We start from the raw sequence: 55526 nt of genomic DNA on the forward strand, positions 1-55526 counted from the left end.
AAGCCACCGGATGGCTCGCCGAAGCGCGGCGCAGGCATCCGGCGGCCCGCCACGCCGAAGGTTATGCCGCACAGGCCCGTTCAGCGCTGCGCGGTGACCGTCGCCTGCGCGACCTGCTCCCGTCGCGCCGCCGCACCCCGCTGTCCCGCATCGACCAATGGCCCGCCCCTGTCGATGATCACGCCCCTCGCTGACGTGTCCACGGTCCGCCTCCAGCCCGGCCGATGGGGTCTCGGCGTCGGAATCGGACTCGGCAGGTCCGCCGCCGGTGAAGCTTGTGCCGTCGTCCGTGAGCGAGCCCCCGCAGCGCCTGTGCGAGACTAGGCGACCATGCCGGAGCTTCGCGTCGCGGTGATCGCCTCCCACAACGGGTCGAATCTGCGTGCGCTGCACCAGGCTTCCCTCGAAGCGGACGCCCGGTTCCGGATCGTGCTGGTCATCAGCAACAACAGCGACTCCGGCGCGCTGCGCTATGCCCGGGACACCCGGATCCCCGCCCGGCACCTGTCCGGGCGCACCCATGACGACCCGGACGAAGCAATGCGCGCCGCGCTTGTCGAGCACGCGGTCGATCTGGTGGTGACCGCCGGATATTTGAAGAAGATCGGGCCGCGGACCACGAGCGAATTCGCCACCCGGATCATCAACGTCCACCCCGCGTTGCTTCCCCGCCACGGCGGGCCCGGCATGTACGGCAGGCACGTGCACCGAGCCGTGCTGGACGCCGGAGACCTCGTCACCGGCGTATCCGTCCATCACGTCTCCGGCGAATACGACGCCGGTGAGGTCATCGCCCAGGTCGAAGTGCCGGTGCGGTCGGGCGATACCGCCGAGACGCTCGGTGCGCGGGTCCTGGAAGCCGAACACACCTTGCTCCCCGACGTGGTACGGCAGATCGCCCACGACTCGGCCGCGCGCCCGCCCATTCGAACTCACCTATGAACGATGACCCCGCCGACATGCACTCGGCCCGTCGCACCGACGGCATGCAACGCGCCTGCCGAACCATCACACAGCGGCAGGCGCCCGCCGCTGCCCCGGCGGCGAACGTCGATAACGCGGAGCGGTGATCATGCGATCCACCATCCTTCTGGTTCGTCACGCGCAGCCTTTCATCCCGCACCCAGGCGGCCCCGATGACTATGAGCGCTCGCTGACCGAGGAAGGCGAACACCAAGCCCAGCGACTGGTCACCGAGCTGGCCGCCGCGGATCCCGCCGCGATCTACTCCAGTCCCTTCCTGCGCGCCGTCCGAACGGTCGCGCCGCTGGGTCGTTTCACCGGCCTTCCGATCGAGACCGACAACGAATTGCGCGAATGGGACTCCGGTATCGGTCCGACACCCGAATACGCCCGGCACTACTCCGCGAGCTGGGCCGAGCCCTCGTCCGCCAGACCGGGCGGCGAGAGTCTGCGACAGCTTTCCGACCGCGCCACCGCGGTCCTGAGGACGTTGGCTCGGCGGCACCGCGGGCGCACCATCGTGATCGGCAGCCACGGGACCTTCATCTCCCGCGCGCTGGTCGGATTCGGTCGCCGCGACGTGGGCTGGGCCTTCCAGCGGGAGATGCCGATGCCCGCGGTCTACCGGCTGGACTTCGAGGACGACCGTTTTCGAGCCAGTGGGCCGGGCCTCTCACCAGGGGCGCCGGGAACGAGCAGTGGCTTGTAGAAGTCACTGCGAAGGAGGCACTTTCGCTTCGTGCGGGGACTTGTCCAGGCGCAGACCTCGCCAGCTGGGGTGGCGCAGCCCCTCGGAGGTCGCTTCGCGATATTCGATGTCGGCCACGAGAACGGGCTCCACCCAATGGGCGGCCGCGGCGACCGCACGGGGCGGGGGAACGTCGAAGGGGGTGTCCGGACGCGACAGCTCGTTCAGGCGGGTTTGCAGGGAGCGGCGGTCGTGCATGGTCCAGCCGGTACCGACATTGCCCACGTGCACCAACTGGTCACGGTCGTCGTAAGCGCCGAGCGCGAGCGAACCGAACGTCGCGGAGAAACGCCCCGAGCCGGGCAGCCAGCCCGCGACGACGGCCTCCGTTGTCTTACGCAGCGGTGTCTTGATCCACAACGGGGAGCGGCGGCCGGGGTAGTAGGCCGAATCGAGGCGCTTGGCGACGATTCCCTCCAGACCGTGCTCGCGGGCGACGTCCATCAGGGTGTCGGGATCGACATCCGAGTAGTACGGCGGAGTGCGGGCAAGCGGCCGGTCCAGCGCGAGTTCCGCCAAACGCTCGCGGCGCTCGGTATAGGGCAGATTCATGATGGACCCACCGTGCACCGCCAGCAGATCGAAGGCGAGATATTGCGCCGGGAATCCGCGCAGCAACTCCGCGCTGGGCGAGACCACATGCATACGCCGCTGCAAGCGACCGAACGACGGCACCCCCGTCGCCGGATCGGGCGCGACGATCTCACCGTCGAGAAATATCTCACCACGCTCGCCCAGATCTTCCAGTACGGCCGTGAGCTCGGGAAACGAGCCACTGAGATCGCGATTGTTGCGACTGTAGAACCGGCAGTCCTCGTCCCGGCACCGCGCGATGGCACGGATGCCGTCCCACTTCATCTCGAACGCCCACCGTCCGCGCTCCTGCGGTGGCCGTCCGGAGACGGCCAGCATCGGCGCCGGCACTGACAGCACGGTTTCAGCATATCTTCAGCATCGCTGCGCTTCGTCCCGCCGACGCGCCGTCCGGAGTTCTCGAGAGCGATCTTCTTGTCCTGATGGCAAAGGTGGACCGCGTCTGCCGACCTGCGCCTCCGCGCGACAAGTGTCGACTGGTTCACCGTCGATGGCCACACCATAGCTACTTGTGAGCAATCTCTTGTCGGCGAACGCGAGCGTCCTTGCTGCGCTCGGCGGGACCCGTGAAAATCGGCCTCGTCGGCAGCGGTGGGCAGGCGTGCGAAGCAGTTCCCGGGTGGCGCAACAGACAGTCGGCGCACCGTATGTCAGCGGCCCGGCGCATCACCGCATACCGCCGACTGTCGTGGGGCGCGTGATACGGGCGCTTTGACCGATTTGTCGGGAACTCTTGTACTACAGAACGTAGTAAGTAAGAATGCTGTTGTGACCGTAGGCATGTAGCTCCGCTACAAGCCGTCACGACATCACCTTGGGAGGGCATATGACGGTCAGCGTGGACCGCCGCCCGATCATCGTCGCCGCCGGAGTGGGAATCATGGTTCTCGCAGCGGCCGGGGCGCTGGATCGGCTGCTGATGGGCGTATTCGCCTGCATCGGAATGATATTGGGCTATGGCAACGCGTGGCTGGCCAGAGTTTCCGTCACGCGGATCTCGTCCGGCGCCGAATCGGGCACACACTTCTTGGCGGCGACGAACGGGTTGCGATTGTTCGGCGTCACGGCGCTCGCGCTGGCCGTCGGCGTCCTGGCGCGGCCCGATGGATCGGGCATTCTGCTCGGGCTGGTGACCTTCCAGATCGTCTGGCTGCTCAGCACGGCAGCGCCTGTCCCGCGCGGTGTCCGATGACGAAAGTCCAAGTGGGACATCATGAAACGGCGCACTTCCTCGGGATGGCGTTTCATGTCGACACCATCCTCGCGACCGCGATCGCGGCCGTCGTCGTGCTGGGGCTCGCGTTCTCGCTGCGCGTCAAGCTGACCTCCGGGGTTCCCAACGGCGTGCAGTTGTTCTTCGAGACCGTGACAGTGCAACTGCGCGGCCAGGTGGAAAGCGCGGTCGGCCTCCGAATCGCGCCTTTCGTCCTGCCGCTGGCGGTGACGCTGTTCGTCTTCGTTCTGCTGTCGAACTGGTTGTCGGTATTGCCGGTGCAGTACGGCGACGGCGAATTGATCAAACCGCCCGCCGCGGATGTCAACTTCACCTATGCGCTCGCCTTGTTCGTATTCCTCTGCTACCAGGCGGCGGGAGTGGCGCGACGGGGACCGATCGGGCATGTGAAGCAGGTGCTGAAGGGGCACACCGGGTGGGGCCCGATGGTCTTCATCAACATCATCGAGGAACTGGCGAAACCGTTGTCGCTGGCTCTGCGCTTGTTCGGCAACATGTTCGCGGGCGGGGTGATGATCTCGGTGATCGCGCTGCTCCCCGCCTGGCTCAGCTGGGGGCCCAACGCCGTGTGGAAACTGTTCGACCTGTTCGTCGGGCTGATCCAGGCCTTCATCTTCGCCTTGCTGACCATCCTCTACTTCGGCCAGGCCACCGCGCGCGAGCACGAGAACCACTGAACTGCGCCGGCACACACCGGCCACCACATTCCTCTTTCGACGGGGAAAGGAAAGGAACAGAAATGGCAGACGTGACCCACGAGACGATCGTCCAGGCGGCGGCCCTGCTGGCGGGCGGACTGATGATGGTCGGCGGCGCGATCGGCGCGGGCTACGGCAACGGGATGGCGGGCTCGGCGCTGATCAACGGCATTTCCCGGCAACCGGAGGCCGAGGGAAGGCTGCGCGGCAACTACCTGATGGCGGTCAGCCTGGTCGACGCCGTCTACTTCATCAACCTGACGTTCATGGCGCTGTTCGCTTTCGCGGCGCCAGGAAAGTAGCGCCATGGCGACCGAACACCGAGCGGAACAGAACTTCCTGATCCCCAACGGCACCTTCTTCGCCGAATTGGCGATATTTCTGCTCGTGCTCGCCGTCATCTGGCTGTTCGTCGTACCGCCGATTCGCGACGTGCTCGCCGAACGGGAAGCCCGCGTCACCAAGACCGCCACAGATGAGCAGCGCGCACGTGAGCTCTTCGGGGCAGCCGAGCACCGGTACCGGTCCTCTGTGGCACAGGCACGCGGCGAGGCCGCGCGGTTGCGTGCACAAGCCCGGCTCGACGGCCGGGCGACCCTGATCTCGACGCGCGAGCGCGCACAGGAACAGTCCGACGAGATGGTGGCCGCAGCCACCATCCAGCTGCGAACCCACGCCGACGCGGTGGCGGCAGGGTTGCGCGAACACATCGACCCGCTTGCCGGGCAACTGGCCGACCGAGTGATCGGAGGAGACGGTGAACGAACGTGACGGCATCTACGACATCACCTGGAACTGGCCGGTATTCCTCAGTCAACTGTTCGGCTTCGCCGTGATCGTGGGCGCACTGGTCAGATGGGTGGTCCCGCAGGTGCGGGCGATGATGTTGCGCGCGCAGCAGACGATTCAACGACAGCTGGAGGAGAGCTCGCAGGCCACGACGCGATTGGCCGCGGCCGAACAGGCTTTCGCCGAAGCGGCCGTGACGGCCCGCGCCGAGATGGCCGGAATTCACGAGCAAGCGAGCGCCGACGCGGAGCGGATCGTCGCGGAACTGCGGGCAGCCGCCGCCGCTGAGATCGAGCGGGTGCGCAGACACGGCATGGACCGCGTCGAGCAGGTACGCAGGCAGGTGCGCGAGGAACTCGGGCACGACCTCACCGTCGCGGTGCTCGACCGTGCCGAGTTCGTGGTGCGCGAACGCCTCCAGCTGCCCCGAGCCAGATCGGACAGCATCGACCGATTCCTGGACGATCTGGCGGTGCGGGCGGAACTCGCCGATGAACTGCGCGGCTAGCCGCACAACCCGAGGCACCTCTCTTTCGGCATGGCGGCGGCCGGGGCGCCGACGCCGACGCCGACGCACTGGTCTGATTCGGTGCGCGCGCTAGGGTGCCTGGAAGCCGCCGATCTTCTGCTCGAGCAGTTCGGCCAGCCGCAGCGGGGTGCGGTCCTCGAACATCGGACCGATGAGCTGCACTCCCACCGGCAGACCCTCGGGTGAGCGGCCCGCCGGTATGGCGGTGGCGGGCAGGCCGGGCATGGTCGCCAGACCGGCCCAGACGAGCTGATCGAAGTACTGGTACTCGGCACCGTCGATGTCGATCCGGCGTTCCAGCAGATCGGGGTTGTGGTCGTGCGGGAACGCGGGAGTCGGCGTGATCGGACACACCACGGCATCGAACTCGGCGAACAGCTGCCGCCAGCCGTGGCGGTGCAGCTCGCGACGGTTGTTCGCCGCCAGCCAGTCGCGGTGACCGAACACCATCGCGCGCAAACGGGCCGCGTCCAAACTCTGGTCGTCCGCGCTCAGTTCGGCTGCGCGGCTGCGCAGTTGCTCGTACTCGTCGACGGGAAAGTATGCGACGGAGCCCGAAAACAGCAACTGCATGTAGAGCGTCGCGGCTTCGGTCACATCGGGCAGCAGCGGACTGTGCCGTTCGACGCGCGCGCCGCCGTCGGCGAGCGCGTCGGCCACCCGGTTCACCCCCGCCCGCACAGCGGACCCGGTCGGAATGAGCGGATGCTCGTCGAAGACCAGGACTCGGAAGTCGCAGAGCCGTTCGTGGCGGGCGGGCGGCAGAGCCAGATCGAACGCGACGCCGAGGGTCAGTGGGTCCGGTCCGGCCATGACGTCGAGCAGGAGCGTGAGGTCGCGGGCGGTGCGCGCCATCGGACCGACGACGGCGAGGTCGAGGTCGACCGGCCATGCGGGCGCGGACGGCGGGACCATCCCGCGGGGCGCCGCCAGCCCGAGTGTCGGCTTGTGCGCGTAGACACCGCAGAAATGCGCGGGGGTGCGCAGCGAACCGGCCATGTCGGAGCCGATGGACAGCGCGCCGAATCCAGACGCCAATGCCGCCGCCGATCCGCCGGAGGAACCACCCGACGTGCGACCGTGATCCCACGGGTTGTTGGTGGTGCCGTAGACCTCGTTGAAGCTCTGTATATCTTGCAGCCCGAGCGGCACATTGGTCTTCCCGAGTACAACGGCGCCGGCGGCCTCGAGCCGTGACACCTGTAGCGCGTCCTCGGCCGGCATATAGTTCCGGTGCATCGGTATGCCCCAGGTCGTGGGCAGCCCGGCAATGTTGTAGCACTCTTTGACCGTCACCGGAATGCCGAGCAGCGGCCGGTCCTCGCCGCGGGCGCGCGCCTGGTCGGCACGGTGTGCGGCGGCCCGCGCACGGTCGAAGGTCCGCACACAGATCGCGTTGATCAACTTGTCGTCCCGCTCGATACGGGCGATCGCTTCGTCGGTCAGTTCCACCGAGGTTACGTCACCGGCACGCAATGCGGCCGCGAGCTCTTCGGCCGACCTAAAATTCCACTCCATGAATTCGACGGTATCGGTCTGCCGCAGCGGACATAAAATGCCGTCTCGCGCAAACGAGAAAGTCGAACGGGTGACCTTCAGTTCAAATCAACGCACTCGTTCTGGCATATCCCAGGTCACGGTGTCGGCATAGCCTACTGCGATCGGTGCAGGCCACGAAATGCCGTTTTGCACAACGGGATAGGTGTCACAATGGGTACCTGTTCCCCTCCGGCCGCAGACTGTGCGGCCGGCCGCTGGTCATGGCGCCGTGCGGCGAGATCGGTGCGGGCCCGGAAATGCCCACGAGGGAGGTGGCCCCCGTGCGCGGCCGGAAAATGCAATTCAATTCCCAAAAAACTGGTGAAGTAGCGGTATTGCATCCGTGCGTTATTCGTCGTTCGAAGGGGCACCGGCATTCGAGGCACCGCGTCCGCTGCTGGCGCTCCCAACCGAACAGCATCGCATCGAACGCCGCGCGTTCGGGGTCCAGGTGCACGACACCATCGGCCGGCACCACGTGCGCCGCACTCGCAGATCGACCCTCCACGGTGTTGCATCAAACACGACATTGTTGCGTCTTGTTCGCAGAACGCTGGAATCATCCAGGCAGGGCGCTAATTTCGCGGCGATACGCTAGGGTGGCAATTGCTCTCAACCTGCGTCGCAGTCTTCATCGCGAGAATGTGCAGTGTTGCATTCAATGCAATTCGTCCTAGTTCATCGCTCACAGTCCGAGTTTGGTGACCGCGTTGTCTTCCAGCGGGTTGGCGGTGCGAATGTATCCATGGACGGTGCGCGGATTGGACCAGCGGCCTTGGCGCATGATCTCGCGGTCGCTGGCGCCCCCGAGGGCAGCCTGCGTGGCGAACCCGGCGCGCAGCGAATGACCGGAGAACAGAGCGGGATCGAGTCCGGCTCGGGCGGCATAACGTTTGACCAACTCGGCGACCGCTCGCCCGGACATGGCGTGGTCGCCGATCACGCCGTGGCGGTTGATGGTGGGGCAGAGAGGAAGATCCGCGTCGGCGAGCGTGGTGCCGGTGAAGCCGTGGCAGCGGTGGATCTCGGGTGCCGCCGGGTGCGCGTCGGCCAGCCAGGCCCGGACTCCGGAAGTACCGGCCGTGGCGTGGATTTCGCGCAACCGCAGCCAGTCGGCGAAAGCGCAGACGGGGCAGGTGGCGGGTCGGCGGCCGCGGGGGAGAGCCACCCGCTGTTCCGCCGCACCGGTCGGGTCGGTTTTCGTCGCGGGCAGCCGGATCAACAGGATCGGTTCTCCGGTGGTGTGGTCGAGGCCGACTTCGACATCGCCGACCCGCAATCCGGCCAATTCGCTGCGACGCAACGCACCGGCGAAACCGATGAGCAGCACGAGCGCGTCCCTGCGGCGAGCGGGTTCGGTGGGCCAGCCCGGTCCGGGAAGCCCGCTCAAGAGCTGATCGAGGGTGTGCAGCAGGACGGGGCGTTTGCGTTTGGGCTGGCTGCGCCGGGTGCGGCGGATACCGCGCAACGTCAGGCGCACCACGTCCGACCGCGTCGGCGACGGCAGGCCGTTCGCCGCGTGCACCGCCGCGATGGCGGCCGACTTGCGCTCCAACGTCGCTGGGCTGAATGCCCATCCGCCGGTGTCGCGGCGTGCGTCGGCGGCCGCGGCGAGGTAGACCGCGACATCGAGCGCGTCGGCGGGAAGCGCCTGCCTGCCTTCGGTGCCGCACCACGCCGACCAGGCCACCCAGTCGGCCCGGTAGGCGCGCAGCGTGTTCGCCGATTGGGACGCTTCGAGATACCGCCGCAGCGAACCGGCTTGGTCGTCGTCGAACCGGTCCCGCACCAGCCGCAAGGCCGCGGCATCGACCAGCACGCTGCGCACACCACGACGCAACTCGGTGCGCACCGACTCCGGGACCACCACCACGCTGGATCGATCATCCATGGCTCGGGCTCCCGCGTTCACCTCGGCGACTGACTGACCGCGCCGGATCACTCGGCGCGAGAATCCAGCCTACGGCACCGCGGACGCGCGCCTGCGATCAGAAGGGGCGATGCAGTGCCGAGGCCGACGATCCTCCCCGGACACCGCATCATTCGTCTTCGAACCACGCATTCATCCAGCGTCACAGTGACGTTGAGGAAGGGTTCCCCGTGTCTCGGGCAAACCGCTTGGAAAACTTGTCGCGTCGCGTCGCTCGGTTCGCCGGCCGAACTGCGCTGAGATGCGCGGTGCCGCAGCCCTAGGGCCGCTTCGGCAACGCATGGCGTAGCGAAGGCCGCCGCTGCTGCGGTCGACCGAAAGAGCGCGGACGCGACCGACAACCTCCCGGCTGTCCGGGATGTGCTCGATCAGATGCACACCCCGAGTGCCATGCCGATCAGTCCCAGAGTCCGGGCCAGGACGGCTTCCACTCGGCCGGTGCCGGTCCGACGGATGGAGCGAGCCAGGACAAGCGTTCCCGCGGCCATACCGACCAGCGCCACCACGGCGGTCGGCATGGCCCGAATCTCCCGAAGCCCGGACCACAGTCGGCGGCGACCCACACCTGCGCGACCGCCGGAGCGGCGGCCACAGAGTAGACGAACATCGCGAATCTCCTTCGATCTCAGGAATTGCCCTGCAGAGTTGATGCCGACGGGGCATCAGCGGATGCTGTACGCGTCAACCGAATTCCGGCGGTGGCGCGGTGCGCGCGCAGGCCACCGACCAGGCACAGAGCCGCGCCGAGAACGATCCAGGCGAGCAGAACAACGGCGGCGGCGCTGCCGCCACGGCCGTCGAAAAAGGCGGTCGATCGCAGCAACCGGCCGCCTGCTCCGGGTGGCAGAAGCTGGCCGAGCCTGCCGGACCAGCCGGGCAGCATCTCGGGCGCGGTCGCCGTGCCCGAAAGGGGGTTGCCGATGAGCATCATGATCACGGCGCCGATCCCGATCCCGGCAAATCCGAGCACAGAGTCCAACCCGAGCACAGTCAAGGAGGTAGCCGCGACGGTCAGGGCGACGGCGCCCGCGTTGGCCGCGTAGGACCCGTCCAGAGAGCCGAGCCAGAATTGCAGGATCGCTGCCACTGTCAGGCCGCCGATGACCGCGAAGCCCAGCGCGCCGGTGACCCGGCGCACAGAGCCCCGGACCAGTCTGATCAGCAGCACAGCGGCCAGCAGACCGCCCATGACCAGTGGCAACGCACCTGCGGCCAGCCCGGCACCGCGCGGGTCATCGGCGGGCAGAGCCGCGAGGTCGCGAACCGCGACCGGCGTGCCGGGGTTACCCGCCTGTCCGAAGCCGGCCGCCATAGTCTGCAGAGTTTGGGCGACCGCAGTGCTTGCTGCTGTGGCGACGATGACCTGCGGGGCGCCGGAGCGCAGGACAATAGCCCCGTACACCTGCCGGTCGCGGACAAGTTGTTCAGCGGCATCGGTGTCGGCGACTTCGGTGATCTCGAAGCCACCCGGCAGACGCTGCTCGAGCGTCGTACGGATCTGTGCGACCGCAGTGGTCGGCCCGGCGACTGCGATCGGCACATCGTGCACCGACGACCGCACCGCCGGCCAAGCGAACGCGATCAGCAACGTGCTCGTGATCGCCGTGAGCGCGACGACCACTCCGGCCACCCTCGACCATCGTGACGGAAGTGTGTCGGTGGCGAGCGGTGCCCGCAGGGTCATCTCTACTCCTCGAACAGTCGGGCCGTAACTGGTAGTCATCGCAGGGTCAGTGGGGTCGCGGATTCGATATGGGTCAGTTTCTGCGGGTTGCGGACGTAATAGAGGCCGGTGATGCGGGTGTCCTCCACATGCACCACGATGATGCCGTCGAGTTCACCCTCGACGTGCAGAGCCAGTGCCGGGCCTGCGTTGACCACGGTCGCCTCGACGGTGAGCGCGACCTCGTGCTTGGTAAGCCCGCCGACGATGAACCGGGCCACCTTGTCGGCGCCGACGACCGGATGCGGTGTGGCCTGCTTGATACCACCGCCGTCGCTGATCGCGACAACGTCGGGCGCGAGCACGTCGAGCATGCTCTGCAGGTCCCGAGTCTCGAGCGCCCGCTGGAACGCCTCGACAGCCGCCTCGGCCTGGCCCGCGCTGACCGTGCGGCGCGGGCGGCGGGCTTCGACGTGGCGACGGGCGCGGTGGGCGATCTGGTGCACGGCGTCGGGGGTCTTGTCGACCGCAGCCGCGATCTCGTCGTAGCCGAACCCGAATGCTTCTCGCAGCACGAACACCGCCCGCTCGGTCGGGGTCAGTGTCTCGAGCACCAGCATCAACGCCATCGACACGCTCTCGGCGAGTTCGACGTCGGCGGCCACATCCGGTGCGGTGAACAGCGGCTCCGGCAGCCACGAGCCCACGTAGGACTCTCTGCTCCGCTTCATCGACCGCAGCCGGTTGAGTGCTTGGCGGGTGGTGATCCGTACCAGGTAGGCGCGCTGCTCGCGCACCTGGGTCAGGTCGACCTTCACCCATCTCAGCCAGGTTTCCTGCAGGACGTCCTCGGCGTCGGCCGCTGATCCGAGCAGCTCGTAGGCGACGGTGAACAGCAGATTGCGGTGCAAGACGAACGTCGCCGTCGCGTCGACGGTGGCATGGTCGTCGCGGTCGAGGCCCGCTGCCTCGCTGTCGGCCCGCCACTGCCCGTCGGATTCATCTGTTGTGGCCATTGGAGTCCTCTTCTAATGGTTGGTGGCCGTTGGGTCCGCGCCGGTTCGCCGGTGAGACACGATGTGCGGCAGCGTCGGCGATTCGGGCACTGCCGCACATCGTGTCGCCGAGTCACCGGTGGCCGGGCGCGACGACGGCGGTAGCGTTGTCCTACGCGACCGGTGTAGCCACGTCGTCGCGCTGACCCCGCAACAGCTGCGGCCGGTGCTTGCCGTCTTTGGGCCAGTGGTGCGAGCCGGGCTTGCGTGCTTCGGTCACCAGGTGCTTGACGCTGGCTTCGCAGGCGAACTCCTTGAGCTTCTTGCCCGCGAATCCGCTGAAGTAGAGCCGCATGGCGGTGTCGTCCTTGTGGCCGAGCTGGAAGATCCCGGCGTCCCGGCCGAAGCTGAGGCACATGGCCGGGAACGACAGGTCGATCGGCGCAGGCTGCTCACCCGCGATCCGACTCAGCACGGTGTCGGCGGCATGGGCGCCCAGGCATCCCGCGGCGTAGGCACTCATCCGGAACGGCAGATCCGAAGGTGCCGACGAATCGCCCGCCGCGACGATGCGCTCGTCGTCGAGGCTGGTCAGCGTTTCGTCGGTGAGCAGCCGCCCGGCGGCGTCGGTACGCAACCCACTACGCTCGGCCAGATCCGGCACACCGAAGCCCACCGACCAGATGGTGACCCGACTCGGCACCGTCCGTCCATCGCGCAGTTCGACCGCGTCCTTGCGCACCGCGGTCACCGACGTATCGGCGCCTTCGAGCACGCTCACCCCGAGCTCGGCGAGGTACTTGCGGGCGGTGCGCCGAGCCTTCGGGTGCAGATAGGGGCCGAGCAGACCGCCGCAGACCAACGTGACGGTGCGACCTTGCTCCGCCAGCTCCGCGGCGGTCTCGATGCCGGTCGGACCACCCCCGACGACCGTCACCGCCGCAGACATCGGCGTGTCGAACAGCGCCGACCGCAGCCGCTGCGCCGCCTCCAAAGTCGCGATCGGATAGGCGAATTCATCCGCACCGGGCACCTGCGAGTCCGCGCAGCCGCTGCCGACCGCGTAGATCAGGTGGTCGTAGCCGATCGTGCCACCCTCGGCCAGGCACACACTGCGCCCAGCTGCGTCGATCCGTCTCGCGCTGTCGACGACCAGCTGGACACCCGCGGCGAGGACTTCCGTGTAGTCGACGACCGCGTCGTGCGTCCCGCCCACCAGCTGGTGCAACCGCAGCCGCGGGACAAAGACCGGACGCGGATTGATCACGGTCACAGTCACGTCGTCACGCTGTGTCAAACGATTGGCCGCCATCACACCGGCGTACCCGCCGCCGATCACAACCACATCGATGTTCTTGCTCATGATGTCTTCCTTCGCTCCGAGAGGCTCGAACACAAGACACCGCAACGTCGAACATCCTGACATGGTGTGACTCAGATCACTTGATTTGCCGGCTCGGGGCTCGCCCCGCGATCGCGTAGTCGGACCCGCCCCTGTGTTCGGCGATCAAGCTGCTTGCCAGCACTGAGTTGGTACCAACCCACCTTTGACTGCGCCCGTGTGCCTTTGCGCGTCATGGCGAGGGCGGTGAAGGGGGCGAAGATCACCAGCAGGCCGTGGCGTGCATGCACCACGTCACTCTGCTCAGCGCCACCCACGACGTCGAACACGGCCGAGCCGCGGAGCTCGCCGGTCGGTTCGACGGCAATTGATCGTGAATGCGAGATCGAGTGTCGGACGGACGGTTACCACGATTCGATCAGCGGGGCATCATGCTCACGCCGCTGCCATTCCTCGGTGAGGCGCGCGAGTCGGTCCGGGTTGGCGATGCCGCGCACGCCTGCGACTTTGTCGTCACGGATCTCCAGAATCGTGACGCCCAAGACCCGGTCGTCCAGCGTGAAGATCATTGCCGGGCAGCCGTTGACCACGGCGGCATGGATCGAGGGCGAACCACCGACGAGTCTCCGCTTTGCCGGAGACGGTGTGAGACCGGCCCGCACCGCGCTGGCGATCTGCTGCGGGGTCGAGTACCGGATCAGCTTCTCGGCCAGCCCGCCGGCGCCGTCGGAGGTGCCGGTCGCCTCGTTGGTCAGCAGCGCGACGAGGCGTTCGGTCCGGCCCGAGGAGGCGGCATCGATGAAAGCCTCGACGATTCGACGGGCGGAGCCATGGTCGATGTCAGTGTCGTTGCGAGCGGCGGCGATTCGACGCCGCGCTCGGTGGGCGTGTTGCTGACTGGCGGACTCGGTGATGCCGAGAATCTCGGCTACCTCGGCGTGACTGTACGCGAAGGCTTCGCGTAGCACGTACACAGCCCGTTCGACCGGCGACAGACGTTCCATGAGCATCAGCACCGCCAGGGTCACCGATTCGCGCTGCTCGACGGTGTCGGCCGGGCCCAGCATCGGGTCACCGTCGAGGAGCGGTTCGGGCATCCAGGCGCCGACCGCGCGTTCGCGCCGCACCTTCGCCGAACGGAGCCGATCGAGCGCCAGATTGGTGACGATCTTGGTCAGCCATGCCTCGGGGGCCTCGACACGGTCCCGGTCGGCGGCCTGCCACCGCAGGAACGCATCCTGCACCGTGTCCTCGGCGTCGGCAGCCGAGCCGAGCAGACGATAGGCGAGCGAGGCCAGCCGATTCCGGCTGGCCTCGAAACGCGCCACGGTGGCAGTGTCCATGGGCAGGACTTTATCCGGCGACCACGTCGGGCGCGTGCTCTCGGGTGGTGGCCAGGCGGTACTTGTGACTCGGCTTTCCGACGGTGGGATGGCTCACGCTCCAGGCGGCAGTCCCGAGGATCGCAGACTTGACGCGCGCGGCGGTCCGGCCACGGAGGGCCCCCGGCTTCGATCGCGCGTCACCGTCGACCAGCTGGAAGATCCCGTCCTTCCGGCCGAGGCTGATGTGGTTGCCGATATACGACAGCGAGGCCGGTGTGATCTTGCGTCCGGTCCGGTCCCCGACGATCGAGGCGATCGCCTGCTTGCTGGTGGGTCCCGCGGAAGCGCAGGACATCGGATACGGCAGACCGTTATCGCCGATGATGAAGACGCTGTCACCGGCAGCGTAGACATCCGGGTGCGAGACCGACCGCATCTGGCGGTCGACCGTGATCTGGCCGTTGGGTTCTACCGCGAGGCCGCTGGCGGCGGCAATCGGGTGCACGGCGAAGCCGGCGGCCCACACGGTCGCGTCGGAGGCGAAAGCGGTGCCGTCGGCGGCGATCGCCGCCGACGCCTCGACGCGTTCGATGGTGGTGTGCTCGTGGATTGTGATGTCGAATCGATCGAAGGCACGCAGCAGGTGACGGCGGGCCTTCGGGCCCAGCCAGCCGCCCAGTTCGCCGCTGGTGGCGAGGCTGACCCGAAGTCCTGGACGGGATTCGGCGAACTCGGTGGCGGCCTCGATCGCGGTCAGGTTGCCGCCGACTACCAGCAACTTCCCGCCCTCGCCCAGCTCATCCAGGCGCGCGCGCAGGCGCAGCGCGGCCGGCCGCGCTGCCACGTGGAAGGCGTGCTCGTCGACGCCCGGAATGCCGTGGTCGGCGGCGGTGCTGCCGAGCGTGTAGAGGAGGGTGTCGTATTCGAGCCGGTCGATGCCCCGGTTGTCGGCGATGGCGACGGTCCGGTGCTCGACGTCGAGTTCGGTCACCCGAGCCACTCGTAGCCGGATGCCGGTGCCCGCGAACACCTCCGCCAGCGGCCGGTGGCGGAGATCCTGCCCGGCGGCGAGCTGATGCAGGCGCAGCCGCTCGACGAAATCGGCTTCGGCGTTGACGACGGTGATTTCGAAGTCGTCGGAGTGGAGTTGGCGGGCCAGGTATCCGGCGGAGAAGGCTCCGGCGTATCCGGCTCCGAGGACGACGATGCGATGCTTCATGGTTCGCTCCTGTCTTGTTCGCGCACTCCCTGAACGAGACAGCCCCCGAATTCCTGACAGCATCGACCAGCGGCGTGGATCACACTCCAGGCTCGCTCGGCGGAGGCGAACCCACGCTGGGCTACGGGTCGCTCTGTCTCTTGGAACGGCCGCGGCTTCAGCGGCGAGCCGAGGGTCTTGTACTCGGGGTTGCTGAGCGTCCGGGCGGCGATTGGTGCGCGAGCCTCCGGGGTGCGGTGCCTGATCGCCGCGGTCCGGTGAGTGCTGGGATCACGTCGGTGGTCAGTGGCCGCCCGTTAGACATCCGGGGAGTGGCAATAGGAGCTGATCTAGGCCACTCAACTCAGCTCCATTCATCAAGCGTCACAGTGACGTTGGCGGACGTTCGGGTCTCGGACAAACCGCTTGGAGGCTTTTCGCGTCGCTCGGTTCGTCGGCCGAACTGCGCTGAGATGCGCGGTGGCCGCAGCCCTGGGCCGGTTCGGCAACGCGTGGCGTAGCGAGGCCGCCGCTGCTGCGGTCGAGGGGGCGCGTCCAGGGGTACCCAGTTTTCGAGGGATTCCGTTTGTAATTTGTTTCGTCATCACAAACGCTACGAAACGAATTAGTTTCGGAGAACTCGATCTTCGCTGGAACCTCTGACCGCCGATAAGGTTCACTTATCGGCGGTCAGGACATGCGCGACTACTCACCGGCCCTCCGGTCCGGGCGAGTTCGACACGTGGATTTCGTTTCGTAGAGATTCGTCATGAAAAACGAAACAAACGCTACGATTTCGTGGTGTCGAACGTGTGCAACTATCCGGGCTGTTCCCGTCCCATCACGCGAGGAGCGGGGCCCGGCCGTCCCTCGGAGTACTGTGACCGCGCCGATCACACGCGCTGGCGCGCCTGGCGGGAACGGCAACGGCAGCAACAGGAATCGGAAGAGACGACCGCTGCCGTCACTGTGACGCAACCGGGCCCGGTGACCGCCGCCCGCTTGCGCGCCGATGAGTTGCTCACCCAGTTCCGTGGGCTCGCCGAACAGCTGAACACCACGCTGAATGCCGCCGTCGCGGAGTTGTCCACGCTCGCCGATCCCGCCATCGCCGAGGCCCAGGTGCAGGCAGTCCAGGTCGACGCGGCACGGAGGATCGCGGAGGCGGAAGGCGCTACCGTGGCGGCCGAGCAGGCGCGGCGGGAGGCGCAGGAGGCCAGGGACCTGGCCGAATCCGCCGCCGAGGACGCGGCAAGCGCCGCCGAACAGGCCGAAGCGCTGATCGCCGAGGCGAACTCGGCGCGCGACGACGCGCTGCGCGAGGTCGAACGGGTCACCAAACAGGCCGCCGACGAGGTGTTCGCCGCACGCAGCGACGCCGAAGCCGAGGTCCGCGCCGCGCGCCGCGCGTCCGCCGAGCAGACCGAACGCATCGAACAGCAAGCCGCGGAACAAGTCCAGCGCGCCGAGCGCCGCGCGGAAACCGAGATCGCGCACGCCCAGCAGGAAGCGGCGGCGCGGGTCGCGGCCGCGCGGTCCGAACGCGATCTCGCCGCGCAGCGCGCGGCCGACGCCGAACGAGCGACCGAGCGCGCCGAACAAGCCGCCGCCGAGCGCGCCGAAGCCGCCGAGGAGGCACGCGCCGAATGGCGCCGAGTCCGCGCCGAGCTCGACGCCACCCGGGCCGAACTCACCGAAACCCGTCGCGCCGCGGCGGCCGAACTCGCCGCCGCCCGAGCCGAGGCCGCCGCCGCCGTAGAGAAGGCACGCGCCGAAACCGCCGAGCGTCTCCAAGCGCTCGACGAGGCCCGCACCCAGACCCTCGCCCGCGCCGAACGCGCCGAAGCCCAACTCGACGAACTGCTCGCCGAGACTCGCCGCAAATCGGCCGCTACCGAACCGGACGATCGCCACGACGGCTGACCAGCGCAATGCCCGGTCCAGACTCCCGGTACGCAGTGTGCGACTCGGAGGAGGACTCGGGCATGTCGGTCATACGCTCTCCCTCGCACACGGACTCGGATCCCCGCACGACGGAACGTCCTACACCGACATCCCGGTAGGCGAGCGGATCGTGCGGGTCGGCCGACTGTTGGAGCCCACTGCCGCACCGGACGAAGTGGCGACCGCCGGTAAGGTCAGCGCTCCGTGGCATGTCGACGAGGTGACCGCCGCACGCGGCGTATTCCTCTGGACGGCCCGGTGATTCGGGAAAGCCGACTCGCTCCTGGCCCCATCGGCCTACGACGAACAGGCGCCCAGCCGGGGCAAATAGATCGCTAACCCCGGACTCGGTCATACCATGTAGCTATGCCCGAAACCGAAGTCGAAGGGCGTACGGAACCACTGGCCGGCGAAGCGCGGCAGACGGTACTGGTGGCCGGTGCCTGTTCGATGATCATGGGTGTGGCCCTGGCGGTGTGGCCGCACAAGTCGTTGCCGACAGCGGAACTGCTGTCCGGTGGCTATCTGCTACTCAACGGGATTGTTCAGCTGGTCGTCGCGGTCGGCGCTCGTTTCGCCACACCGCTGCGAGTGCTGGTGCTCGTGAGTGGGGTCCTGTCGGCTCTGCTGGGGATGTTGTGCTTCGCCGGTGGGAATTCGACTCTGTTGCTGTCGTTCTGGATCGGGTTGGCGTGGGCGATTCGCGGAATCTGCCATGCCACCGTGGCGGTGTGGTTCGACGACCTGCCCGGTCGCGGGCGGCAGGAGCTGTTCGGCCTGGCCACACTGGCATTCGGCGTGCTGGTCGGTGCGCTGCCGTTCGAGTCCCTGGACGCACTCGGCTGGGTGGCCGGAGCCTGCCTGCTCGCGATCGGTGCCACCGAAGCGTTCTTCGCCGCGGGCAGCGGACGTGATCCGGTCGCGGCACCTGGCGTGGCGCCGTCCGTGCACCTGCACGGCTGAGCCGCACACCGCGCCCGGTGGCGGGCCATCCGCAACCCAGGTTGACTGGAAGCCATGGCATCCCAGCATTCCGAGCTCCGGTCGCCCGCAGAGCTGATCGTGGTCACCCATGGCGCCGACACCGCGATCACACCGACCGCCCTGCGCGACAGCCGCAGCGTGCAAGCACATCTGGGCGAACTGCTTCCCGCCGGAGCCGAACTGGTGCGCGTCTTCGGACCGGCCAACCGCTTGGAGCGCAGGCTCACCGGCACGGCGCACGAGGGCGCCGGTGCGGAGTACCTCCATTACTTCTCCGTCCAGGGCGTCACCGGCGAGCTCGATGAGCTGGCCGCGCGGTTGCGCGCCGCCGACGAGGTGGCGGCGGCGTATGTGAAGCCGCCCGCCGAACCGCCGATCGCGCCGGAAGACGCGGTGGCTGTCATCGAGCGCTCGACCGACGAAGCGCCCCCGGTGACCCCGGATTTCGGTGAACGGCAGGGCTACCTGGACGCTGCCCCGCAGGGAATCGACGCCCGCTGGGCCTGGACGGTGCCCGGTGGCCGCGGGACCGGCGTGCGCGTGGTGGACATCGAGGGCGCGTGGCGGTTCACCCACGAGGACTTGCGGGTCAACCAGGGCGGTGTGATCGGCGGCAGCTCCGCATCGCAGCAGGGCTGGCGCGACCACGGCACGGCCGTCGCCGGTGCGATCAGCGGCGACGTGAACGCCTACGGGATCACCGGCATCGTGCCGGAGGCATACATCCGCGCGGTGTCGATCTTCGGATCGGGGTCGGCGGCCGCCATCCGCTCGGCCGCGGACGTGCTGAACCCCGGCGATGTGATCCTGCTCGAAGTGCACCGTCCCGGACCGCGTTTCGCCTTCGCCAACCGGGCGGATCAACGCGGGTACATCGCGATCGAATGGTGGCCCGACGACGCCGCGGCGATCCGGTACGCGGTCGGCAAAGGCGTCGTCGTGGTGGAGGCCGGTGGGAACGGCGGCGAGGATCTCGACGCCGCGCTCTACGACACCCGGCCCGCGGAGTTCCCCAGCACCTGGCGCAATCCGTTCCGCGGCGGCGAGGCCGACTCGGGAGCGATCATCGTCGGAGCCGGGGCACCCCCGCCCGGATTCCACGGCCGCGACCACGGCCCGGCTCGCTCCCGATTGGAATTCTCCAACTATGGTGAGCGAGTCGACGTGCAGGGATGGGGCCTGGAAGTCACCACCACCGGGTACGGCGACCTACAGGGCGGTCCGGACGAGGACCTCTGGTACACCGATGTGTTCAGCGGAACCTCGAGCGCGTCCCCGATCGTTGCCGGCGCGGTCACGAGTTACCAAGGAATGAGCGCTGCCGCGGCCGGGCGCAAGAAGCCCGCCGAGGTGCGCGCCCGGCTGCGCGAAACCGGCTCGCCGCAAACCGATGCGCCGGAACGGCCCGTCACCCAGCGCATCGGCAACCTCCCCGATCTGAAGTCGATGATCCTGCCGCGGTAGGCCGGAACGAATTTCTGACGAATCGCGGGACGGGAACAGATCGCGACGAGTCGGCCATTCGCGTAGGCCGATTCCGTATGCCTCAATCGGACAGAGGGAAAGTTGCGCATATCGGAATCGGCTCGCTCGATCGCGTGTGCCGTGGTTTTCGGTTTCGCGAACTGGCCGCCGACCCACGAATGGCCGGGGAGGACAGGGATCTTTCGTGCCTGTTGTCGCGCGACGGTCAGCCCACGCGTGCGGCCGGCAGCAGTTCCAGCAGCAGCTGGGCGAATTCGGCGGGCGCGTCGGTGAATCCGCTGTGACCGCCGGGGAACTCGATCAGCGGGATGTGCAGCCGCGCGGCGAGTGCCTCCGCGGGACGGCGGGGAAGCTTGCCCTTGCTGTCGCGGCCCGCGCCCAGCACCAGACGGTCGGTGACCGACGCCAAAGCCGCCACGTTCGGCAGGTAGGACGTGATCGGACGCAGTTCGTGCGCGATGCTGCGCGGGGCGTTGGCGTGCAGCCGTTCGATCATCGCGGCGGTGCGCGGCGCCAGGTCGGCCGGATCCGGCATGTCGACGCCACCACCGATCCGCTCGAGGAAGCGCGCGCCCGCGGCGGCCAGCCCCTCGGTGGCGAACAGGTCGCACACTTCCTCGACGAACGCCTTGTGCTCGGCGGCGTCGGGTAGCACACCGAACGACGGCGGCTCGTGTGCGATCACCAGCCGCAACCGCCGCGGATGCCGGGCGAGCAGGTCCAGCGCGACCACCGCCCCACCGCTGCCGCCGAATACGTACGCCTCTTCGCCTTCGGGCGTGAGGTGTTCCAGCAGCCGGTGGGCGTCCTCGCTCTGCACCTCGACCTCGATGTCGGCCGGCGGTCCGGGGTCGAGCGCACTGCGGGAGTAGCCGCGCGGATCCACCGTCACCACGGTGAAGTGTTCGGCGAGCGGCTCGACGACGGGATCGAAAACCGCCGCGTCGCCTCCGCTGCCGGGCAGCAACAGCAGCACCGGCCCCGCACCGCTCACCTCGTAGTACAGCGTGGCCCCTGGGACCTTCACCGTCTCGGATCTCATGATTTCTCCTTGTCGCCGGTCGGCCACTGCTCGAGCGTGATGTGCAGGGCGTCGATGATGCGTTCCCAGGACTCGGCGGTGGGGCGCGCGTGCCCGAAACCACCGGTCGCCTCCAGCACGCTGTATCCGTGGAAGGTGCTGCGCAGCAGGCGGACCGCGTCGGTCCGGTCGGGTTCGGCCAGACCGTAGGCGCGCAGCATCCCGTAGGTCAGCTCGACGGCGCGCAACGCGCCGGTCGCGGTGCGCGCCACCTCGGGGTCGAACGGGAGCTGGGTCGCGGCGTAACGGCCGGGAAAGCGCAGTGCGAAGTCGCGCCAGGCGTGGGCGTAGGCGGCGAGCGCGTCGCGACCGGCGCGACCGGCGATCGCGGCGGCGATCGACTCGGTCTTCTCCGTGGCGGCCAGCACGGCCACTCGGGTGCGCAGATCGCGGAGATTCTTGACGTGCGAATACAGACTCGCGTCCTGAACGCCGAACTTCTTGGCCACCGCCGACATGGTGACGTTGTCCAGCCCGATCTCGTCGGCGAGATCGGCCGCGGCCCGTGTGATCCGCTCGGCGGTCAGCCCCGCTCGCGCCATCATGTGCCCACCTCCAGGAAACTAGGACAATTAGTTTATAACCTAGAGAACCTAGGTTTCGCAATCGTGGCGAGGCCTGGCGATGAATCCCACTCGTGCGCACCGTCTGCATTCGCGGACGGGAAAACCGATCGCACGAGGAGAATTCATGACCCGGATACCGCTGGCGGTCACCGCCGCAACGCTCGACGTCCCAGGCGCGCACCTGTACTACGAGCTGCGCGGCACGGGTCCGCTGCTGGTGCTGGTCGGCGCGCCGATGGACGCCGCCGCGTTCGCCCCCGCGGCCGAACTGCTCGCCGCCGACCACACCGTGCTCACCACCGACCCGCGCGGACACCGCGGCAGCACACTCGACGATCCCGCCCGGGACTCGACCCCGGAACTGCGCGCCGACGACCTCGCCCGGTTGATCACGCAGGTGAACGCCGGGCCCGCCATGGTCTTCGGTTCCAGCGGTGGCGCGGTGACCGCACTCGCGCTGGCGCAGGCGCGTCCCGATCTGGTCACCACCGTGATCGCGCACGACCCCCCGATCAACGCGCTGCTCGCCGACCGGGACGCGCACCGCGCCGCGACCGAGGACATCGTCGCGACCTATGCCGCAGGCGATGTGCTCGGCGCGTGGCGCAAATTCTTCGCGTCCGCGAACATTCCGATGCCGGAGGAGGCGCTCGCGCAGATGTTCGGCCCGGAGCGCGACCCGCGGCAGCTGGCAAGCGAGCGCTATTGGTTCGCCAACGAGATCCGCGGCACCACCACCTGGGAGCCCGATCTCATCGCCCTGCAGGCTGTGCCTGCCCGCTTGGTCGTGGGCATCGGCGCGGATTCCGCCGGGCAGTTCTGTGATCGCACCTCGCGCGCGCTGGCCGCGGCGCTCGATATGGCGCCCACGATGTTTCCCGGCGGACACACCGGGTTCGCCGACGATCCGGCCACCTTCGCCGTAAGGCTGCGCGAGATCGCGAGCACGCCATGACATCCGGAAGGCGCCGAATCAGCGTGACCGCGCTGCCATTCGGCTCACAAAGTGAATCGCCGCCCCTTCGCGGCCCACTCGCCCCGGCCCCTCGGCGTGATGGCCCAGCGGCCCCGGTGTCGGCAATCCATGATCAAACCGCGCGACTGTAGACGCAGCAACGCGCTGCGCACCGACCATGCGGTCAGTCGCGCCTGCTGAGCCAGTTGCTCGACGGTGAGCAATCCGCCCGGCGCCAGCACACCCAGCACCGCGAAATCAGCGGCAGTCCTGGGTCGTCTCATCATGTCGGAGCCTTTCCTTCGGGGAGAGGACAACCGGGGGAACGACATCGGCGCGGCGGCCCCGAGTTGCCGAATCGACGGTAGAAGGCGCACCGATGCCCCCGCCACGATTTTGCGCGACTTTGCGAACCACATTGACCGGCAACGCCTGCGGTGGGGACGATTGCACGACATCGTCCGCCAGCTCTCGCAAAGGATCAGCTATGAACCTGCGACTTCTCGGATCCGGATCCGACCATGGAGCTTGTCCCGCCGTGTACGCCACCGACACGGGCGTGCTCGTGGTGCAGGGCGATGCCACCGACCGGACCGGGACGGTTCTCGTGCCACACCAGTTGCTGGACTGGCTGGAGCCGGGGATGCGGCTACGGGTCGAGGCGAGCGGGACGTGTGGAGCGGTGCTGGTGGCCGGTGAGCCGGTCACCGATCCCGAACTGCTCGCCCAGTTGACGCTCGACTGTCACGAAACCGCCGTGGTGGTGCGCTGATGCTGCACGTGGTAGGCGACCGCTGTTTCGAGCCGCTCTTCCGGGCGGCTCGATTCCGCGCCTTCCATCTGGAGGTGAGAGACAACTACGTGCTGGAGGACGAGCAGGAAGCATTGCGCCGCTTCGGCGCCGGAGTAGCGTACGAACGAGAGGAACAGCCCGAGTCATGGAAAGCCTGGGATGCTCTGATGGTCGAGTCCGCCGGTCGCGGGGTCGCGCTCGAACGACTAAGGGTCGTGACGGTCCCGCACTCCGACTACACCCGGTGGCTGTTGTCGGCGACCGACGACAACATCGCCACCGGCGAAATAGTGCGCTGGCTGCCGCGGCATCTGGTCGAGCCGGCGGACCTGCCGCACGACGACTACTGGCTTTTCGACACGAACACGATCGCGTTCAACACCTTCGCCGAGAACGGGGCGTTCGTGGGTCTGTCGATCACTACTGACCCGGCGCTGGTCGCCCGCTGCCTGCAGGTGCGGGAACGGCTGTGGCCCAAGGGCATCGATCATCAGCGATATTGCGAGAGCGAGCACGTACCCGATGAACGGAGTGTCGGACGCACGCGAGGTGCTGGGTGCGCGCCTGCGTGAACTGCGTCGCGCCGCCCACCTGACCGGTCTGGAACTGGCCGCGAGATGTGGCTGGCATTCGAGCAAGGTCTCCCGGATCGAGGGCGGCAAGCAGACGCCTTCGGAAGCCGACCTCGCCGCCTGGTGCGAGGCGTGCGGCAATACCGCCGTGCTGGACGACCTGGTCGCCAACGCGCGCAATCTGCAGTCGATGTACCTGGAATGGCAACGCAGCGTCGCCTCCGGACACGCGCACAGGCAACGGCAATCGATCGACCTGGAGGCGCAGACCACGCAGATCCGCTGGTACGCGCCCGACACGCTGCCGGGACTGCTGCAAACCGAGGGTTACGCGCGCGCGATCCTGACCGCCTGCATCGCCGTCACCGGCGGGCGCGACGACCTGGAGGACGCGGTGGCCGCGCGCATGGCCCGCAAGCAGGTGCTCTTCCGGGTGAAACACCGATTCCACTTCGTGGTCAACGAGACCGCGCTGTGGCGCACGGTCGGCGACGCCGCCACCATGGCCGAGCAACTCGCCTACCTGCTCGCGGTGATGGCCAACCCGAGGGTCAGGCTGGGCCTCATCCCGATCTGCGCCGACTACCGCGCCCCCGCGACGAACTTCGTGATCTACGACCGCGCGCAGGTGCTGACCGAAACGGTCTCGGCCGAGCTGACCATCACCCGGCCGTCGGAGATCGCGCTGCACGAGAAGACCTTCGCGATCCTCGCCGACCAAGCCGAGTACGGCGACCGTGCCCGATTGCTGATCGCGAACGCGCTGGAACGCCGGCGCGGTACCTAACCGGTCGGGGCAAGTGGACGCGGCCTGCGCACGTCCCACCATGGGCGGATGTCGCTCGGTACGCACGAGGCCGATCTGTTCGAGAGCTTCCGGGCGCTTGGAGGCGATCGCCTACCGGCTGCTGGGCTCGGCCGGTGAGCCCGACCGGTCGCAAGGTTCCCGAGACCCCGATCGGCTACGTCAGCCTGGGCTGCCGTCGTCACCTCGCTGCACCCGCCGTAGTGGAGACCCACCTCGCCGCATCGTGACGCGGCGCAGCGTTCGGGCGCGGCCGCGTACCGGAACACCGGTCCGCGTGGTGCGGACCGGTTTCCCGGTCGGCACGGAACTCCCGGGTACGGCACGGCGGGGAAAACAGCGGTGCCGCCGCTGTCGCGCAGCGGCGGCACCAGAGCATCCGAGGCTCGGTCAGCGCACGAGTGTCGCCGCCTGGTCGGCCAGATCGAGCAGTGGCTGCGGATAGACGCCGAGCACGAAGGTGAACGCGGCGGTGATCGCCACGATCGTTGTGGTCAGCGGAGGGCTGACCAGCACCGGAGTGTCAGCGGGCGGATCGGTGAAGAACATCAGCACGATGACCCGCAGGTAGAAGAACGCCGCGACGGCACTGCAGATCACGCCGATGATGACCAGCGGTGTCGCGCCACCCGAGGCAGCGGCCTCGAACACCGTGAACTTGCTGACGAAGCCGCTGGTGAGCGGCAACCCGGCGAAGGAAAGCAGGAACAGCGCGAAAACCGTTGCCAGCCAGGGAGAACGGCGGCCGAGGCCGGCCCACCGCGCCAGGCCGGTGGCCTCGTCCCCGTCCGCTTCGCGGACCAGGCTGACCACGGCGAACGCGCCGAGCGTGCCGATGCCGTAGGCCGGCAGATAGAACAGCACCGCCGCGACGCCACGGTCGTTGGCGGCCACCGGGCCGATCAGCAGGAAACCGGCATGGGCCACCGAGGAATACGCGAGCATCCGTTTGACGTCGGTCTGGGTGATCGCCATGACCGCGCCGACGGCCATGGTGGCGATCGCGACGGCCGCGAGGATCGGCCGCCAGTCGTCGCGCAGACCCGGAACGGCGACCTGCAACACGCGCACCAGCGCACCGATCGCGGCGATCTTGGTGGCCGCCGCCATGAAACCGGTGATCGCGGTGGGGGCGCCCTGGTACACATCCGGCACCCAGGACTGGAACGGCACCGCACCGATCTTGAACAGCAGACCGACCGCCAGCATCGCGACGCCGAGCACCGCCAGTGTCGCGTTGTCCGGATGCTGTGCGATCGCGTCCGCGATGCCGCCGAGCCGCACCGTGCCCGCTTGGCCGTACAGCAGCGCGACGCCGTAGAGGAAGAACGCCGAGGAGAACGCGCCGAGCAGGAAGTACTTCAGCGCCGCCTCCTGCGACAGCAACCGCTTGCGCCGGGCCAGCCCGCACAGCAGATACAGCGGCAGCGACAGTACTTCGAGGGCGACGAACATGGTCAGCAGGTCGTTGGACGCCGGGAACAGCAACAGGCCGCCGACGGCGAGCAGCGTCAGGGGGAACACCTCGGTGGTCGCGACGCCCGCGCGCAGCGCCGCCGCTTCGGCCGCGCTTCCGGGCACCGCCGAAGCCTGCGGTGTGAACGCGTCCACACCGCGTTCGAGGGTGGCGGCGGCCCGGCTCCACGTTCCCGGGCCCGATCGGGCCTGCTGACGTGGTTCCGCTCCGCGCTCGGCGATGAACAGGACGCCGAGAATCGACACGACCACGATCGTGCCCTGCAGGAACAACGTGACGCCGTCGATGGCGACGGCCCCCGCGACAGCGGTGGTCTCGGTGCCCGCGAGCGCCACGACGGCGGCCAGTGCGGCGGCCAACCCGGCCAGGCTCAGCACCAGGTGGGTGGCGTAGCGGTAGCGCCGGGCGACGAACGCTTCGGCGAGGACACCGAGCACGGCGACGCCGAACACGATGAGCATGGGGGACAGGGCGCCGTATTCGATGCTCGGCGCGGGAATGCTCGCGGCGAGTGTCGTGGTGGAGGCGAGGTCGTTCACTTGTGGGCACCTCCGGGATGTTGGGCCGGTCCCGCTTCGGGCCGTGGGGGTGTCGCGGGTGCGGGATCGGTCCGGCCGATGGTGGTGAGCGTCTGGCTCACCGCGGGATTGATGAAGTCGGTGAGGACTTTCGGATAGATGCCGAGGAACAGCAGCGCGGCGATCAGCGGGACCACCACGGCGAGCTCGCGCGGCGCCAGATCGTAGATCCGCTCGTTGCCTTCCTTCACCGGCCCGGTCATCATCCGCTGATAGAGCCACAGCACGTACAGCGCGGCGAGCACGAGCGCGACGGCGGCGACCACGGCGGCGAACTGGTAGCGGGCGAATGTCCCGATCAGCACGAGGAATTCGCTCACGAACGGGGCGAGACCGGGCAGCGACAGCGTCGCAAGACCGGCGATGAAGAACGTGCCCGCCAGCACCGGCGCCACCTTCTGAACGCCGCCGTACGCGGCGATGAGCCGGGTTCCCCGCCGCGACACCAGGAATCCGGCCACCAGGAACAGCGCGGCGGTCGAGATGCCGTGATTGACCATGTACAGCGTCGCCCCGGTCTGGCCCTGGCTGGTCATGGCGAAGACGCCGAGGATGATGAACCCGAAGTGGGAGATCGAGGTGTAGGCGATCAGGCGCATCACGTCGGTCTGCCCGATGGCCAGCAGGGCGCCGTACACGATGCCGATCACCGCGAGCGTGATCACCAGCGGCGCATAGGTGTCGGACGCGCCGGGGAACAGCGGCAGGCAGTAACGCAGCATACCGAAGGTGCCCACCTTGTCGACCACCGCCATCATCAGCACCGCGCTGGAGGGAGTGGCGGCGACGGCGGCGTCCGGCAGCCAGGTGTGCAATGGCCACAGTGGCGCTTTGACCGCGAAGGCGAACATGAAGCCGAGGAACAGGGCATTGAGCACCGCGGGCCCGGCGCCGAGCTCGCCTGCGTTGGCCGCCGCGACCACGGTGCGGAGATCGAAGGTGCCCGAGGAACCCTCGCCCAGCCCTTCTCGTGCGGTGAGTACGTACAACCCGATGACCGCGGCCAGCATGATCAGCCCGCCGAACAGGTTGTACAGCAGGAACTTCACCGCCGCGCGCGAGCGCTGCCTGCGCTGCAACGCGTCGCCGGTGCGTGGCCCGAATCCGCCGATGAGGAAGTACATCGGGATGAGCATCGCCTCGAAGAACACGTAGAACAGCAGGATGTCCAGGGCGAGGAAGGAGATCAGCACCATCGCCTCGACGAGCAGGATGAGCGCTACGTAGGTGTGCGCCACCCGCTTTCCACCGCCGACTTCGCGTTCGTCGTGCCAGCCCGCCAGGATCAGCAAGGGAACCAGGGCCGCGGTCAGCAGCACCAGCACCAGCGCGATGCCGTCCAGCCCGAGGGTGTATCCGGCGCCGAACGCCGGAATCCACTGATGGGATTCGACGAACTGGTATTGGGCGCCCGCGGTGTCGAACCGGACGGCGAGCCCGACGCCGATACCCAGCACCAGCACCGAGAAGCCCAGTGCCACGGCACGTGCGAGGGTGCGTCGCGCGGCGGGCAGCACGAGCACGATCGCCGCACCGGCGACCGGAACCAGCCACAGCGTCGTCAACCAGGGGAACTCGTTCACCACAACCTCACCGCCAGCAGGGCGGCGGCCACCAGGGCCGCGCCGGTGAACATGGACAGGGCATAGGACCGCACGAACCCGGACTGCACTCGCCGGGCTCGCGCGGACAACCCGCCGATCAGCGCCGCGGTGCCGTTGACGACGCCGTCGATGCCGCGGTTGTCGAGGAAGACCAGCGCCCGGGTCAGGTGCTGGCCGGGCCGCATGAACGCGGCTTCGTTGACCGTGTCGCCGTAGAGGTCGCGGCGTGCCGCGACGGTCAGCCCGGAGACGGCTTCGGGTGCGGTCTCGGGGATGTCGCGCCGCGCGTACTGCGAGTAGGCCACCGCGACACCGACGGCGACCACGCCGAGCGCGAGTATCGTGACCAGCGCCGCGGGAACGGTTTCGGTGCCGTGGTGGGCGCCGACGACCGGTTCGAGCCAGTTCTGCAGCGAGGAGCCGAAGACGAACACCGCGCCCGCGCCGACCGAGCCGATCGCGAGCAGGATCATGGGACCGGTCATCACCGCGGGGGACTCGTGCGGGTGGGTGTCCGGTTTCCAGCGGCGCTCACCGAAGAACGTCATGAGCATGACGCGCGTCATGTAGAACGCGGTGAGGCCCGCGCCGAGCAGCGCGACCAGCCCCAGCGCGATCCCACCGATGCCGCCTTGGTTGAACGCCGCCTCGATGATCCGGTCCTTGGAGAAGAACCCGGCGAACGGCGGGACGCCGATGATGGCGAGGTAGCCGAGACCGAAGGTGACGTAGGTGATCGGCAGCAGGGTGCGCAGGCCGCCGTAGCGGCGCATGTCGGTTTCGTCGTTCATCGCGTGCATCACCGAACCGGCGCCGAGGAACAGTCCGGCTTTGAAGAACCCGTGGGTGAGCAGATGCATGATGGCGAAGGCGTACCCGGCGGGGCCTAGTCCGGCGGCCAGCACCATGTAGCCGATCTGGCTCATGGTGGAGGCGGCCAGCGCCTTCTTGATGTCGTCCTTGGCGCAGCCGATGATCGCGCCGAACAGCAGGGTGACCGCGCCGACCAGCACCACCCCGAGCCGGGCGTCCGGGGCGAGGTCGAAGATCGCGTTGGAGCGCGCGATCAGGTACACACCGGCGGTGACCATGGTGGCGGCGTGGATGAGCGCCGACACCGGGGTGGGGCCCTCCATGGCGTCACCGAGCCAGGATTGCAGCGGCACCTGTGCGGACTTGCCGCAGGCGGCCAGCAGCAGCAACAGGCCGATCGCGGTGAGCGTGCCTTCGCTCGCGGCGGGTGCGCCACCGAACACGACCGCGAAGTCGACCGACCCGAACGTCGCGAACATGACCATCATCGCGATCGCCAAGCCCATGTCGCCGACCCGGTTCACCACGAACGCCTTCTTGGCGGCCGTTGCGGCCGACGGCTTTTCGTGCCAGAACCCGATCAGCAGGTAGGAAGCCAGGCCGACGCCCTCCCAACCGAGGTAGAGCACGAGGTAGTTGTTCGCCAGGACCAGCAGCAGCATGGCCGCCAGGAACAGGTTGAGGTAGGCGAAGAACCGCCGCCGCGCCGGGTCGTGGCTCATGTAGCCGATCGAGTAGACGTGGATCAGTGAGCCGACGCCGGTGATCAGCAGCGCGAAACACATCGAGAGCTGGTCCAGTTGCAGCGCGAAGTCGACCTGCAGGCCGGCCACGGGCACCCAGCTGAACAGGTCCGCGTGCACCGCGCGTTCGGCGGTGTCGCGCCCGAGCATGTCGGTGAAGGCGAGCACGGCGACGCCGAACGAGGCCAGCGCCGTCACGGTGCCGAGCAGATGACCCCACTTGTCGGCGTAGCGTCCGGTCAGCAGCAGGACGATCGCACCCGCCAGGGGGAGGGCGGGCAGCAGCCAGAGCGTTGCGGTGTCCACGTCAGAACTTCAGCAGGTTGGCGTCGTCGACCGAGGTCGAGCGGCGGGCGCGGAAGATGGTCATGATGATGGCCAGGCCGACGACCACCTCGGCCGCGGCGACCACCATCGTGAAGAACGCGAACACCTGCCCGTCGAGGTTGGCGTGCATCCGGGCGAAGGTGACGAACGCGAGGTTCACCGCGTTGAGCATCAGCTCGATGCACATGAACACCACGATGGCGTTGCGCCGCAGCAGCACGCCGGCCGCGCCGATCGTGAACAGCAGGGCGGACAGGAACAGGTAGTTCTCGGGATTCACCGGTTGCCTTCCTCGTCGCTGGGGGTGTCGGTCCCGTCCGATGCGGGCGTGGTGCCGACCGAGATGACGGCCGCTTCGGTCAGCGCCCTGGTGCGGCGGTGCCGCAGGATGGTGCTGACCGACAGCTCCTCGAACGACCCGTCGGGCAACCGCGCGGGGACGTCCACCGCGTTGTGCCTGGCGTAGACGCCGGGGGTGGGCAGCGGTGTCGCGCGATGCCCCTTCTCGCGGAACCGGCGGCGCGACAGTTCGCGCTGGTCGGTGCGGGGCCCGAACTGCTCGCGATGGGCCAGCACCATGGCGCCGATGGTGGCGGTGATCAGCAGGGCGCCGGTGAGTTCGAAGGCCCACACGTAGCGCAGGAAGATCAGCTCGGCCAGTTCGCCGATCACGTCGCGGCCGGCGAATCCGGATGCGGGGAGAGTGATTCCGGACTCGCGGATGCCGTGGGCGATGCCGCCGCTGAGCAGCAGGCCGAAGCCGAGGCCGACCGCGGCGGCGGCGAGGCGCTGGCCGCGGATGGTTTCCTTCAGCGACTCGGCGGAGTCGACACCGACGAGCATCAGCACGAACAGGAACAGCATCATCACCGCGCCGGTGTAGACCACGATCTGCACGACGCCCAGGAACAGGGCGTCCTCGGCGATGTAGAACGCGGCCAGCGCGATCATGGTGGCCGCCAGGCACAGTGCGGAGTGCACCGCCTTGGGGGCGAACACCATGCCGAGCGCGCCGAGTACGGCCAGCGGGGCGAGGATCCAGAACTGGACGGTCTCGCCGGTGGAGGCGCGGGTCAACGGCTCCGCGGCCAGGATCAAATCGGTCACCGTGGTGCTCCTTCCACGCCGGCGGTGGCGGTTTGCCGGGGTGCATCGGTGGCCGTGGCGCCGCTGGTGGCCGGTGCGTCGCCGGGGACCCGTCCGAGGTAGTAGTCCGCCTCGTCGGCGCCGGGATGCATGGCATGCGGCGGTGCGGTCATCCCTGGCTGCAGCGGGGCGAGCAACCGGTCCTTCTCGTAGATCAGGTCGGCCCGGTTGTCGTCGGCCATCTCGTAGTCGTTGGTCATCGTGAGCGCCCGGGTGGGGCAGGCCTCGATGCACAATCCGCAGCCGATGCAGCGCAGGTAGTTGATCTGGTAGACCTGGCCGTATCGTTCACCGGGGGAATAGCGTTCGGTCTCGGTGTTGTCGGCGCCTTCGACGTAGATCGCGTCGGCGGGGCAGGCCCACGCGCACAGTTCGCAGCCGATGCACTTCTCCAGGCCGTCGGGATGCCGGTTGAGCTGGTGCCTGCCGTGGTAGCGCGGCGCGGTCGGCGTTTTCTGCTCGGGATAGAACTCGGTGTTCGGCTTCTTGAACATGGTCGCGGCGGTGACCGCGAAGCCGGACAGCGGCTCGAACAGGCCGCTCTTGGCGCGGGTGGCGTCGCGGGCGTGCGCGTCGGCGGGCAGTGGCGGCACCGGGAAGCCGAGGAACACCGTCGAATCGGCGGAGTCCGCGTCCACGGGTTCCTCGACCGGTGGCGGTGTGCCCGCCGCCCGGCCCGCCTGCAGGAACCGCAGCACCAGCAGCCCGGTGACCGCCAAGCCGCCGATCACCAGGATCGGGGTCTGTACCGGGTAGCCCTCCGCTTGCAGCACCCGTGCCGCGGCCACCACCATGACCCAGGCCAGCGACGTCGGGATCAGCAGTTTCCAGCCGAGATTCATGAACTGGTCGTAGCGCAGCCGGGGCAGCGTGCCGCGCAGCCAGATGAACACGAACAGGAACGTCCAGACCTTGGCGGTGAACCACAGCACCGGCCACCATCCGGAGTTCGCGCCGTCCCACATGTTCAGCGGCCACGGCGCCCGCCACCCGCCGAGGAACAGCGTGGTGGCCAGCGCGGAAACCGTTGCCATGTTGACGTACTCGGCCAGCATGAACATGGCGAACTTGAGCGAGGAGTACTCGGTGTGGAAGCCGCCGACCAGTTCGCCCTCGGCCTCGGGCAGGTCGAACGGCGCCCGGTTGGTCTCGCCGACCATCGAGACGCAATAGATCAGGAACGACGGCAGCAACAGGAACACATACCAGGTGCCTTCCTGCGCGGACACGATGCCGGAGGTGGCCATGGTGCCGCCGAGCAGGAAGACGGTGGCGAAGCACAGTGCCATCGCGATCTCGTAGGAGATGACCTGCGCGGTCGAGCGCAACCCGCCCAGCAGCGGATAGGTGGAGCCCGACGACCATCCGGCCAGCACGATGCCGTAGACGCCGATGGAGGTGATCGCGAGGATGTACAGCACCGCCACCGGAAGGTCGGTGAGCTGCAGCGGGGTGGTGACACCGAAGACGGAAACCTCCGGCCCGAAGGGGATCACCGCGAACGCCATGAACGCGGGGACCACCGAGATGACCGGGGCCAGAATGTAGATCGGCTTGTCCACGATCGCCGGGACGATGTCCTCCTTGAGGGCCATCTTCACGCCGTCGGCGATGCTCTGCAGCGAGCCGAACGGCCCGGTGCGGTTCGGGCCGATCCGCATCTGCATGCGGGCCACGATCTTGCGCTCCGCGAGCACGGCGACCAGCGGAATCAGCATCAGGTACACGAACACGGCGACGGCTTTGGCGATCACGAGCCACAGCGGGTCGTGTCCGAAGCCTGTCGGGGTGTAGGGGGCGGCGGCGGGGGTCACCGCGGACGCCGTGACGAGCGCGGCGAGATCACTCATGGCGGTGCTCCTTCATCCTCTCGTCGGCGTGCCGCAGATGCACGATCGCGCCGGGCTGGACGGCGAGCTGCTCGGCGATGGAGCAGCCTGGCGAGTGCTGCGGCAGCCACACCACGCGGTCGGGCAGGTCACTGATCATCAGGGGGAGTGTGACGGCGCCGCGGCTGGTGGCGACGGTGACCGGGTCGTCGGGTTGCGCGCCGAGTTCGGCGGCGGTGGCGGCCGACAGGCGCACCACCGGGGGACGGGCGATGCCGGCCAGATTCGGTTCGCCGTCCTGCATGCGGCCCTCGTCCAGCAGCATCCGCCAGCTGGCGAGTACCGCGGTGCCCGGTTCGGGGTGCGGCAGCGGATGCGGCCGGTGCGTGGGCGCGGTGACGGGCGCGCCGTCCCACGCGCCGAGTTCGGCGAGTTCGGCGCGGGCGGATTCGACGTCCGGCAGGTTCAGGCGCACCGACATCTCGCCGGCGATGGCGTGCAGCACCCGCTGGTCCGACAGCGGCGCGGTCTGACGGCGCACCATGTCGTCGCCGAGCGCGGCGGCGAACGGGCGCGGCCTGCCCTCCCAGGTGCGGAAGGTGCCGGGTTTCTCCATGGCCGCGGCCACCGGGAACACGACGTCGGCGCGTTCGGTGACCGGGCTGCGCCGCAGTTCCAGGCTCACCACGAACCTGGCCGCGTCGATGGCGGCCAGCGCGGCGGCCGGGTCGGGCAGGTCGGCCACGTCGACGCCGCCGATGACCAGCGCGCCGAGGCCGGAGGCCGCCTCCAGGATGGCTGTCGTGTCACGGCCCGCGCCGACCGGCAGCTCCGGCACGTTCCAGACCGCCCGAACCTGTTGGCGGGCGCGGGGGTCGGCGACCGGCCTGCCGCCGGGGAGCAGGCAGGGCAGGGCGCCCGCTTCGACCGCCCCGCGTTCACCGGCCCGGCGCGGCACCCAGGCGAGGGCGGCGCCGGTTTCGTCGGCCAGACGTACGGCGGCCGACAGCGTGCCCGCCACGCCCGCCATCCGCTCACCGACCATGATCACCGCGCCGGGTTCGCGCAGCAGTCGGGCCAGATCCGCGAGCTGCGCCGGATCCGCGCCCGGCGTGGTGATCTCGCCGGTGCGGATGGCGTCGAGCAGATGCGGTTCGGCGCCCGGCACGGTCCGCATCAGCCGCCCGGACATGCGGTCGAGCCCGCGCGAGGAGTACGGCGCGAGCGAGTAGATCGGCAGGCGGCGCTTGCGGGCGGCCTTGCGCAGTCGCAGGTAGACGATCGGCGACTCTTCTTCGGGTTCGAATCCGACGAGCAGGACGACCGGCGCGGCCTCCATGCTGTCGTAGGTCACCGTGCCGTCCTGACCCGCGACGCGGGCGGCGAGGAAGTCGGCCTCCTCCGCCGAATGCGCTCGGGAGCGGAAGTCGATGTCGTTGGTACCGAGGGCGACCCGGGCGAACTTGGCGTAGGCGTAGGCGTCCTCCTCGGTGACCCGGCCGCCGACGAGCACGCCCGCGTTGCCGAAGGAGGCGGCCAGTCCCTCCGCGGCGGCGGCGAGCGCCGCCGACCAGGAGGCCGGGGCCAGTTCGCCGTCCCAGCCGCGCACCAGCGGGGTGGTGAGCCGATCGGGTTCGGTGGCGTAGGCGAAGGCCCATCGGCCTTTGTCGCAGTTCCACTCCTCGTTGACCTGCGGGTCGTCACCGGCCAGTCGGCGCAGCACCTTGCCGCGCCGGTGGTCGGTGCGCTGTGCGCAGCCGGAAGCGCAGTGCTCGCAGACATTCGGGCTGGACACCAGGTCGAACGGGCGTGCGCGGAATCGGTAGGCGGTGCCGGTGAGGGCGCCGACCGGACAGATCTGCACGGTGTTGCCGGAGAAGTAGGAGTCCAGCGGTTCGGCCTGCGCGGTGCCGACCTGTTGCAGCGCACCGCGGTCCATCAGCTCGATGAACGGGTCGCCTGCGATCTGCTGAGAGAAACGGGTGCAGCGGGCGCAGAGCACGCAGCGTTCCCGGTCCAGCAGCACCGCTGTGGACAGCGGAATCGGTTTGGGATAGGTGCGTTTGCGTCCGTCGAACCGGGATTCGGCGCGTCCGGTGGACATCGCCTGGTTCTGCAGCGGGCATTCGCCGCCCTTGTCGCAGACCGGGCAGTCGAGCGGATGGTTGATCAGCAGCAGCTCCATCACGCCCTCCTGCGCCTTGTCGGCGGCGGCGGAGGTGAGCTGGGTGCGGACCACCATGCCGTCGGCGACGGCCATGGTGCAGGAGGCGACCGGTTTGCGCTGCCCTTCGACATCGACCAGGCATTGGCGGCAGGCGCCGACCGGGTCGAGCAGCGGATGGTCGCAGAAACGGGGGATCTGGATGCCGATCAGTTCGGCGGCCCGGATCAGCAGGGTGCCGGGCGGCACGCTGACCGTGGTGTCGTCGATGGTCACGGTGACCAGATCGGCGGGAGCAGGCGCGCTGGTCTTGCCGCTCACCGTGGCCCGGCCGCCGCCGGTGATCGAATCGCTGCGCGAGACCGGTTTCATCGGACCTCTTCTCCTGACTCGGCCCATGCGGTGGAGCGCGCCGGGTCGAATGGACATCCGCCGAGCCGCAGGTGTTCGGCGTACTCCTCGCGGAAGTACTTCAGCGAGGAGATGATCGGGCTGGCCGCGCCGTCACCGAGGGCGCAGAACGACTTGCCGTTGATGGTGTCGCTGATGTCGAGCAGCTTGTCCAGGTCGGACGCGGCGCCGGCGCCGGCCTCGATCCGTTCCAGCAGCTGCACCAGCCAGTAGGTGCCCTCCCGGCACGGAGTGCACTTGCCGCAGGACTCGTGCGCGTAGAACTCCGTCCAGCGCAGCACCGCCCGCACCACGCAGGTGGTGTCGTCGAAGATCTGCAGCGCCTTGGTGCCGAGCATGGAGCCCGCCCCCGCGACGCCCTCGTAGTCGAGGGGCACGTCGAGGTGTTCCTCGGTGAACAGCGGCGTGGACGAGCCGCCCGGGGTCCAGAATTTCACCCGATGCCCGGCGCGCACGCCGCCCGCGTAGCCGAGGAGTTCGCGCAGCGTGACACCCAGCGGCGCCTCGTACTGCCCCGGCTTCGCGACGTGACCCGACAGCGAGTAGAGGGTGAAACCGGGGGACTTCTCGCTGCCCATCGAGCGGAACCAGGTGATGCCGTTGCGGATGATGGGGGGCACGCTGGCGATGGATTCCACGTTGTTCACCACGGTCGGGCAGGCGTAGAGGCCTGCGACGGCGGGGAACGGCGGGCGCAGGCGGGGCTGGCCGCGGCGGCCTTCCAGCGAGTCCAGCAGCGCGGTCTCCTCGCCGCAGATGTAGGCGCCCGCGCCCGCGTGCACGACCAGTTCGAGGTCGTAGCCGGAGCCGAGGATGTCGTGACCGAGGAAACCCGCTTCGTAGGCCTGGGCCACCGCGGCTTGGAGCCGCCGCAGCACCGGAACCACCTCGCCGCGCACATAGATGAACGCGTGCGCGGCGCGGATGGCGTAGGCGGCGATGACGACGCCTTCGATCAGCGCGTGCGGCGCGGCGAGCATGAGCGGAATGTCCTTGCAGGTACCGGGTTCCGACTCGTCGGCGTTCACCACCAGGTAGTGCGGTTTGGTGACGCCGTCGGGCCCGGGGCCCTGCGGGATGAAACTCCACTTCATGCCGGTGGGGAAGCCCGCGCCGCCGCGCCCGCGCAGGCCCGCGTCCTTGACGGTCTGGATGACCTGGTCCGGTTCCATCCGCAGGGCGGTGCGCAGCGCCTGGTAGCCGTCGTGGCGCAGGTAGGTGTCCATCGTCCAGGACTGCGGGTCGTCCCAGTAGGTGCTCAACACCGGAGTGAGCGTCATCGCGAGACCTCCGGATCCTGTTGCGGTGCGGGCGCTTGCATGCCCTGCTCGCGGGCGACGCGCAGACCGGCGAGAGTCGCCTCGCCCGCGGCGCCGTCCAGGACGCCGGGGCGCTCGTCCGGGAATCCGGCCAGGATGCGCGCGGTCTGCTTGAACGTGCACAGCGGCGCGCCGCGGGTCGGGGTGACCTGCGCCCCGGCGCGCAGGGCGTCCACCAGTGCCCGCGCGGATTCGGGGGTCTGGTTGTCGAAGAACTCCCAGTTGACCATGACCACCGGCGCGAAGTCGCAGGCCGCGTTGCACTCGACGTGCTCGAGCGTGATCGATCCGTCCGCCGTGGTCTGGCCGTGCCCGATGCCGAGGTGGCGTTCGAGCGCGGCGAGGATGGCGTCGCCGCCCAGCACCGCGCACAGCGTGTTGGTGCAGACGCCGACGTGGTAGTCGCCGGTGGGTGTGCGCCGGAACATCGAATAGAAGGTGGCGACGGCGGTGACTTCGGCGCCGGTCAGGCCCAATTGTTCCGCGCAGAACTCGATTCCGGTGCCGGTGACGTAGCCCTCCTCGGACTGCACCAGGTGCAGCAGCGGCAGGAGCGCCGAGCGCGGGTGCGGATAGCGCGCGATGATCTCCTTGGCGTCGGTTTCCAGGCGTTCGCGCACAAAGGGCTGGTAGGGCTCGGGCCGGGTGCCGAGCTTCAGCAGGACCGGCGTGCCACCGGTCACGCGGCCATCGCCGTCGGTGGATTCGCTGTGCGATGTCGGGTTCATCGGTCCACTCCGCCCATGACCGGGTCGATGCTGGCGACCGAGGCGATGACGTCGGCGACCATGCCGCCCTCGCACATCGCCGCGACCGCTTGCAGATTGGTGAACGAGGGGTCGCGGTAGTGCACCCGGTAGGGCCGGGTGCCGCCGTCGCTGACCATGTGCACCCCCAGCTCGCCGCGCGGCGACTCCACGGCCACGTACACCTGGCCCGCCGGAACGCGGATGCCTTCGGTGACCAGCTTGAAGTGGTGGATCAGCCCCTCCATGGAGGTGCCCATGATCTTGCCGATGTGCCTGGGGGAGTTGCCGAGACCGTCCGGCCCGATCTGCAGGTCGGCGGGCCAGGCGATCTTCTTGTCGTCGACCATGACCGGGCCGGGGCGCAGCCGGTCCAGGCACTGCTCGACGATCTTCAGCGACTCCTTCATCTCCTCCACGCGGATGACGTAGCGGCCGTAGCAGTCGCATCCGGTGGTGGTGGGGACGTCGAATTCGTAGTTCTCGTAGCCGCAGTAGGGCTGGGCTCTGCGCATGTCGTGCGGCAGGCCGGTGGCGCGCAGCACCGGGCCGGTGATGCCGAGCGCCATGCACCCCTGCAGGTCGAGGTAGCCGATGTCCTGCGTGCGGGATTTCCAAATCGGGTTGGCGGTGAGCAGGTGTTCCATGTCGCGCAGCCGTTTGGGCAGCAGGGCGAGCAGTTCCCGGACCTTGGTGACGCCGTCGTCGGGCAGATCCTGGGCCAGGCCGCCGGGGCGGATGAACGCGTGGTTCATCCGCAGCCCGGTGATCGTCTCGAAGACGTCGAGGATCAGTTCGCGTTCCCGGAAGCCGAACAGCATCGGAGTCAGCGCGCCGAGTTCCATACCGCCGGTGGCCAGGGCGACCAGGTGCGAGGAGATGCGGTTGAGCTCCATCAGCAGCACGCGGATGATCGTGGCGCGCTCCGGGATCTGCTCGGTGATGTCGAGCAGTTTCTCCACGCCCAGGCAGTACGCCGTCTCGTTGAAGAACGGCGACAGGTAGTCCATGCGGGTGACGAAGGTGACGCCCTGGGTCCAGTTGCGGAATTCGAGGTTCTTCTCGATCCCGGTGTGCAGGTAGCCGATTCCGCAGCGGGCTTCGGTGACCGTTTCGCCTTCGATCTCGAGGATCAGGCGCAGTACACCGTGCGTGGACGGGTGCTGCGGACCCATGTTGACGACGATGCGTTCCTCGCCCGCGCCGGCCAGCGTCTCGGCCACCTGGTCCCAGTCCTGCCCCGCCACGGTGACCGTGACGGGCTCGGGCGCGGTGCCCTCGACGAGGCCCGGTTCGGTGTCGGTGTCGTTCATCAGCTGTATGCCCTCCGCTCGTCGGGCGGCGGGATGCGCGCGCCCTTGTATTCGACCGGGATCCCGCCGAGCGGGTAGTCCTTGCGCTGGGGGTGGCCGCGCCAGTCGTCCGGCATGGTGATCCGGGTCAGCGAGGGGTGCCCGTCGAACCGGATGCCGAAGAAGTCGTAGGTCTCGCGCTCGTGCCAGTCGGTGGTCGGGTACACCTCGTAGAGCGAAGGGATGTGCGGGTCGGCGTCGGGGGCGGAGACCTCCACCCGCAGGCGGCGGTTGTGCGTGATCGACATGAGGTGATAGACGGCGTGGAGTTCGCGGCCGGAATCCTCCGGGTAGTGCACGCCGTTGACGCCGAGGCAGAGCTCGAAACGCAGGGCGGGATCGTCCCGCAACGCGCGGGCGACCGACGGCAGATGCTCCCGGTGCACGTACAGGGTGAGCTCGCCGCGGAAGACGATCACCTTCTCCAGGGCCGCGTCCAAGCGGGTGCCGATGGCGGTGAGCGCGGCATGCAGCGCGGTGACCACGTCGTCGAAGTACCCGCCGTACGGGGCGGGAGTGCTGCCCGGCAGGATGACCGGGCGGACCAGTCCGCCGTAGCCGGAGGTGTCGCCGGTGCCGGACACGCCGAACATGCCGCGGCGCACGCCGATCACCTCGGCGCCGGGCCGCGCGGAATCCTCCTCGGGCAGAGTGCCTTCGGGGCCCGCGGTGGCAGCGGCATCGATCGCGTCGTGCGCGGGCGGGGCGTCGGTGTCGTCGGGGGTGTCGAAGGTCATCGGAGCAGACCCTCCATCCGGATGGTCGGGGTCGAGGCGAGCGCGGCCTGCTCGGCGGCGCGGATGGCCTCCTCGCGGTTGACCCCGAGCGGCATCTGCTGAATCTTGGCGTGCAGTGCCAGGATCGCGTTCAGCAGCATCTCCGGCCGGGGTGGGCAGCCGGGCAGGTAGATGTCGACCGGAACCACGTGGTCGACGCCCTGCACGATGGCGTAGTTGTTGAACATCCCGCCCGAGGACGCGCAGACGCCCATCGCCAGCACCCATTTCGGTTCGGTCATCTGGTCGTAGACCTGGCGCAGCACCGGGGCCATCTTCTGGCTCACCCGGCCCGCGACGATCATCAGATCGGCCTGCCGTGGCGAGGCACGGAATGCTTCCATGCCGAAGCGGGCGATGTCGAAACGGCCCCCGCCGGTGGCCATCATCTCGATGGCGCAGCAGGCCAGCCCGAAGGTTGCCGGCCATAGGGAACCCTTGCGCAGGTATCCGGCGAAATCCTCGACCGTGCTCAGCAGGAAGCCGCTGGGCAGTTTTTCCTCGAGACCCATGTTCTACTGACTCGCTTCCACTCGTCGGCTTACGAATTCGGCTGCGCGGCATTCAGTCCCAGCTGAGCCCGCCGCGCCGCCATTCGTAGGCGTAGGCCACCGAGACGTTGAAGATGAACAACGCCATCGCGGCGAGACCGAAGAGACCGAGCGCATCGAAGTGCACTGCCCACGGGTAGAGGAACACGATCTCGATGTCGAAGATGATGAACAACATCGCGGTGAGGTAGTACTTCACCGGAAAGCGTTGTCCCGTAACATTTCCCGGCCCACCGGCCACGGCATGCGGCGTGGGTTCGATACCGCATTCGTAGGGTTCCAGTTTCGCCCGGTTGTGCCGTTTCGGGCCGACCAGGGCCGATAGGACGATGGAGAACAGCGCGAACGCGGCCGCGATCGCGCCGAGTACAAGCGTCGGCATCTCGATATTCACGACTGCACTTCCCCTCCTTGCGAGCTGCAGCTGACAACAGCGTCCGAGGCGGGCTGACGTCGTTGTCCGCCTCGGCCAGACTCGCCCCTCGGCTTCACCCGGGAGCGGTCATTACCGGTCGCGCTCCCATGTGAGGTACGGCACAGCCTACAACCGAACGGACGGCCCGCACCGGGTTTGGCGACGTCGTTTGATCGAATTCAGTACAAGCATTTATGACCGAAACGGTGGTAATCCGCCCGGCGGACCCGGAATCTTGGCTGAACGGTCAGTTGGCGGTCGGAAATGCCGGGTATCGCGACGTCAAATGTGGTCCCGAGCGGGTTCGGAGTCGGAATCAGCGACAGCGAGGCGAAGGTCGGGAGTGTCGACCGGGCGCCGGTTCGGGACCCGTTCGACCGAGAGCGCGGCAGCGCCAGGCGCGGAGGACAACTAATTCAAGATCGCTATGAATAGCTGCCGCGGTTGAAGTCGGGCAGGCGGCGATCAGGCCGCCGAACGGTTGCGCAGCAGTGCCACGACGGCCTCGGTGAGCCGGAGCGGGTCGATGGGGTGCGCCACCGCGGCCTCCGCGCGCGACCAGTTGGCCAGCCAGGCGTCATCCGGACGGCCGGTGAGTACCAGCAGCGGCGGGCACGGCTCGACTTCGTCTTTCAACTGCTTGGCGATACCGAGCCCGCCCGCGGGGGCCGCCTCGCCGTCGAGCACGGCCAGGTCTATGCCGCCCGCATCGAGCTGCGCGATCACCACGGGGGCGGTGGCCACCTCGAGGTACTCGAACGCCGGTAGTTCCGGGTGCGGGTGCTTGCCCAAGGCCTGGATCACCTGGCGCCTGGTGTCGGCGTCGTTGCTGTACACGAGAACCCGCAGAGGGGTGGAACGAGTGGAATCGGCCACGATCGGCATCGTACGTCCGCGAGGGTGGGGCGCGTGGCAGGTTCGGCGCAGTTGGCGCCCGCGCGTCGTCCACCGCGCGTCACCGGCGTGGTCGAGGGTCGAAAGCCGATGACAAGCAGTTGATAAGAATCTGCCGGTAGAGTCCGGCCAATGCGGGGAGATATCACGCAGGCCCTCGTCGACACCGACGTGTGGACCGATGAGATGCTGGGCCACGCCGGGATTCCGGTGATCGACGTTCCGTTCGTGACCATCGGCAGTGGGATCGGATCGTTCGTCACCTATGACACGCTCCGGATCTTCGGTGTGCCCGCCGAGGCGATGGCGGTACTCGGTCCGCAGGAGCACCCCTGGGCCTCCTATGAGTATCTGACGAGGGTCTCGCAGATTCCGCGCGGCGAGCGCCTGCGCAGCGACTCGGCCTCGACGCCGGACAACATCTGGGGCTTCCCCTCCTACGCGGTGCGCGAGGCCATCGCCGACAAGTCGATCAAAGCGCTGTGGAACGTCTTCGTCGAGCCGATCTTCGCCAATTACTACACCCCGCGCGCAGGCCAGGCGTTCGCCGCCATGGAGCGGGAATTCCACCGCATCGGTTACGCGCGCTCGCTGCACCGCGGCCACGTGCGCATGGTGCGCAAGCGCCACGGCGGCGGATATTTCACCATCCTCACCCCGCCCGCGGGTTCGACGCCGACCAAGCGCGTCGCCTTCCGCAGCACGTATGTGCATGTGGCCGTGGGTTATCCGGGCCTGAAGCTGCTGCCGGACCTGCAGGAGTATCGCGAAACCCATCGTGATCCGACCCGGGTGGTCAACGCCTACGAGCCGCACGAGCACGTCTACCAGGCGCTCCAGCGGCGGCCCGGCACCGTGCTGATCCGCGGCAGCGGAATCGTCGCGAGCCGCGTCCTGCAACGGCTCATCGACGACCGGGACAAGCACCGGCTCGACACCCGGATCCTGCACCTGTTCCGCACGTACATCGCCGGCTCGCACGGCAAGAACATCTTCAGCAGGCGCAAGGGCGGCGACGGATGGGCCTACCAGGGGTTCAACTATCCGAAGTCGGTGTGGGGCGGTCAGCTCAAGCAGAAAGTACGCAATCTGCAGGGCGAGGAACGGGCGCGGGCGTACAAGGAAATCTCCGGTACCAACACCCCGATCCGGGACAACTGGCAGGAACAGTTGCGCCGTGGCCGCCGAGAGGGGTGGTACCAGGTGATGGCGGGCACGATGCGGGCTCCGCGCCCGGCCGGGGGACGGCAAGGCGTGGTCGCGACGATTCTTCCGGACACCAGTGCGCCGCTGCCGTTTCCGCCGCCGACGCAACCGTTCGACACGACCGTCGACTACATCATCGACTGCACGGGCTTGGAAGCCGACATCCGCGAGCACCGGCTGCTGGCCGACCTGCTCGACCACACCGGCGCCGGTCGCAATCCGCTCGGCCGGCTCGACGTGGACACGACATTCGAGCTGATCGGCACCCGCAGCGGCCCCGGACGGATGTACGCCTCCGGCAGCGCTACCCTCGGCGGGCCGTTCGTCGGCGTGGACACCTTCCTGGGGCTGCAGATCGCCGCGCAGGAGATCGCCGACGATCTGGCCGCGGTCGGATTCTGCCGCAGGATGGGGCCGCTGCGCTCGACGCGGCAATGGTGGTTGTGGGTTACGAACGAGAAGATCTGAGCGATGCTTCCTACCTTGAACGGGCGAATCCAGACCCGTCTTCTGGCGCTGAGCGTGATCGGCTTCGTCGTCGCGCTGATCATCACCCCGGTCCTGCCGACCGGTTCGTTGAGCATCGGTCAGGCCTACCGGGTGACGTTGTCGGTCCTGCTGGCGACCGTTCTGGTCGGCGTGCTGTGGGAATTGCTCTACCATTTCCTGCAGCAGTTCCGCTGGGAAAAGGACTGGCCGACCTTGTTCGGTTTCGTCACCATCCTCAACGAGGGAGCGCTGATGTGGGTCCTCGTGCGTTACACCACCGTGGTGCTGCCCGAGCATCTGCGCCCGTCGCTCGCGGCGTTCGGAATCCAGTTCGTCGTCACGTGGATCGTCTTCTGGCTCATCGTGAACGGGCCGATGCGGGTGGTGTTCCACCGGTGGCGGTTCCAAGGCGGCCGGTTCCTATGAGCGCGCAGATCGAGGCATTGCCCGGCGCCCATCTGGTGGCGAGCGCGGGCGGCGCGGTCGTGGTCGTCGCGCACCGTGGCGACGGCGCCGTCACGGCGGACACGGTGGCGGCCCGGACGATGACGGCGCTGCTGGACATCGTGCGCGAAGCCGTCGCACGCGACCGGCGCCGCAGCGGGCGCGCGGTGGCGCGGCTGGCCACGACCTGGCTCATGAGCCTGTCCAACGGTGAAGAGGACGAGGTCGAATTCGGGGTGATCACGCCCGTGGACAACGGCCTGGCGATATTCCTGCACGGTGGGGTCACGGCGGTGCTCTCGGGTCCCGGCCACACGGAGGTGCTTCGCGGCCGGGACGCCGGATTCACCGTCGACCGCATGGTGACGCCGACCCCGGGCAGCGGCGCGGGGTTGTTCGTGGACGAGGCCGGGTGGACCGCGGAGGCTTTGCCGGGACGCGGGATCTTCGCGCTCGGCGCGGGGACGGTCCCCGGGTCGGGCGCGGTGCTGTGGTCAGAGGTGGCGCCGGACGTGATCGGCGGCGAACCGGCGATCGACGGCGTCACCGAGTCGCTGGGCCGGCCACGGGCGGGTTCCGCGCCGCGACCGCCCCTCGCCGCGCCCCACGCGGCCTCGACGCCGGAACCGGCCCCAGGACCGCGGCGGGCAGCGGAGCCGCCGCGCGTCGAGCCCCGACCGGCACCGGAATCGCCGCCCGCCGCGCAACAGCCGCTCACCGCAGGGCCGCAATCACCGGTCTCCGCCGGACCGGAGGCCATGCCGGAATCGCACCGACCCGGCGCGCAGCCGGAGTCCGAGCACGTGTCCGCACCGCAGCCCCGGCAGGCGCCGAGCCTGCGCAAGGACGAGGAAGCCGCCGACGCCGCGACCGAAGTCGATCTGCATGCCTCGGCGCGGCAGACGCCGCCGCGCCGAGGCATGACACCGCCGGTGGCGCAACCGCTTCCGCCGAGCCCGGACCCGGCGCGGCCCGCGCACCGCACCGATCGGGACTACGCGATCGCCAACGATGCGAACCTCGCCGAGACGATGGTGCCCTCCGCCGAGGTGGTCGCGGACGCGCTCGGATCGACCGGCTCGAACACGCTCGGGCATCGGGTGATCGTGCACGGATTCCAATGTGCCCGGCATCATCACAACGATCCGCGGGTGTCGTTCTGCGCGGTGTGCGGGATCCGGATGGACCAGCTCACCTGCGTGCTGAGCGAGGGGGTGCGCCCACCGCTGGGTGTGCTGCTGCTGGACGACGGCACGTCGTTCGTCCTGGACAACGACTGCGTTCTGGGCCGCGAGCCGGAGCACTCGGAGGCGGTCGCGCGCGGGGCGCGCCCGGTGCGGCTGGAGGACAGCTCGGGGGGCATGTCGCGAGCGCACGCGGAGATCCGCCTCGTCGACTGGGACGTGACGGTCGTGGACGGCGGCTCCACGAACGGCACTCACATTCGTCATCCCGGACGCCAGGACTGGGTCCGCGCGGTACCGGGCCATCCGGTCACCCTCGTACCCGGCGCCCAGATCCAACTGGGCGGCCGCGTCCTGACCTTCGACTCCCAGCACGGCCAGCTGTAGCCGCGCCGACCGGTGCGGCGCACCGCGCTCAGGCGTGGCGGAAGCGGATGATTCCCGACCAGTCGGCCAACCGTTGCGCATCACCGAGGGCGCGGCGGCGGCGATGGCGTGGCCGCGCTCACCGGCGAGCCGCTCGGCCAGCGGGTCGTGAAAGAGCGCGTCGGAGCGGCCGGTTTGTCATAGCCGCGGCCGGTGGTTTCGCCCGTGCCGGGCAGCGGGCAGGCAGGTCAGTGCGGGTGGAAGGCGTCGGAGCCGACCTCGGCGGGGTCGAGCAGATGGGTGAGGAACAGGCGGGTGGTCGGAGTCGGGGTGCGGGTGGTGATGGCATGCCACGGACGGTCCAGCGGGGTGCCCTCCACGGGGAGGACGCGCAGGACGCCGTTCTCCAGATCCTGGGAGATCGCGTCGCTGTGGATCAGCGTGACGCCCAGGCCTTCTCGCGCGGCGGCCAGGGCCGCGCCGTGCGACCCGAGGGTGAGCGTGGGCGGTTCGATCCGGAGCTGGTCGAGCAGGGCGAGGGTGGCCTCGCGGGTGCCCGAGCCGCGGCCGCGCAGCAGCCAGGTGGTGTGCAGCGGGTCCAGTTCCGGCAGGCCGACCACGACCAGGCGGCTCGGTCGCCGCGCACGCACCACCAGTCCCGTGTCCCGCGGCGGACGGCCCGCGATGACGAGATCCGTTTCGTGGTGCTGCAATTCGAGGAACAGCGCGTCGCGCGGATGCACCGACAGGCTCAGCTCGATGTCGGGGAACCGGCGGCTGAACGAGGCCAGCGGCCGCAACAGGACATATTCGCCCGCGGTGGCGACCACGCCGATCCGCAGCCGTCCGGTCTCGGCACGGCGCACGGCGGCCTGGGCCTCCTTCATCAGCCCGAGAATTCCGCGGCAGTACTCGGCGTAGACGCGACCCGCCTCGGTGAGCGCGATCCCGCGCCCGGCTTTGGCGACGAGCTTGGCGCCGAGCTGTTTCTCGATGTGCGCGACGGCCGCGGAGACGGCGGCCTCGGTGATGTGCAGCTGCGCGGCGGCGCGGCGGATGCTGCCCTGGCGGGACACGGCCAGGAAGGTTTCCATCCGAGCCGCACTCACTATACCCACCGAAGAACGGTAACAAACTCAATGAATATGTTGGGTATCGCGAGGAACAATCAAATTGTTTGTCGGTATCCGGCCCGTCATCCTGGAAATCCCAAGGCACGCCCGTTCACCCGGGTGCGGGTGTCCCGCAGTGGCACAGCAGGAGGAACGATGGCCGAAGAAATCGAACGTGACCGCTGGGATCCGGGTGTCCAATCCTATGCGTCGATGGGCTATTACGCCCCCGACTACCAGCCGTCGGAAACCGACGTGCTCGCCGTGTTCCGGGTGACTCCGCAACGTGGCGTCGATCCGATCGAGGCCGCTGCCGCGGTGGCGGGTGAATCCTCGACGGCGACTTGGACGGTGGTGTGGACCGACCGGCTCACCGCGCACTCGCGCTATCAGGCGAAGTGTTACCGGATCGACGAGGTCCCCGGGCGGCCGGGGGAGTACTTCGCCTATATCGCCTACGATCTCGACCTGTTCGAGGAAGGGTCGATCACGAACTTGACCTCCTCGATCATCGGCAACGTGTTCGGATTCAAGCCGCTGCTCGCGCTGCGGCTGGAGGACATGCGCATTCCGGTGGCATACGTGAAGACGTTCCAGGGGCCGCCGCACGGCACGGTGATGGAACGCGAATATCTCAACAAATACGGCAGGCCGCTGCTCGGTGCGACGGTGAAACCGAAACTCGGGCTATCCGCGCGCAATTACGGGCGGGTGATCTACGAGGCGTGCAAGGGCGGCCTGGATTTCACCAAGGACGACGAGAACATCAACTCGCAGCCGTTCATGCGCTGGCGCGACCGGTACCTGTTCGCGATGGAAGGCGTGAACCGGGCGATGGCCGAGACCGGCGAGATCAAAGGCCACTACCTGAATGTGACCGCGGCATCGATGGAGGACATGTACGAGCGCGCGGAGTTCGCCAAGGAGCTCGGCAGCGTCGTCATCATGATGGACCTCACTGTCGGATTCACCGCGATGCAGTCGATGTCGCACTGGGCGCGCCGCAACGGGGTGCTGCTGCATCTGCATCGCGCGGGGCATTCCACCTACACCCGGCAGAAGACCCACGGTGTCAGCTTCCGTGTACTGGCCAAGTGGTGCAGGCTGATCGGCGTCGACCATCTGCACGCGGGCACCGTGGTCGGGAAGCTCGAGGGCGACCCGGCGACGACCAAGGGGTTCTACGACACGCTGCGGGAGAACCGCATTCGGACCGAGCCGGCCAACGGCATCTTCTTCGACCAGCACTGGGCGAGCCTGCCGGGAGTGATGCCGGTGGCCTCCGGCGGCATCCACGCCGGGCAGATGCATCAGCTGCTCGACCTGTTCGGCGACGACGTGGTGCTGCAATTCGGCGGCGGCACGATCGGGCATCCGCTCGGCATCGCCGCGGGCGCGGAGGCGAACCGGGTGGCGCTGGAGGCGGTCGTCCAGGCTCGCAACGAAGGCCGTGACCTGCTCAAGGAAGGGCCGGAGGTGTTGCGGAAGGCGGCCGAGATCTGCCGCCCGCTCGACGTCGCGCTGGCCACCTGGGGCGATGTCACCTTCGACTACACCTCCACCGACGCGCCGGACGCCGTGCCGACGGTCAGCCGCTGAGCATCCAGGAAGGACAAGCCATGTATCTACGGCACGGAACGTTCTGCTACCTCCCGCCGCTGACCGACGAGCAGATCGCCGCGCAGGTGCGCTACGCGCTGCTCAACAGCTGGCCGGTCTCCATCGAGTACACCGACGATCCGCATCCGCGCAACGCCTACTGGGAGATGTGGGGGTTGCCGCTGTTCGACCTGGACGAGCCCGACGGGGTGCTGGCCGAGATCAACGCGTGCCGGGCGACTTTCCCGCGCCACTATGTGCGGGTGCTGGCCTACGACGCGCGCTACACCAGGCAGACGACGGCGCTGAGCTTCCTGGTGCAGCGCCCGCCCGACGAGCCCGGCTTCGTGCTCACCCGCACCGAGGGCCCGGACCGGCAGCAGACCTACGGCCTGCACTCGTACGCCACGACCGTCCGCCCGGGACACCGGTATGGCGGCTGAGCACAACGGCTCGGGATTCCGTCTGCATCGCCCGGGGGCCGAGGTCCCCGGCGCGGTGCGGACGGCGCCCGCCGAACCCGAGGCGCCGGAGATCCTGAACGAGGACGCGGTGCTGGATCTGTCCACCGACATCGCGGGCCACGACGTCGAGGAGACGTTGCGCAGGCTGGACGCGGAACTGATCGGGCTGGCGCCGGTGAAGCGGCGGGTGCGCGAGATCGCGGCGCTACTGCTGATCGATCGCGCCCGTCAGCGGTTCGGGCTGACCTCGTCTCGTCCCACCATGCACATGAGCTTCACCGGCGGGCCCGGCACCGGCAAGACCACGGTGGCGTTGCGGATGGCGCAGATGCTGCACGCCCTCGGCTACATCCGGAAACCGAAGGTGCACACCGTCACCCGCGACGACCTGGTGGGCCAGTTCATCGGGCACACCGCACCGAAGACGAAGGAGGCGCTGGCCAAGGCGGCGGGTGGGGTGCTGTTCATCGACGAGGCCTACTACCTGTTCCGGCCGGAGAACGAACGCGACTACGGGCAGGAGGTGATCGAGATCCTGTTGCAGGAGATGGAGAACGAGCGCGCCAGCCTGGTGGTGATCTTCGCCGGGTACCCGGATCGGATGGACCGCTTCTTCTCCGCCAATCCGGGCCTGTCCTCACGGGTGGCTCATCACCTGGAGTTCGCCGACTACACCCACGCGGAGCTGCTCGGCATCGCCGAGCTCATGGTGGCCGCGGAGAACTTCCGCTTCGAGGACGCGGCGCGGGCGGCCTTCGGCGAATACCTGGAACGCCGGATGGCCCGTCCGCGCTTCTCCAACGCACGCAGCGTGCGCAACGCCCTGGACCGGTGCCGGCTGCGCCAGGCCAAACGTCTCGTCGAGCTGCGCAGACCGCTGACCAAGACCGATCTGATCACGCTGATCGACCAGGATGTCTACGGCAGCAGCGTGTTCACCGAACCCGAGCCACCCGGCGGGCCGACCGTGCGAGCCCTCCGGTGACGAGATCGAGGCGCGATGCCAGAAGGACTGAAAACCCTCACCCGCTACACCATCGAGCAGGAGCACCGGCATCCCGGATCCTCCGGTGAGTTCTCCGCCTTGGTGAACGTGATCGCGACGGCGACGAAGATCGTCGCCAATCAGGTCACCCGGGGTGCGATCGCCGGATCGATCGGTGCGGTGATCAATCCCGCCCTACTCCCACCCGCGAACCCGGACGATCTGCCACCGCCGGGGCATCGCAAGCTGGACGCGATCAGCAACGACATCATGGTCGCCGAAACCCAGTGGACAGGTCATCTTTCGGCGTTGCTGTCCGAGCAGATCAGCGACATCCACCCGGTGCCCGATACGCATCGGCGCGGCAAGTACCTGTTGGCGTTCGATCCCCTGGACGGGTCGTCCAACATCGACGTCAACCTGCCGGTGGGCACGATCTTCAGCGTGCTGCGTGCGCCCGCGCGAGGCCGCGGCGCCGCCAGCACCCCGAGCGCGGGGGATTTCCTGCAACCGGGCGTCGAGCAGGTGTGCGCGGGGTTCACCCTGTACGGGCCCGCGACCATGCTGGTGCTGACGACCGGTAGCGGGGTGGACGGATTCACCCTGGACCGGGAGATCGGCGCGTTCGTGCTGACCCATCCCCGGATGCGCATCCCCGAGGACACTTCCGGTTTCGCGATCAACGCGGCCAACGAGCGATTCTGGGAACGGCCGGTGCGTCGCTACGTGCACGAGTGCCTGGACGGCGTGGACGGTCCGCGCGAGCGCGATTTCAATATGCGCTGGGTGGCCTCGCTGGTCGCCGACACCTTTCACATCCTCACCCGTGGTGGGGTCTACCTGTATCCGCGCGACACCCGCCCGCCCACGCGTCCGGGCCGGGTCGCGTTGCTCTACGGTGCCAATCCGATCGCGTTCATCGTCGAACAGGCCGGCGGTGCGGCGACCACCGGCAGCGAGCGGGTGCTGGAGGTGGCGCCGGTCGAGGTCCACCAGCGGGTGCCGCTGATCTTCGGCTCCCGCAACGAAGTGGAGCGCATCGAGCGGTATCACCGCGAACCCGACGAGGGCCCCAGCTTCGACAGCTCGCTGTTCGGCACGCGCTCGCTGTTTCGCCCAGCTCAGCGCTGAAGAGGAGAACCATGTCGGTCAAGCACCCCGTCGTCGCGATCACCGGGTCCTCCGGCGCGGGGACCTCCAGCGTGACACGGACGTTCCAGGAGATCTTCCGCCGCGAAGGGATCAACGCCGCCATCGTCGAGGGCGATTCGTTCCACCGTTACGACCGCAACGAGATGAAGCTGGCCATGGCCGAGGCCGAGCAGAACCGCAATCTACGGTTCTCGCACTTCGGTGAGGAGGCGAATCTGCTGAAGGAGCTGGAGACGCTGTTTCGTGACTACGGCGAGACCGGCGTCGGGACCGTCCGCCGATACCTGCACGACGAGACCGAGGCCAAGCCCTACGGACAGCCACCAGGGACCTTCACGCCGTGGGAGGAGCTGGTGCCCGGCAGTGACCTGCTGTTCTACGAAGGTCTGCACGGCGCGGCGGTCACCTCCACCGTGGATGTGGCCCGGCACACCGATCTGCTGGTCGGCGTCGTGCCGATCATCAATCTGGAGTGGATTCAGAAGGTGATCCGGGACAAGACCGAGCGCGGTTACTCCAGCGAGGCCGTGATCGACACGATCCTGCGGCGGATGCCGGACTACGTCACCTACATCTGCCCGCAGTTCTCCCGCACCTACGTCAACTTCCAGCGGGTGCCGACCGTGGACACCTCGAATCCTTTTATCGCGCGCACCATCCCGACCGCCGACGAGAGCTTCGTGGTGATCCGGTTCGCGGATCCGAAGGTCATCGACTTCCCGTATCTGCTGTCGATGCTGCACGACTCGTTCATGTCGCGGACCAATTGCATCGTGGTGCCCGGCGGCAAGATGGAGTTGGCCATGCAGCTGATCTTCACCCCGCTGATCCTGCGGTTGATGGACAAGCGGCCGAAGCGGTCGTACTGAGCGCACGCGGGTTCGGTCCTGGTCGGCTGCGCACGGGCTGGACGGGCGCTCGCGTGTGGCTGAGCTGGTCAGTCGGGCAGCAGGGGTACCGAAATGCCCTCGCCGCGGTGCAGGAGGGCGGCGCGGGTGACGGCGGCGGAGCCGAAGCGCTTGCGCAGGTCGTCGAGGGTCGCGTCGAGGGTGTTGGCGGCGCGGGGCTCGAAGGGCAGGGTGAGCTGAACGGCGTCGGCGTCGTCGAGGTTGGTCAGCGCGAGGCCGATCAGGGTGAGACCGCGTTCCTGGATCAGCGGCATCGCCGCGGTGAGCAGCGCGCGGGACGCACCCAGGATCGTCTCGGTGTGGTCGGTGGCCTCGGCCAGGGTGTGGGACCGGGTGGCCCGGGCGAAATCATCGAAACGCAGGCGCAGCACTACGGTTCGGCACACGCGGTTCGCGGCGCGCAGGCGCCTGCCGAGCCGATCGGTGAGCCCGTGCAGGTAGGCCTCGATCTCGGCGGGGGGACGATGCCTGCGACCGAGGGCGCGCTGGGCGCCGATCGAGCGCCGCCGCCGACCGGTCTCGACGCGGCGCGGGTCGCGCGCCCAGGAGAGGGCGTAGAGGTGGCGGGCCGCGGCGGGGCCGAGTATCGCCCGCAGCGGACTCTCACCCAGCTCGGCCAGCTGACCGACCCGGGTGATGCCGTGCTCGTGCAACGTGCGCGCGGTGACATCGCCTACACCCCACAGTCTTTCGACCGGCAGCGGATGCAGGAAGTCCAGCTCGCCGCCGGGCGGCACCAGCCGCAATCCGTCGGGCTTGGCGACCGCACTGGCCACCTTGGCCAGGAATTTGGTGCGGGCGATGCCCACCGAGATCGGCAAGCCGACGCGCTCGCGCACCTGCGCGCGCAGCCGCGTCGCGATGGCGACCGGTTCACCGGAGATCCGGCGCAGCCCGCCGACATCGAGAAACGCCTCGTCGATGGAGATGCCCTCCACGACGGGTGTGGTGTCGCGGAAGATGTCGAAGACGGCCTTGCTGGCCTCGGCGTAGGCGGCCATGCGCGGGGGCACCACGATCGCGTGCGGGCACAACCGGCGCGCCTGCCCGCCGTTCATCGGGGTGCGCACGCCGAACGCCTTCGCCTCGTAGCTGGCGGCCAGTACCACCCCGCCGCCGACGATCACCGGCTTGCCGCGCAGCCGCGGGTCGTCACGCTGCTCGACCGAGGCGTAGAACGAATCGAGATCGGCATGCAGGATCGATGCCTCCGCCCGCGCGAGTATCCGGGGTCTGCCGGATCGGGAGACGGGCGCTTCGGACACGAACATATGTTCGCACAAGGCTCCGACAGGCGCCGTCGAGCCGGGGCCGATCTACTGGTTGCCTCCGTAGTAACCCGCCTCAGCCGGTAACCTGTTCCCACGACGGGGCACAGCTCGGATGAGGGAGTCGGTACGGTGCGTGGATTCGGGGATCTGGAGGCGGTGATCATGGACCGCATCTGGGATCAGGACGCAGAGGACACAACGGTGCGCGAGATCTTCGACGAACTGTCGGCTCGGCGGGACATCGCCTATACGACGGTGATGTCGACCATGGACAACTTGCATCGCAAGGGCTGGCTGGCGCGCGAACGCGCGGGCAAGGCCTATCGATATTGGCCGACGCTCACCAGGGAAGAGCACAGCGCCCGGCTCATGCTGGAGGCATTGGGTTCCGGCGGCCGCTCGGATCTGGTGCTCAGTCATTTCGTCGACCGGATCAGCGCCGAGGAGTCGGCCGGGCTGCGCGCCGCGCTCCGCAGACTGGCGGCGCGCAAGTCACCAGAAGTGCCGTGAGCCTTGCCATAGCTCTGATGCTGTACGGCAGCGTCGTGGCGACCTTCGGTCCGCCCGTGCTGCGCGGTCTGACCCATCGCGGTATCGCGCCGCGGCTGGGTGTGATCGCCTGGGTCGTCGCGATCGTCGGCGCGCTGAGCGCATGGGGAATCGCGGCGACCCTCGTGACCGTCGAGTTCGCCACCTACTGGGGACATCCGAAAGACGCGTTGCGCGCCTGCGTCTCGTTCCTGTGGTCCCCGATGCACGTGCACGGCGCCGCGGCCACCCGAGCGGCCACGTTCGCGGTGGCGGCGCTGGTCGCTACCGGTACGGTCGCGCTCGTGGCGCGTGCGGTGGGCGTCGTGGTGGACATGCGCAGGCGGACCAGCGTCCATGCGCGGGCGGTCCGGCTGGTCGGCAGGCCGGTGCCGGGTATCGGGGCGGTGGTGCTCGATTCGCCGGAGCGTCAGGTCTACTGCGTGCCGGGGCGGCCCGACACCATCGTGGTCACCACCGCCGCCCTGGATGCGCTGGACGGCGATCAGCTGGCCGCGGTCCTCGCGCACGAACGCGCGCACCTGTCCGGCAGGCACGCGGCGTTGACCGCGGTGCTGCGTGCGGTGGCCACCACGTTGCCCGGCCTGCGGTTGTTCACCGTCGGCGCGGCCGAGATCACGCGCCTGCTGGAGATGTGCGCCGACGACAAAGCCGCCGACGAGCACGGGTCGCTGCCGCTGCTGGGTGGGCTGCTGGCGATCGTCGGCATCGTCGAGTCCGCGCCGCCGGGTGCGCTGGCGGCGGCGGGCACCGCGGTGCTGGCCCGTGCCGAACGGCTGGCCGACCCGGTCGGCGCGATCCGGCGCGCCACCACCCGCACCGCCCTGCTCGGTGTGATCGCGATGACGGTGACCGGGTCGGCGCTGGCGGCGGCGATGGTCGCGGGTCTGGGCGCACTGCTGAGCTGAGTGATAGGGGAATACGGGTTGCAGGTCACCTGGGATCAGGTCTTCGCCTGGCGGCTGCATCGTCAATATGTGCGGTCCCGTGCGGACGAGGGGGCGGTAGCGATCGCCGAACGGCTGTGTGGCGTGCAGGCGCAGGTCACCTCCGCGGCGGAACTGGCGGTCGCATTGCGCAGCGTGAAACCGGAACCGGGCGGCCTGGTTCGCGCGCTCGAGGACGGCACGTTGATGAAGACCTGGGCGATGCGCGGCACCCTGCACGCGCTCACACCGGACCTGGCCGCGGCCTGCCTGGCGCTCATCGGCTCGGCACGCACCTGGGAGAAGCCTGCCTGGCAGAAGAACTTCGGCGCCTCGCCCGCGGAGGTGGCTGCGCTGACCGAGGCGGTCGCCGAGGTGCTCGATGGCGCGGTGCTCACCCGCGAGGAACTGGTCGAGGCTTTGGTGTCCGAGCCGGAATTCCACCGGCTCGGCGAGGAATTGCGCTCCGGCTGGGGCGCGCTGCTCAAACCCCTGGCCTGGCAGGGGGTGCTGTGCCACGGTCCGGCGCGGGGCACCAAGGTGACCTTCACGAGTCCCGCGCACCTGGTGCGCGACTGGCCCGGCCTGCCCGAACCGGATGCCGCGGCGCACGTTGCGGTTCTCGGCTATCTGCGCGCCCACGGCCCGGCGACGCCGGAGATTTTCGACGCCTGGCTCAGCCGCAACAGTCTGCGCAAGACGACGGTCCGGCGCTGGTTCGCCGAGCTGGGTGGGCTGCTCACCGAAGTCGAGGTGGAAGGCCGCCGCGCCTTCCTGCCGACCGATCAGGTCGATGCCGTGGCGGCTGCCGCGCCGACCGCGTCGGTGCACCTGCTCGGTGCCTTCGACCAGTACGTGCTGGGGCCCGGCACCGGTGATACCGTCCTGCTGCCCGCCGCCCACCGCGCGAAGGTGAGTCGCACCGCGGGCTGGATCTCACCGATCGTCGTCGTCGGCGGCCGCATCGCGGGCATTTGGGAACTCACCGAGGACG

At 68.6% G+C, this 55526-nt stretch carries 56 protein-coding genes (2 of these 56 only partly in view); 27 read left to right on the forward strand and 29 right to left on the reverse strand.

The window, feature by feature from the left end; translation table 11 throughout:
• The 3 genes from IU450_RS22415 to IU450_RS22425 form a co-directional block, all read left to right on the forward strand.
• Positions 1-194: the final stretch of a tetratricopeptide repeat protein gene (locus tag IU450_RS22415; RefSeq protein WP_195151711.1), read on the forward strand. 1495 nt of this gene lie to the left of the window's left edge; 194 of the gene's 1689 nt are visible here — the last part of the coding sequence; the start codon falls outside the window, past its left edge; it ends in the stop codon at positions 192-194.
• Between the two features lie 136 nt (positions 195-330).
• The gene (gene purN / locus IU450_RS22420) at positions 331-942 is read left to right on the forward strand and encodes a phosphoribosylglycinamide formyltransferase (protein ID WP_195151712.1); all 612 of its coding nucleotides are present in this window, start codon (positions 331-333) and stop codon (positions 940-942) included.
• 130 nt (positions 943-1072) lie between these two features.
• Positions 1073-1672, forward strand: coding sequence for a histidine phosphatase family protein (locus tag IU450_RS22425; protein WP_195151713.1), 600 nt, complete (start codon positions 1073-1075; stop codon positions 1670-1672).
• 3 nt (positions 1673-1675) lie between these two features.
• Here the strand turns inward: IU450_RS22425 and ligD are convergent, their stop codons facing one another.
• Positions 1676-2623 carry a non-homologous end-joining DNA ligase gene (gene ligD, locus IU450_RS22430; RefSeq protein WP_195151915.1) on the reverse strand — a complete coding sequence of 316 codons (948 nt, stop codon included), beginning with the start codon at positions 2621-2623 and terminating at the stop codon, positions 1676-1678.
• A gap of 508 nt (positions 2624-3131) precedes the next feature.
• Here ligD and IU450_RS22435 point away from each other — a divergent pair.
• The 5 genes from IU450_RS22435 (at position 3132) to IU450_RS22455 (ending at position 5534) form a co-directional block, all read left to right on the forward strand.
• Positions 3132-3497 (forward strand): hypothetical protein, encoded by a 366-nt coding sequence (locus IU450_RS22435; RefSeq protein ID WP_195151714.1) that lies wholly within the window; start codon positions 3132-3134, stop codon positions 3495-3497.
• Entirely contained in the window at positions 3494-4216 is a 723-nt protein-coding gene (gene atpB / locus IU450_RS22440; protein ID WP_195151715.1) for a F0F1 ATP synthase subunit A, read from the forward strand. Before IU450_RS22435 ends, atpB begins: the two co-directional genes overlap by 4 nt.
• Positions 4217-4278: 62 nt before the next feature.
• Positions 4279-4539, forward strand: a complete 261-nt coding sequence (atpE, locus tag IU450_RS22445) for an ATP synthase F0 subunit C (protein ID WP_043702969.1) — start codon at positions 4279-4281, stop codon at positions 4537-4539.
• Positions 4540-4543: 4 nt separating this feature from the next.
• Entirely contained in the window at positions 4544-5008 is a 465-nt protein-coding gene (locus IU450_RS22450) for a F0F1 ATP synthase subunit B (RefSeq protein WP_195151716.1), read from the forward strand.
• Positions 4995-5534, forward strand: a complete 540-nt coding sequence (locus IU450_RS22455) for a hypothetical protein (RefSeq protein WP_195151717.1) — start codon at positions 4995-4997, stop codon at positions 5532-5534. Before IU450_RS22450 ends, IU450_RS22455 begins: the two co-directional genes overlap by 14 nt.
• 90 nt (positions 5535-5624) lie before the next feature.
• Here the strand turns inward: IU450_RS22455 and IU450_RS22460 are convergent, their stop codons facing one another.
• From IU450_RS22460 to IU450_RS22500, 9 genes are all read right to left on the reverse strand, one after another.
• A complete protein-coding gene (locus IU450_RS22460; RefSeq protein WP_195151718.1) occupies positions 5625-7073 on the reverse strand; it encodes an amidase in 1449 nt (482 codons plus the stop codon).
• Positions 7074-7779: 706 nt separating this feature from the next.
• The gene (locus IU450_RS22465) at positions 7780-8985 is read right to left on the reverse strand and encodes a site-specific integrase (RefSeq protein WP_195151719.1); all 1206 of its coding nucleotides are present in this window, start codon (positions 8983-8985) and stop codon (positions 7780-7782) included.
• 407 nt (positions 8986-9392) lie between these two features.
• Complete coding sequence (locus tag IU450_RS22470; protein ID WP_195151720.1) at positions 9393-9542, reverse strand: DUF6223 family protein; 150 nt, start codon at positions 9540-9542, stop codon at positions 9393-9395.
• Between the two features lie 107 nt (positions 9543-9649).
• Positions 9650-10708, reverse strand: coding sequence for an ABC transporter permease (locus tag IU450_RS22475; RefSeq protein ID WP_228834957.1), 1059 nt, complete (start codon positions 10706-10708; stop codon positions 9650-9652).
• Positions 10709-10743: 35 nt separating this feature from the next.
• Positions 10744-11703, reverse strand: coding sequence for an RNA polymerase sigma-70 factor (locus IU450_RS22480; RefSeq protein WP_195151721.1), 960 nt, complete (start codon positions 11701-11703; stop codon positions 10744-10746).
• Between the two features lie 151 nt (positions 11704-11854).
• Complete coding sequence (locus IU450_RS22485; RefSeq protein WP_195151722.1) at positions 11855-13045, reverse strand: NAD(P)/FAD-dependent oxidoreductase; 1191 nt, start codon at positions 13043-13045, stop codon at positions 11855-11857.
• A 71-nt stretch (positions 13046-13116) separates the two neighbouring features.
• Positions 13117-13353 carry a hypothetical protein gene (locus IU450_RS22490; protein WP_195151723.1) on the reverse strand — a complete coding sequence of 79 codons (237 nt, stop codon included), beginning with the start codon at positions 13351-13353 and terminating at the stop codon, positions 13117-13119.
• A 75-nt stretch (positions 13354-13428) separates the two neighbouring features.
• The gene (gene sigJ / locus IU450_RS22495) at positions 13429-14367 is read right to left on the reverse strand and encodes an RNA polymerase sigma factor SigJ (protein WP_195151724.1); all 939 of its coding nucleotides are present in this window, start codon (positions 14365-14367) and stop codon (positions 13429-13431) included.
• Positions 14368-14377: 10 nt separating this feature from the next.
• Positions 14378-15568, reverse strand: coding sequence for an NAD(P)/FAD-dependent oxidoreductase (locus IU450_RS22500; protein ID WP_195151725.1), 1191 nt, complete (start codon positions 15566-15568; stop codon positions 14378-14380).
• 966 nt (positions 15569-16534) lie between these two features.
• Here IU450_RS22500 and IU450_RS22505 point away from each other — a divergent pair.
• The 4 genes from IU450_RS22505 (at position 16535) to IU450_RS22520 (ending at position 19939) form a co-directional block, all read left to right on the forward strand.
• Entirely contained in the window at positions 16535-17470 is a 936-nt protein-coding gene (locus IU450_RS22505) for a hypothetical protein (protein ID WP_324197771.1), read from the forward strand.
• Between the two features lie 37 nt (positions 17471-17507).
• Positions 17508-17753: a hypothetical protein gene (locus tag IU450_RS22510; protein ID WP_195151727.1), complete on the forward strand. Its 246-nt coding sequence runs from the start codon at positions 17508-17510 to the stop codon at positions 17751-17753.
• A gap of 104 nt (positions 17754-17857) precedes the next feature.
• Positions 17858-18454 (forward strand): HdeD family acid-resistance protein, encoded by a 597-nt coding sequence (locus tag IU450_RS22515; protein WP_195151728.1) that lies wholly within the window; start codon positions 17858-17860, stop codon positions 18452-18454.
• Between the two features lie 54 nt (positions 18455-18508).
• Complete coding sequence (locus tag IU450_RS22520; protein WP_195151729.1) at positions 18509-19939, forward strand: S8 family peptidase; 1431 nt, start codon at positions 18509-18511, stop codon at positions 19937-19939.
• A gap of 226 nt (positions 19940-20165) precedes the next feature.
• On the opposite strand, the gene IU450_RS22525 is transcribed toward IU450_RS22520, so the two are convergent.
• Positions 20166-21002: an alpha/beta fold hydrolase gene (locus IU450_RS22525; RefSeq protein WP_195151730.1), complete on the reverse strand. Its 837-nt coding sequence runs from the start codon at positions 21000-21002 to the stop codon at positions 20166-20168.
• Positions 20999-21586, reverse strand: coding sequence for a TetR/AcrR family transcriptional regulator (locus IU450_RS22530; protein ID WP_324197772.1), 588 nt, complete (start codon positions 21584-21586; stop codon positions 20999-21001). Before IU450_RS22530 ends, IU450_RS22525 begins: the two co-directional genes overlap by 4 nt.
• A 145-nt stretch (positions 21587-21731) precedes the next feature.
• Between IU450_RS22530 and IU450_RS22535 the strand changes: the two genes are divergently transcribed.
• On the forward strand, positions 21732-22562 hold the full coding sequence (locus tag IU450_RS22535; protein ID WP_195151731.1) for an alpha/beta fold hydrolase: 831 nt from the start codon (positions 21732-21734) through the stop codon (positions 22560-22562).
• 44 nt (positions 22563-22606) lie between these two features.
• Here the strand turns inward: IU450_RS22535 and IU450_RS22540 are convergent, their stop codons facing one another.
• Positions 22607-22849 (reverse strand): MarR family transcriptional regulator, encoded by a 243-nt coding sequence (locus tag IU450_RS22540; RefSeq protein ID WP_157230012.1) that lies wholly within the window; start codon positions 22847-22849, stop codon positions 22607-22609.
• Between the two features lie 200 nt (positions 22850-23049).
• Here IU450_RS22540 and IU450_RS22545 point away from each other — a divergent pair, with 200 nt between their 5' ends.
• Genes IU450_RS22545 through IU450_RS22555 form a run of 3 tightly spaced genes read left to right on the forward strand, consistent with a single transcriptional unit; the run spans position 23050 to position 24714 of the window.
• Positions 23050-23334: a hypothetical protein gene (locus tag IU450_RS22545; RefSeq protein ID WP_043725354.1), complete on the forward strand. Its 285-nt coding sequence runs from the start codon at positions 23050-23052 to the stop codon at positions 23332-23334.
• Entirely contained in the window at positions 23334-23927 is a 594-nt protein-coding gene (locus tag IU450_RS22550) for a DUF6879 family protein (RefSeq protein ID WP_195151732.1), read from the forward strand. Before IU450_RS22545 ends, IU450_RS22550 begins: the two co-directional genes overlap by 1 nt.
• Positions 23878-24714, forward strand: coding sequence for a helix-turn-helix domain-containing protein (locus IU450_RS22555; RefSeq protein ID WP_195151733.1), 837 nt, complete (start codon positions 23878-23880; stop codon positions 24712-24714). The genes IU450_RS22550 and IU450_RS22555 overlap by 50 nt, the downstream gene beginning before the upstream one ends.
• A gap of 408 nt (positions 24715-25122) precedes the next feature.
• Here the strand turns inward: IU450_RS22555 and nuoN are convergent, their stop codons facing one another.
• The 14 genes from nuoN to IU450_RS22625 form a co-directional block, all read right to left on the reverse strand.
• Positions 25123-26748 carry an NADH-quinone oxidoreductase subunit NuoN gene (nuoN, locus tag IU450_RS22560; RefSeq protein WP_195151734.1) on the reverse strand — a complete coding sequence of 542 codons (1626 nt, stop codon included), beginning with the start codon at positions 26746-26748 and terminating at the stop codon, positions 25123-25125.
• Positions 26745-28370, reverse strand: a complete 1626-nt coding sequence (locus tag IU450_RS22565; RefSeq protein WP_195151735.1) for an NADH-quinone oxidoreductase subunit M — start codon at positions 28368-28370, stop codon at positions 26745-26747. Before IU450_RS22565 ends, nuoN begins: the two co-directional genes overlap by 4 nt.
• Positions 28367-30253 carry an NADH-quinone oxidoreductase subunit L gene (gene nuoL / locus IU450_RS22570; RefSeq protein ID WP_195151736.1) on the reverse strand — a complete coding sequence of 629 codons (1887 nt, stop codon included), beginning with the start codon at positions 30251-30253 and terminating at the stop codon, positions 28367-28369. The genes IU450_RS22565 and nuoL overlap by 4 nt, the downstream gene beginning before the upstream one ends.
• Position 30254: 1 nt before the next feature.
• Positions 30255-30554: an NADH-quinone oxidoreductase subunit NuoK gene (nuoK, locus tag IU450_RS22575; RefSeq protein WP_036536861.1), complete on the reverse strand. Its 300-nt coding sequence runs from the start codon at positions 30552-30554 to the stop codon at positions 30255-30257.
• Positions 30551-31381, reverse strand: a complete 831-nt coding sequence (locus tag IU450_RS22580; protein WP_195151737.1) for an NADH-quinone oxidoreductase subunit J — start codon at positions 31379-31381, stop codon at positions 30551-30553. Before IU450_RS22580 ends, nuoK begins: the two co-directional genes overlap by 4 nt.
• Complete coding sequence (nuoH, locus tag IU450_RS22585; RefSeq protein ID WP_195151738.1) at positions 31378-33270, reverse strand: NADH-quinone oxidoreductase subunit NuoH; 1893 nt, start codon at positions 33268-33270, stop codon at positions 31378-31380. Before nuoH ends, IU450_RS22580 begins: the two co-directional genes overlap by 4 nt.
• Positions 33263-35785 carry an NADH-quinone oxidoreductase subunit G gene (locus tag IU450_RS22590; protein ID WP_195151739.1) on the reverse strand — a complete coding sequence of 841 codons (2523 nt, stop codon included), beginning with the start codon at positions 35783-35785 and terminating at the stop codon, positions 33263-33265. Before IU450_RS22590 ends, nuoH begins: the two co-directional genes overlap by 8 nt.
• Positions 35782-37104, reverse strand: coding sequence for an NADH-quinone oxidoreductase subunit NuoF (gene nuoF / locus IU450_RS22595; protein ID WP_195151740.1), 1323 nt, complete (start codon positions 37102-37104; stop codon positions 35782-35784). The genes IU450_RS22590 and nuoF overlap by 4 nt, the downstream gene beginning before the upstream one ends.
• On the reverse strand, positions 37101-37871 hold the full coding sequence (gene nuoE, locus IU450_RS22600) for an NADH-quinone oxidoreductase subunit NuoE (protein WP_195151741.1): 771 nt from the start codon (positions 37869-37871) through the stop codon (positions 37101-37103). The genes nuoF and nuoE overlap by 4 nt, the downstream gene beginning before the upstream one ends.
• Positions 37868-39202 carry an NADH-quinone oxidoreductase subunit D gene (locus tag IU450_RS22605; RefSeq protein ID WP_228834958.1) on the reverse strand — a complete coding sequence of 445 codons (1335 nt, stop codon included), beginning with the start codon at positions 39200-39202 and terminating at the stop codon, positions 37868-37870. Before IU450_RS22605 ends, nuoE begins: the two co-directional genes overlap by 4 nt.
• Positions 39202-39978, reverse strand: a complete 777-nt coding sequence (locus tag IU450_RS22610) for an NADH-quinone oxidoreductase subunit C (RefSeq protein WP_195151742.1) — start codon at positions 39976-39978, stop codon at positions 39202-39204. The genes IU450_RS22605 and IU450_RS22610 overlap by 1 nt, the downstream gene beginning before the upstream one ends.
• Positions 39975-40529, reverse strand: a complete 555-nt coding sequence (locus tag IU450_RS22615) for a NuoB/complex I 20 kDa subunit family protein (RefSeq protein WP_040866749.1) — start codon at positions 40527-40529, stop codon at positions 39975-39977. Before IU450_RS22615 ends, IU450_RS22610 begins: the two co-directional genes overlap by 4 nt.
• 52 nt (positions 40530-40581) lie before the next feature.
• Entirely contained in the window at positions 40582-40950 is a 369-nt protein-coding gene (locus IU450_RS22620; protein ID WP_228834988.1) for an NADH-quinone oxidoreductase subunit A, read from the reverse strand.
• 498 nt (positions 40951-41448) lie between these two features.
• Positions 41449-41868 carry a hypothetical protein gene (locus tag IU450_RS22625; RefSeq protein ID WP_195151744.1) on the reverse strand — a complete coding sequence of 140 codons (420 nt, stop codon included), beginning with the start codon at positions 41866-41868 and terminating at the stop codon, positions 41449-41451.
• Positions 41869-42009: 141 nt separating this feature from the next.
• Here IU450_RS22625 and IU450_RS22630 point away from each other — a divergent pair, with 141 nt between their 5' ends.
• From IU450_RS22630 to IU450_RS22640, 3 genes are read left to right on the forward strand one after another with little or no spacing between them, the layout of a single operon-like run.
• Positions 42010-43551, forward strand: coding sequence for a hypothetical protein (locus IU450_RS22630; RefSeq protein WP_195151745.1), 1542 nt, complete (start codon positions 42010-42012; stop codon positions 43549-43551).
• Between the two features lie 3 nt (positions 43552-43554).
• Positions 43555-43998, forward strand: coding sequence for a hypothetical protein (locus IU450_RS22635; protein WP_195151746.1), 444 nt, complete (start codon positions 43555-43557; stop codon positions 43996-43998).
• Positions 43995-45587, forward strand: coding sequence for an FHA domain-containing protein (locus tag IU450_RS22640; RefSeq protein WP_228834959.1), 1593 nt, complete (start codon positions 43995-43997; stop codon positions 45585-45587). The genes IU450_RS22635 and IU450_RS22640 overlap by 4 nt, the downstream gene beginning before the upstream one ends.
• A 227-nt stretch (positions 45588-45814) precedes the next feature.
• Here IU450_RS22640 and IU450_RS22645 read toward each other — a convergent pair whose 3' ends face one another.
• Positions 45815-46684, reverse strand: coding sequence for a LysR family transcriptional regulator (locus IU450_RS22645; RefSeq protein WP_324197773.1), 870 nt, complete (start codon positions 46682-46684; stop codon positions 45815-45817).
• Positions 46685-46834: 150 nt separating this feature from the next.
• Between IU450_RS22645 and IU450_RS22650 the strand changes: the two genes are divergently transcribed.
• From IU450_RS22650 to IU450_RS22670, 5 genes are read left to right on the forward strand one after another with little or no spacing between them, the layout of a single operon-like run.
• On the forward strand, positions 46835-48277 hold the full coding sequence (locus IU450_RS22650) for a form I ribulose bisphosphate carboxylase large subunit (protein ID WP_195151747.1): 1443 nt from the start codon (positions 46835-46837) through the stop codon (positions 48275-48277).
• 20 nt (positions 48278-48297) lie between these two features.
• Positions 48298-48720: a ribulose bisphosphate carboxylase small subunit gene (locus tag IU450_RS22655; RefSeq protein WP_195151748.1), complete on the forward strand. Its 423-nt coding sequence runs from the start codon at positions 48298-48300 to the stop codon at positions 48718-48720.
• Positions 48710-49726 (forward strand): AAA family ATPase, encoded by a 1017-nt coding sequence (locus IU450_RS22660; RefSeq protein WP_195151749.1) that lies wholly within the window; start codon positions 48710-48712, stop codon positions 49724-49726. Before IU450_RS22655 ends, IU450_RS22660 begins: the two co-directional genes overlap by 11 nt.
• Positions 49727-49741: 15 nt before the next feature.
• On the forward strand, positions 49742-50857 hold the full coding sequence (locus IU450_RS22665; protein ID WP_195151750.1) for a class 1 fructose-bisphosphatase: 1116 nt from the start codon (positions 49742-49744) through the stop codon (positions 50855-50857).
• Between the two features lie 11 nt (positions 50858-50868).
• Positions 50869-51747, forward strand: coding sequence for a phosphoribulokinase (locus IU450_RS22670; RefSeq protein ID WP_195151751.1), 879 nt, complete (start codon positions 50869-50871; stop codon positions 51745-51747).
• Between the two features lie 68 nt (positions 51748-51815).
• Here the strand turns inward: IU450_RS22670 and dinB are convergent, their stop codons facing one another.
• Entirely contained in the window at positions 51816-53057 is a 1242-nt protein-coding gene (dinB, locus tag IU450_RS22675) for a DNA polymerase IV (RefSeq protein WP_195151752.1), read from the reverse strand.
• A 129-nt stretch (positions 53058-53186) separates the two neighbouring features.
• Here dinB and IU450_RS22680 point away from each other — a divergent pair, with 129 nt between their 5' ends.
• The 3 genes in view from IU450_RS22680 to IU450_RS22690 are tightly spaced (at most 17 nt apart) and all read left to right on the forward strand, a layout consistent with a single transcriptional unit that may run on beyond the window.
• The gene (locus tag IU450_RS22680) at positions 53187-53567 is read left to right on the forward strand and encodes a BlaI/MecI/CopY family transcriptional regulator (RefSeq protein ID WP_084466478.1); all 381 of its coding nucleotides are present in this window, start codon (positions 53187-53189) and stop codon (positions 53565-53567) included.
• Positions 53568-53584: 17 nt separating this feature from the next.
• Complete coding sequence (locus IU450_RS22685) at positions 53585-54514, forward strand: M56 family metallopeptidase (protein WP_195151753.1); 930 nt, start codon at positions 53585-53587, stop codon at positions 54512-54514.
• Positions 54515-55526: the 5' portion of a winged helix DNA-binding domain-containing protein gene (locus IU450_RS22690; protein ID WP_324197774.1), read on the forward strand. Its footprint extends 116 nt past the window's final position; only the first 1012 of its 1128 coding nucleotides appear in the window; the start codon lies at positions 54515-54517; the stop codon falls past the right edge of the window.

Origin of the sequence: Nocardia abscessus, assembly GCF_015477775.1 — a bacterium.
GTDB classification, from domain to species: domain Bacteria; phylum Actinomycetota; class Actinomycetes; order Mycobacteriales; family Mycobacteriaceae; genus Nocardia; species Nocardia abscessus_A.

What these genes read in the sequence shown, in the direction of transcription:
- IU450_RS22540 (WP_157230012.1), bottom strand. Translation starts at nt 22,849, where the DNA reads ATGATGAGACGACCCAGGACTGCCGCTGATTTCGCGGTGCTGGGTGTG.
- IU450_RS22480 (WP_195151721.1), bottom strand. Translation starts at nt 11,703, where the DNA reads ATGGCCACAACAGATGAATCCGACGGGCAGTGGCGGGCCGACAGCGAG.
- IU450_RS22545 (WP_043725354.1), top strand. Translation starts at nt 23,050, where the DNA reads ATGAACCTGCGACTTCTCGGATCCGGATCCGACCATGGAGCTTGTCCC.
- IU450_RS22605 (WP_228834958.1), bottom strand. Translation starts at nt 39,202, where the DNA reads ATGAACGACACCGACACCGAACCGGGCCTCGTCGAGGGCACCGCGCCC.
- IU450_RS22665 (WP_195151750.1), top strand. Translation starts at nt 49,742, where the DNA reads ATGCCAGAAGGACTGAAAACCCTCACCCGCTACACCATCGAGCAGGAG.
- IU450_RS22470 (WP_195151720.1), bottom strand. Translation starts at nt 9,542, where the DNA reads ATGCCGACCGCCGTGGTGGCGCTGGTCGGTATGGCCGCGGGAACGCTT.
- IU450_RS22610 (WP_195151742.1), bottom strand. Translation starts at nt 39,978, where the DNA reads ATGACCTTCGACACCCCCGACGACACCGACGCCCCGCCCGCGCACGAC.
- IU450_RS22485 (WP_195151722.1), bottom strand. Translation starts at nt 13,045, where the DNA reads ATGAGCAAGAACATCGATGTGGTTGTGATCGGCGGCGGGTACGCCGGT.
- IU450_RS22615 (WP_040866749.1), bottom strand. Translation starts at nt 40,529, where the DNA reads ATGGGTCTCGAGGAAAAACTGCCCAGCGGCTTCCTGCTGAGCACGGTC.
- IU450_RS22620 (WP_228834988.1), bottom strand. Translation starts at nt 40,950, where the DNA reads ATGCCGACGCTTGTACTCGGCGCGATCGCGGCCGCGTTCGCGCTGTTC.
- IU450_RS22525 (WP_195151730.1), bottom strand. Translation starts at nt 21,002, where the DNA reads ATGAGATCCGAGACGGTGAAGGTCCCAGGGGCCACGCTGTACTACGAG.
- IU450_RS22685 (WP_195151753.1), top strand. Translation starts at nt 53,585, where the DNA reads ATGCTGTACGGCAGCGTCGTGGCGACCTTCGGTCCGCCCGTGCTGCGC.
- dinB (WP_195151752.1), bottom strand. Translation starts at nt 53,057, where the DNA reads ATGTTCGTGTCCGAAGCGCCCGTCTCCCGATCCGGCAGACCCCGGATA.
- IU450_RS22425 (WP_195151713.1), top strand. Translation starts at nt 1,073, where the DNA reads ATGCGATCCACCATCCTTCTGGTTCGTCACGCGCAGCCTTTCATCCCG.
- IU450_RS22670 (WP_195151751.1), top strand. Translation starts at nt 50,869, where the DNA reads ATGTCGGTCAAGCACCCCGTCGTCGCGATCACCGGGTCCTCCGGCGCG.
- sigJ (WP_195151724.1), bottom strand. Translation starts at nt 14,367, where the DNA reads ATGGACACTGCCACCGTGGCGCGTTTCGAGGCCAGCCGGAATCGGCTG.
- IU450_RS22650 (WP_195151747.1), top strand. Translation starts at nt 46,835, where the DNA reads ATGGCCGAAGAAATCGAACGTGACCGCTGGGATCCGGGTGTCCAATCC.
- IU450_RS22655 (WP_195151748.1), top strand. Translation starts at nt 48,298, where the DNA reads ATGTATCTACGGCACGGAACGTTCTGCTACCTCCCGCCGCTGACCGAC.
- IU450_RS22630 (WP_195151745.1), top strand. Translation starts at nt 42,010, where the DNA reads ATGCGGGGAGATATCACGCAGGCCCTCGTCGACACCGACGTGTGGACC.
- IU450_RS22590 (WP_195151739.1), bottom strand. Translation starts at nt 35,785, where the DNA reads ATGAAACCGGTCTCGCGCAGCGATTCGATCACCGGCGGCGGCCGGGCC.
- IU450_RS22500 (WP_195151725.1), bottom strand. Translation starts at nt 15,568, where the DNA reads ATGAAGCATCGCATCGTCGTCCTCGGAGCCGGATACGCCGGAGCCTTC.
- IU450_RS22550 (WP_195151732.1), top strand. Translation starts at nt 23,334, where the DNA reads ATGCTGCACGTGGTAGGCGACCGCTGTTTCGAGCCGCTCTTCCGGGCG.
- IU450_RS22635 (WP_195151746.1), top strand. Translation starts at nt 43,555, where the DNA reads ATGCTTCCTACCTTGAACGGGCGAATCCAGACCCGTCTTCTGGCGCTG.
- nuoF (WP_195151740.1), bottom strand. Translation starts at nt 37,104, where the DNA reads ATGACGCTCACTCCGGTGTTGAGCACCTACTGGGACGACCCGCAGTCC.
- nuoE (WP_195151741.1), bottom strand. Translation starts at nt 37,871, where the DNA reads ATGAACCCGACATCGCACAGCGAATCCACCGACGGCGATGGCCGCGTG.
- IU450_RS22640 (WP_228834959.1), top strand. Translation starts at nt 43,995, where the DNA reads ATGAGCGCGCAGATCGAGGCATTGCCCGGCGCCCATCTGGTGGCGAGC.
- atpE (WP_043702969.1), top strand. Translation starts at nt 4,279, where the DNA reads ATGGCAGACGTGACCCACGAGACGATCGTCCAGGCGGCGGCCCTGCTG.
- IU450_RS22520 (WP_195151729.1), top strand. Translation starts at nt 18,509, where the DNA reads ATGGCATCCCAGCATTCCGAGCTCCGGTCGCCCGCAGAGCTGATCGTG.
- IU450_RS22555 (WP_195151733.1), top strand. Translation starts at nt 23,878, where the DNA reads ATGAACGGAGTGTCGGACGCACGCGAGGTGCTGGGTGCGCGCCTGCGT.
- IU450_RS22475 (WP_228834957.1), bottom strand. Translation starts at nt 10,708, where the DNA reads ATGACCCTGCGGGCACCGCTCGCCACCGACACACTTCCGTCACGATGG.
- IU450_RS22625 (WP_195151744.1), bottom strand. Translation starts at nt 41,868, where the DNA reads ATGCCGATCGTGGCCGATTCCACTCGTTCCACCCCTCTGCGGGTTCTC.
- IU450_RS22515 (WP_195151728.1), top strand. Translation starts at nt 17,858, where the DNA reads ATGCCCGAAACCGAAGTCGAAGGGCGTACGGAACCACTGGCCGGCGAA.
- purN (WP_195151712.1), top strand. Translation starts at nt 331, where the DNA reads ATGCCGGAGCTTCGCGTCGCGGTGATCGCCTCCCACAACGGGTCGAAT.
- IU450_RS22660 (WP_195151749.1), top strand. Translation starts at nt 48,710, where the DNA reads ATGGCGGCTGAGCACAACGGCTCGGGATTCCGTCTGCATCGCCCGGGG.
- IU450_RS22435 (WP_195151714.1), top strand. Translation starts at nt 3,132, where the DNA reads ATGACGGTCAGCGTGGACCGCCGCCCGATCATCGTCGCCGCCGGAGTG.
- ligD (WP_195151915.1), bottom strand. Translation starts at nt 2,623, where the DNA reads ATGCTGGCCGTCTCCGGACGGCCACCGCAGGAGCGCGGACGGTGGGCG.
- IU450_RS22530 (WP_324197772.1), bottom strand. Translation starts at nt 21,586, where the DNA reads ATGATGGCGCGAGCGGGGCTGACCGCCGAGCGGATCACACGGGCCGCG.
- atpB (WP_195151715.1), top strand. Translation starts at nt 3,494, where the DNA reads ATGACGAAAGTCCAAGTGGGACATCATGAAACGGCGCACTTCCTCGGG.
- IU450_RS22460 (WP_195151718.1), bottom strand. Translation starts at nt 7,073, where the DNA reads ATGGAGTGGAATTTTAGGTCGGCCGAAGAGCTCGCGGCCGCATTGCGT.
- IU450_RS22535 (WP_195151731.1), top strand. Translation starts at nt 21,732, where the DNA reads ATGACCCGGATACCGCTGGCGGTCACCGCCGCAACGCTCGACGTCCCA.
- IU450_RS22465 (WP_195151719.1), bottom strand. Translation starts at nt 8,985, where the DNA reads ATGGATGATCGATCCAGCGTGGTGGTGGTCCCGGAGTCGGTGCGCACC.
- nuoH (WP_195151738.1), bottom strand. Translation starts at nt 33,270, where the DNA reads ATGAGTGATCTCGCCGCGCTCGTCACGGCGTCCGCGGTGACCCCCGCC.
- IU450_RS22450 (WP_195151716.1), top strand. Translation starts at nt 4,544, where the DNA reads ATGGCGACCGAACACCGAGCGGAACAGAACTTCCTGATCCCCAACGGC.